Raw genomic sequence first — 57671 nt, forward strand, 5'->3', positions numbered from 1 at the left:
GAATACTAATCGATCGAAGACTTAATCAAATTTTAAATCGGTTTTAGCCGTAAAATCTACTTACTATCTAGTTTTGAATGTGTAATACATTCATCATAAGTTATTACTATTTGTCTGGTGACGATAGCAAAGAGGTCACACCTGTTCCCATGCCGAACACAGAAGTTAAGCTCTTTAGCGCCGATGGTAGTTGGGCTTACGTTCCGCGAGAGTAGGACGTTGCCGGGCAAGTAATAATATTACATAATTTTAAATGGAGAATTAGCTCAGCTGGGAGAGCATCTGCCTTACAAGCAGAGGGTCGGCGGTTCGAACCCGTCATTCTCCACCATTTAAAGCCGGCCTAGCTCAACTGGTAGAGCAACTGACTTGTAATCAGTAGGTTGGGGGTTCAAGTCCTCTGGCCGGCACCATGTTTTAGAGCCATTAGCTCAGTTGGTAGAGCATCTGACTTTTAATCAGAGGGTCAGAGGTTCGAATCCTCTATGGCTCACCATTTAAGCGGGTGTGGCGGAATTGGCAGACGCACTAGACTTAGGATCTAGCGCCGCAAGGCGTGGGGGTTCGACTCCCTTCACCCGCATTATTATTAATATGATTTAAGCATTTAATTTTGCAGAAGTAGTTCAGCGGTAGAATACAACCTTGCCAAGGTTGGGGTCGCGGGTTCGAATCCCGTCTTCTGCTCCATTATTTGCCGGGGTGGCGGAACTGGCAGACGCACAGGACTTAAAATCCTGCGGTAAGTGATTACCGTACCGGTTCGATTCCGGTCCTCGGCACCATATTAATATGCGCCCGTAGCTCAATTGGATAGAGCGTTTGACTACGGATCAAGAGGCTAGGGGTTCGACTCCTCTCGGGCGCGTAATGACCATTTTGGTTACGGGAAGTAGCTCAGCTTGGTAGAGCACTTGGTTTGGGACCAAGGGGTCGCAGGTTCGAATCCTGTCTTCCCGACTCTTTAAAAATTTACATATTAAATGGGGGCTTAGCTCAGATGGGAGAGCGCCTGCTTTGCACGCAGGAGGTCAGCGGTTCGATCCCGCTAGTCTCCACCATTTAAAAATAATACCATCATGGCGGCGTAGCTCAGCTGGCTAGAGCGTACGGTTCATACCCGTGAGGTCGGGGGTTCGATCCCCTCCGCCGCCATTAAAATTTTCAATATGATACATATTTTAAATTTTGGACCTTTAGCTCAGTTGGTCAGAGCAAACGGCTCATAACCGTTGGGTCGCAGGTTCGAGTCCTGCAAGGTCCATACTTATATATTGGAGGAATACCCAAGTCCGGCTGAAGGGATCGGTCTTGAAAACCGACAGGGGCTTAACGGCTCGCGGGGGTTCGAATCCCTCTTCCTCCGCCATTATATTTGTAACTTAATATTATTATCGCGGGATGGAGCAGTTCGGTAGCTCGTCGGGCTCATAACCCGAAGGTCGGTGGTTCAAATCCGCCTCCCGCAATAGCTTTAATGATGGTCCCGTGGTGTAGCGGTTAACATGCCTGCCTGTCACGCAGGAGATCGCGGGTTCGATTCCCGTCGGGACCGCCATTTTTTAAAAATTAATGTATGGCTCAGTAGCTCAGTCGGTAGAGCAAAGGACTGAAAATCCTTGTGTCGGCGGTTCGATTCCGTCCTGAGCCATCTTTTAACTTTTTGCCGGCCTAGCTCAACTGGTAGAGCAACTGACTTGTAATCAGTAGGTTGGGGGTTCAAGTCCTCTGGCCGGCACCATCTAACGGAGGGGTAGCGAAGTGGCTAAACGCGGCGGACTGTAAATCCGCTCCTTCGGGTTCGGCAGTTCGAATCTGCCCCCCTCCACCATTATTATTTTAATTTAATAGGGGCATAGTTCAACGGTAGAATAGAGGTCTCCAAAACCTTTGGTGTGGGTTCGATTCCTACTGCCCCTGCCATGGCGGCTGTGGCGAAGTGGTTAACGCATCGGATTGTGGTTCCGACACTCGTGGGTTCGATTCCCATCAGCCGCCCTTATTTTATATTAATGGGCTATAGCCAAGCGGTAAGGCAACGGACTTTGACTCCGTCACTCGCTGGTTCGAATCCAGCTAGCCCAGTAGTCTGGCGGCATAGCCAAGTGGTAAGGCCGAGGTCTGCAAAACCTCTATTCACCGGTTCAAATCCGGTTGCCGCCTCCATTAATAACTTTGCGGGAGTATTTCAACTTTTAGAATACATTCCTTCCCGGAATGAGATATAGGTGCAAGTCCTATCTTCCGCTCCATTATTATTAATACTTTTATTTATTAAAATGCGGGAGTATTTCAACTCTTAGAATACATTCCTTCCCGGAATGAGATATAGGTGTAAGTCCTATCTTCCGCTCCATTTATTTCTTCCATTGGGAAGATTTTTTTGTAGGATTTTTATTAAGCCGGTGTGGTGGAATTGGCAGACACGCGGGACTCAAAATCCCGTGTCCGTTGAGGACGTGTCGGTTCGAACCCGACCACCGGTATATATAATTAATGAAAAAGTCTTAAGCTAATCGCTTAAGACTTTTTTTGTTCTATTAAAGTTTAATAATGTAATCAATTCTCTTATCTTTATACATTTTACTTCTTGTCATTACTTGAGGGATATCATATTTGTTTTTCATACTAATTGCTTTTGATAGGCTCTCATCAGTACAAGCGACAATATCAATATTAGTAGTGTGTTGAAGTATTTCGACATAAATTTCTGAAGTAATATTGCAACCATCAATACCAACTTTTTGTTTGTTCATTTTAATTACCCCCTAATATATGTGATTGATTAAAGGATAATCTATGAAATGCATTTCATGTCAATGGTTTAATTTAAATACTGAGTTTCTTTTAATAAGTTTTGTTTCAAATAAATAGTTATTCAGTTTATCTTCATATAGTTGATTAAATAAACTTTTACCAATTTGGAAGAGGGGAATCTCTATTGTAGTAAGGTTTAGCAACTTGGAAATTTTGTGATTTTCAAAACCAATGATAGATATGTTTTTCTTTTGTTCGTCATTTAAACTAATAAACAATCCAGCAGCTGTGTTATCTCCAGAAACAACAATTGCTGTAGGTGGATTTTCTTTATTATCAATTTCTTGAGCAAGTCTTTGACCATCTTCTAATAATACAAAATTCTCAAATATATCTTGATCATTGAAGGGTAAAGCATTCTCACTGCAAAAGTCTTTATATGCTTTTATTCTTAAAATTGAACTAGTGCTATTTCTTCTATTTATGGCACATGCAATATGTCTATGTCCGTTATTGTATAGATGATTTAATGCTTGTTTGAAGGCGTTGTAGTGATCAATATATGTTGTTCTAAATTTGGAGTTTGAAATATTTTCGAATATAGAAATTGGTCCATACTCTATGTACTGTTCAACTATATTTAATGAAATATTCCTTGAACAAATAATAAGTGCGTCTATTTGTTTTAATTTTAACATTTCCAAAGCGTCAATTTCTTGATCAGTATCATAGGCAGTTTGGAATAAAACAATTTTTTTGTTTGCTTTAATCGCTTCTTCAGAAATACCTTGAATTAATTGTGAAAAATAGGGGTGATTAGAGAACGGTAATACAACACCTATTAAATTTGTTTTACCTTTTTTTAAATGAATTGCATTGATATTTGGTATATAATTTAATTCTTCTATAGTATCAAGTACTTTTTGTCTTTTTTCTTCATTAACATAAGGGTGGTTATTAATTACTCGTGATACGGTACTTGGTGAAACGCCAGCTCGTTTAGCTACTTCTTTTAAATTTGTCATTTACTTACCCCCTCGATTATACTTATTACTATGTTATTATTTTAGCATATAAGTTGAACTATATTTACAAAGATAAAGTAGGTGTAATTTATTAAACAGCAATTTTATGAATTAGAATGTGCACATTTGGATGCGAGTAATAGAAAGGATAAGTCGTTTATCTTAAATTTACTTGATGAAGATTTTAAAGAAATAGGTAAGTCTGGCAGAATGATATATAAACGAGATATTGAAGAGGGCACTTTACATACATTTGATTATGAGATTTCGGATTTTATAGTTGAAAAAATTCAAAAAGGTATTGTACTAACGACTTATGAATTAATCAATAAAACTGATCATATAACAACTAAGCGGAGTACATTATGGATTAGAAAACAATCTGAGTGGAAGATGAGATTCCATCAAGGAACAACAGTAAAAAAATGACTACAATTTTGTAGTCATTTTTTGTCTTTATTTCCGCTTTACTAATTCAGGCTCGAGATGATAGACATCAGGATGATTTTCTTTAGATTCAATAGCATTGATAAGGATATTAACTAATGTTTCAGCAATTTTCTTAGTAGGGACACCGACTGAATGAATCACTGTATCCATATGGTCAAATTGAGGTACGTTGTCGTATGAGTACACAATATGTTGATCTAGTGAATCTTTTAAAGTGTGCACGAGTCCTAAAGTAATATCGTAACTTCCGCAAATGATACCTTCTGGTAAAGTATGATTAGTCAAATATGACTTTAATGCAAAAAATGTATCTTCAGCTGATAGTCCTTTTGAATCAATCATATTATATTCAAGATTGTGTTCTTTACAATAACGTTCAAAAGTTTCTTTCTTTATAATTTGTCGAATATCATCAGTGTTGAGATCCCCAATATAGCAAATATTTGTTATATTATTTTGCATTAAATCATCTAAAGAAAGAATCATTGCTTGTTTATGATTAACATTTACAATAGGATATTCGAGCTCTCGGTCTGTACCATAAGCTACTACTGGGATATTTGAACTAATGATACTTGGTAGGGTAGAAGCTTCACCTTCATCAAATACGATGATGCCATCAAAACGTAATTCTAAAAATTTATGTGCAGCAGTTTCTACATCATCGATTGATACAGACATAAAATATCCAGTATTCTTTAAAAAGTTATTGATTTCTGAAACAAGAGTTGATACTGCAACTCTGTCTACTGATGGCCAAATGAGTCCAATTGTTTGGCTCTTGTTTGAGACTAAAGAGCGAGCGGAATTATTAGGAATATAATTCATTTCTTTTGCCTTTTGCTGTATGCGCTCTGTTGTTTCAGCAGTAACTAAAGGAGAATTTTTTAACGCTTTACTTACTGTTGAATAACTAACACCACAGGCATTTGCTATGTCTTTTAATGTTACAGCCATGTGAGTCTCCTTTAAATATTATTTCCTTTATTATACCATAAGCACACATTTTCTATAAATAACAACGTTGTTATTTTGTTTCATTTGATTTATACTTATCAATAAGTATTAAAGAAGTAGTCAATTTGATTACTTTTTTAAAATTAATGGGGGATGAGAGATGAAAAAAATTTTACTGTTAATTGTAAGCGTATTCACTGTTTTGTATGGATGCCAACAAAGTGACGCACAAGATAAAGATGTTAAGACTTTAACATTAGCACACAATCAATCAACAACACATCCAGTACATAAATCTTTAGAAGAATTTAAAAAAGAAGTAGAAAAGAAATCTCATGGCAAATTAAAAATTAAAATATATGCGAACGGACAACTTGGAAGTGAACGGGAAGCAATTGAGATGACACAAACAAATGCCATTCAATTTACAAAAGTGTCAGCAAGTGCACTTGAAAGTTTTTCTGAGTCGTATTCTTTATTTAGTATGCCATATCTATTTAAATCTCAAGATAGTTTCCGATCTATTATGAAAAAACCTGAAGTACAAAATTCGTTCTTTAATACGACTAAAGATAATGGGTTTGTAGGTATTACTTACTATGACGCAGGATTAAGAAATATTTATACAAAAGATAGAGAAATAAAGACGAATAAAGATTTACATGGTTTAAAAACTCGTGTTCAACCAAGTAAAACAAGTGTGCAACTTGTTAAGTCATTAGGAGGTACGCCAACACCAATGGCTTTTGGTGAAGTTTATACAGCACTTCAATCTGGTGTTATTGATGCAGCTGAGAATAATGAAACAGCATTGACTGACAATAAACATGGTGAAGTCGCAAAAAATTATTATAATACTGAACATGCTATAGTTCCTGATATTTTAATTATGAATAAGGATGCATACAATGATTTAACGAAAGAAGAAAAAGGATGGATAAAAAGCGCAGCAAGATCATCTACTGAAAAGCATGAAGTCATCTGGGATAAAGCCATTAAAGAGGCAATTAAATCAGCTAAAGAAGATATGAATGTGAAATTCCATGATGTAGATAAGTCTACTTTCAAAAAAGCTGTAAAACCTCTACAAGAAGAATTTAAAAATAATAAAGGAACAGAAAAACAATACAAATTGATTAAGGAGGCAGAACAAAATGAATAAACTAACACATTATATTGATAGAACTTTGCTTTCTGTGTCTGGTGTATTGATAACTGTGATGGTCATTTTATCAGTTTGGCAAGTGATAACAAGATATATATTGAACACGCCAAGTACGACAAGTGAAGAAATCATTCGCTTCTTGTTAATCTGGTTTGCATTGTTAAGTGCAGCATATGTATTTGGTAAGAAAAAACATATTGCCATTTTATTTATAAGAGAAAAGTTTCCACTTAAAGCACAGTTATTTATAGAAAGATTGACGAATATCATTATTTTATTAGTTGCTTTAATTTTAATGATATACGGTGGTATTAAAATTGTAGCACTTACTTGGACTCAATATGCACCAGCTACAGGTGTTTCAATGGCGCTAATGTATGGTGCGTTACCTATATCAGGACTTTTCATTGCTTTTTATTCAATTCGAGGCATTATAACAAATGAGTTACCTGAAAATGATGAAGGCGGTGAAGTGTAATGACAACAATTGCTGGAATCGTATTATTTGTATCTTTAGCAATATTTTTAGCATTTGGTATTCCAATCGCTATTTCAATTATTTTAAGTTCATTATTAACGTTAATACTTATTTTCCCGTTTGATGTCACAATACTTACTGCTGCCCAAAGAATGGTAACTGGTATTGATAACTTTACAATGCTTGCCATTCCGCTATTTGTACTAGCTGGAATATTGATGAATAACGGTGGTATTGCATTTAGATTAATTAACTTTGCGAAAGTGTTAGTAGGTAGATTACCTGGTTCTTTAGCACATACGAACATTGTAGGGAATATGTTGTTTGGTTCGATTTCAGGATCAAGTGTTGCAGCTGCTGCAGCAATGGGAAGAATCATGACGCCGATGGAAACAACACAAGGTTATAAAAAATCATATTCTGCAGCTGCCAATATTGCTTCAGCACCTTCAGGATTATTAATTCCACCAAGTTCATTATTGATTGTTTATTCACTTGTAAGTGGTGGGACATCAATTGCTGCATTATTTATTGCAGGTTACGTTCCTGGAATTCTATGGGGTCTAGGTTGTATGGTTGTTGCTTACTTTTTAGCTAAAAAACATGGCTATCCAGTTTCTGAAAAAGTGAGTTGGAAAGATAAATTATTTTTAACTTTAGATGCTATTCCAAGTTTACTATTAATTATTATTGTAATTGGTGGTATTGTAGCTGGAATATTCACAGCAACAGAGGGTGCAGCAGTCGCAGTTCTATATGCGTTTATACTGTCACTCATCTATAAAAATTTAAAAATTAAAGATATACCTGCGATTATTATAGAAACAGTAGAAATTACAGGTATGATTTTATTCTTAATTACAGCATCTGCATTATTCTCACTCGTTATGAGTTTTACAGGATTACCAGAAGCAATTTCTGGCGGTATATTATCATTAACTGAAAATCCAATTTTATTATTACTTTTAATGAATTTAATTTTATTAATCATCGGTACATTTATGGACATAACACCAGCAGTACTTATATTCACTCCAATTTTCTTACCGATTGCAGAAAGTATCGGATTAGATCCAATTCATTTCGGTATAGTAATCGCATTTAACTTATGTATAGGTAATATAACACCTCCAGTAGGTAGTGCGTTATTTGTTGGTAGTAGTGTTGCAAATGTACGAATTGAAAGTGTCATTAAGACATTAATACCATACTTTATTATTTTAATTATACTGTTGTTATTAATTACGTTCGTACCACAATTATCGTTATTTTTACCAAAATTACTTGGGCTATAGGAAAGGTGAGTATTTATGAGTTTAATTAAAGAAAATTTTATTGTTCAATCTGAAAAAGGACAGGATTTATACAATATAGCTAAGGATATTCCAATTTTTGATTTTCATTGTCATTTAGATCCAAAAGAAATCTATGAGAATAAACCTTTTAATACGATTACTGAAGTTTGGCTAAAACATGATCATTATAAATGGCGTTTAATGCGCGCATATGGAATAGATGAGTCGTATATTACTGGAGACAAAACTGATAAAGAAAAATTCGAAGCATTTATAAGTTTATTGCCTAAAAGTATCATGAATCCAATGTACCATTGGTGTCATTTAGAGTTAGCAAGGTATTTCAATATCAATGAAAATTTAAATAAAATTGATAAAGAACAATTATATAATCAGTTAAATGAAAGTTTACAACAACCAGAATTTCTTCCAAGAAAATTAATAGAAAGAAGCAACGTCCAAATCATTTGTACAACTGATGATCCATGTGATGATTTGAAATATCATCAATTACTTCGTGAGGATAAGTCATTTGATGTTAAAGTATTACCAACATTTAGACCTGATCGTTATATCGCTTTAACGAAAGACAATGTAGAAGCATCTATTAATCAATTAGAAATTGCTACAGAAAGAAAAATAAATCATTTGGAAGAATATATTAATGCGCTCAATGAACGAATTGAATACTTCCATAAAAATGGCGCAAGAAGTTCTGATCAAAGCTTTGCTAAAGTACTTAAAGTGGATGTTACTAAAGACCAAGCTGAACAGTATTTTGAACTAATTAAGCAAGGTAAACACATAGATGAGGAAGATTTAAGTAGATTATCTGGATATATTTTAACCGAAGTAAGTAAAACGTATAAAAAATATAATTGGGTTGTACAGTTTCATCTTGGACCAGTGAGAAACAATAATACATTATTGTTTGAAGAAGTTGGTCCAGATGCTGGATTTGATAGTGTAGGTGATATGCTCAGTTCTTCTGACTTAAATAGATTTTTAGATCATTTAAATCAAAATGATGCATTATCAGATACAATTATTTATCCTAATAATGCAAATGATCACTTAATGGTGCAAGCAACAGCTGGAAACTTTACTTCAGATAAAGTCAAAGTGCAACTAGGTGCTGCATGGTGGTTCAATGATACTAAAGAAGGAATGGAACAACATTTAGTAGAATACGCAAATGTTGGATTGTTATCTACTTTCGTTGGTATGTTAACTGATTCAAGAAGTTTATTATCATATACAAGACATGAATATTTTAGAAGGATTTTATGTGAAATGATTGGTAAACGTGTGGAAAGAGGAGAAATCATTGATGATGATGAAATTCTTTCTGAAATTATTAAGGATATTTGCTTTAATAACGCCGTGTCATTATATAATATAGAAGGCGTAGATGCTATATAAAATTAGAGAACCTAAGACGATGTTGTCTTAGGTTCTTATTTATTTAGAACTTTAGATTTTCAATTGTTTTTAAATCATCTTGATAAACTGGTATCTCTGCGCCTTTTACTACAAATGTTGGAATATGTTGTAAAGTCGTTTTTACAGTTATTGTTTGACCGCCTTCAAACTGTTCGCCGCTATGAAAATCAATCCAACCTTTGTTGTTTTTAGGTAAATAGACTGTTCTTTCTAGTTGAGCTTTTTCTACGATAGGGGCAATTAACATATGCTCACCTAACATAAATTCTTCATTTTCTTCAAAAGTATTAATATCACTTTCAAATTGGTAAAAAGTAGGTCTAATAATTGGTTGATACGCCTCATGTGCACGTATAACTAATGACTGAAGATATGGTTTAAGCTTTTCGTGGAAGTGCATGGCTTGTTTAACTTCAGATAAGACTTCATTATGCATCCAAGGTTCATTTACAGAACCATCATCATTCCATGAGTGGATTGAAAATCTTGGATAATAAGCACCACATTGTACCCATCTTAAAAATAATTCTGCTTCTGGTTTATCACCAGAAAAACCGCCAATATCATGGCCAAAGTTATAAACACCAGATAGACTTAACCCAATTGCCATAGCATTATTATATTTTAATGTATGCCAACTCGTATAGTTATCACCTGTCCAAGTTTGAACGTATTTACTCATACCAGCTGCACCAGATCTACTTATGATATATGGATATTGTTCTTTATGATATTTTTGCTGTATCTCTCTTGATGCTTTCATCATTAATATAGGCATGATTGCTTTATAATCTTGGAAATTTGATTCATTTCCGAAACCATTTACTAGAGCTTTATCATCCCAAATTTCGAATTCGTTATTATCATTCCATGTGCAATTGACATGATTAGATAATAATTGTTGTTCTATTTTGGATTGCCACCATTTAATAGTGTCTTTATTTGTAAAGTCTAAGTAGTATCCTTTTTCATCCCAAAATTGTACAAGAAGCGGTTGGCCATTCATATCTTTAATAAATCCATCAAAGGCTAATACTTCATCTAGTAAAGGATGATCTGTAAGTAGGGTAGGTTTAATATTCGCAACTAATTCTACATTTTGATCTGTATAAGCTTTTCCAAAAGATTTTGGGTCTTTAAATTTATCATAATTCCAATTAAAAACGTATCTCTTATCATGAATAGATGTATAACCTGATGAAAGGTGGAAAGATCTAATCGTAATATTATGTCTATTACATTGATCTAGAAAAGATAACAGTCTTTCATCTGAATTTGGCAAATCTGTGTATTGCATTGTTGAGCCAGAATAAGACAAACTCCATTCAGGCATGAGTGTTGGTCTACCTGTTAAATGACTAAAACGCGTCGTTACTTGTTGAATAGTCGGACCGGCAATAACGTAATAATCAAGAAAATCCGATTTAGTTTCATAATATCTATAATGACCGTGATAATTATCTAACTCTTGTCCAAGATCTACAATAGAGTCTTGATAATCATCATAGAAGATACCAAATGATACATTTTCATCAGTTTTGTATGTGAGATAATAAGGAATATGTTTATAAAGAGGATCAGTCGTTTCAGCATTATAACCCATAGCATCTATATTTTTCATTCTGAATCGTCTGCCATGTTTATTCACTTTTCCGCTCTTTTCACCGAGACCAAAATACATTTCATTTTTATTTCTATTTAAATAATGACAAGTCGGATGATTTCTTGATATTTGATGTTGATAACTGCCTGTCTTACGGTCTTGCATAATTTTAATTTCTTTGTAAGATGAACTTAAATCATACCAACTACAATAGAAATCTTCTTTATCAATGATAAGTTTTAATGACTTTGTCTTAATTATAATATGGTGTTGTTCTTCTGAAATTTCATATTGTGGACATGAAAAGTTAGATTGATCATATCTAGAGAGACCTTCAAAAGGTAATTCAGTATCTCCAGGTGTAATGGTCCAAGTCGGCAAAGTGATTTTTTTCTCTGTAGAAGATTTAATATTGATTAAGTAATCTTCTAATATGCGGATTGTAAAGAAATGCTCGTTTTGCTTGTCACTGACTACAATTATATTTTTATCTTGTAAAATCATATTAAACATGTAAAAACCCTCCTATAACAACGTTGTTATTTAAACTATTACATTAAACTATACCAAAGTAAAGTAAAATAGTAAAAATAGCATTGTCTATAAAAATAAAGTCATATATCATTAATACATATTATTTCAGGAGGCATTTTATGGATAAACATTTCACAGTAAAGGAATTTTTCTTTAATATTTTAAATGGTATAGGTGTAGGCATTGTTATAGCATTAATACCTAACGCCATACTTGGTGTGTTATTTAGTTATTTATCACAGTTTCATCCCCTATTAGAAATGTTTAATCAAGCATTATTACTTATGCAGTTTGCGATGAGTTTTATTATAGGCATCGTTGTTGCACATCAATTTAAATTCCAAGCTACTGATGCAGTTATGATTGGCGCTGCAGGATTAATAGGTTCAGGCGCTGTGAAAATACAAAATGGTCAATTTATATTTGTAAGTATAGGGGATGTCGTCAATTTAATCGTTGTTTTAATTATCAGTTGTTACTTGATGATTAAATTGAAAGGAAAATTTGGTTCTTTAGATATGTTGATTATGCCAATTATTATTTCAGTTGTCAGTGGATTTATAGGTATGTTGACACTTCCATATGTTAGTAATGTGACAAAAGGAATCGGCAAATTAATAGAACAATTTTCTACATTGAATCCTTTAATGATGTGTATATTGATTGCGATTACTTATGCATTATTAATGGTAACGCCAATTTCAGTTGTAGCAATTGCTACTGCGGTCGGTTTAAATGGTTTAAGTTCAGGAGCTGGCAATATGGGGATTGTTGCAGCATGTGTGACTTTCTTAATGGGGTCATGGAAAGTAAACGATAAAGGTATCAATATCGTACTTATCATCGGAGCTGCTAAAATGATGATTCCTGTATATTTCAAAAATCCTATCATCGCAGTACCATTAATCATAAATGGACTAATGAGTGGATTACTCACTTATTTCGTCGGCATAAAAGGTACACCAATGTCTACTGGATTTGGTTATACCGGATTTGTTGGACCAGCAAACGCATTAAAATTTATGGAAGGATCAGTATTTTTAAATATATTAATACTAGGCGTAGCATATTTCGTCATACCGTTTGTATTTGCATATATTGTACATAAAGTTTGTTTGAAAATACTTCCAAAATACAATCAAGAAATGTTTTTATTTAAAGAGAATAATTAGAATGTAGAGTAGGCTGAGACAAGAAAAATGTCTCAGCCTTTAAATATGTCTGAATACTGGTGCCGTTAAAAGCAGTTTGGATAGAAGTGCAAATACTGGGTGCGTTATTAGCAAGTTTGGATAGAAGTGCAAATACTGGTACCGTTATTAGCAAGTTTGGTGAGAAGTGCAAATAAGGAGACCAGTAATTACAATTCTCAGTAGTTTTGTAATTAAGGCTGTCCATAGTAACAATTCAGCCGAGTTTTGTAATTATGGCTATCCATAGTAACACTTCAGCTGACTTTTGTAATTAACACCCCCGTTATGAACAAGTTTGGTGAGAAGTGTTCACAAGCCCGTCGTTATGAACAAGTTTGATGAGAAGTGTTCACAAGGCCATCGTTATGAACAAGTTTGACCAGAAGTGTTCACAAGACCGTCGTTATATACAAGTTTGGCAAGAAGTGTTCACAAGGCCATCGTTATGAACAAGTTTGGCGAGAAGTGTTCACAACACCCCCGTTATGAACAAGTTTGGTGAGAAGTGTTCACAAGCCCGTCGTTATGAACAAGTTTGGCGAGAAGTGTTCACAAGGACGCTAATTAGTAACACTTCTTATTAGATGTATTATTAACCACATTGCATACATACACTTTTAATTGTAAGAATATTATGAAAAAGAGATTGTTTGTTTTCATAAAGTGTTGTAGAATTAATCATTATTTATTTTTTACTGAAAGGAAGTACGAATTATGCGATTTAAATTATTTAATATAAGAGAAGATGAAAAGCCTTATGCATATCAGTGGGGTCAAACTAATGGTCATGAAATTGAATGTACGGAAGAGGATTTAACTTTAGATAATGTCCATACTTTATCGTCTTTTGATGGTGTGAGTACTCAACAGCTATTTAAGTTTGATGACAGAATATACGAAGCACTTAAAGATGTTGGTATTAAACAAATTGCTGGTCGTGCGGCTGGGTTTGATATGTTTAATTTAGATGAAGCTGCTAAACATGATATAAAAATTACAAATATTCCTTCATACAGTCCAAATGCAATTGCGGAATTTGCAGTTTGTAGAGCTTTAGAATTAATAAGAAACATTAATAAAATAAATAAAAAAGTAGAACATCAAGATTTTACTTGGGATGAAACAGTAATCGCTAAAGAACTAAGAAGTATGACGGTACTGGTTATAGGTGTTGGTAGAATAGGTAAAGTGTCAGCACAATTATTTAAAGGATTTGGTGCGGAAGTGATCGGTTATGACCCATATGATCAATCGTTGAGCGATATTGAATATGTACAAAGTTTACAAGAAGGATTATCTAAAGCCGATTTAATCACATTACATGTTCCAGCAAATGAAGAAACGACACATATTATTAATGAAGAGACGATTAAATATATGAAAAATGGTGCATATTTAGTGAATACAGCTAGAGGTGCGACAGTGAAGACTAATGATGTCATTCAAGCATTAAATAGCGGTAAATTACATAGTGTCGCTTTAGATGTATATGAGAATGAGTTTGCATATTTCTCATATGATTATACAGACAAAGAAATTGAAGATCCTACTTTAAAAGAATTGATGTCACGTGACGATGTATTAATTTCACCACATATTGCATTTTATACACATACAGCCGTACAAAATATGGTTGAAATTTCATTAGATAGTGCACTTGAAGTTATCACAACTGGATATAGTGAAAATGAAGTTCAACTAAGTAAAGTATGAATGAACGTTCGTTCATACTTTTTTTATAAAAAGCTATTGCATAAAATTTCATAAATGCGTATAATAATGAATATTATTAATTCAGGAGGTAACGAATTTGAAAAGAAATGTATTTACTAAAGTAGTTATAGCAACAATTTGTTTACTACTTACAATTCCTTATTTAGCCCCCATAAAGTCACAAGCTGCAGAAACTGATCAATGGGATAAAGCTAAAGAACGAGGCGAGTTAAGAGTAGGCTTATCAGCAGATTATGCACCTTATGAGTTTGAGCATACTAAAGATGGTGAACGTGAATATGCTGGGATAGATATAGAACTTGCTAAAAAAATTGCAAAAGACAATGATATTAAACTTAAGATTGTGAATATGCAATTTGATAGTTTACTAGGTGCTTTAAAAACTGGAAAAATCGACATGATTATTTCTGGTATGGCTCCAACTCCTGAGAGAAAGAAACAAGTTGATTTTTCTGATGATTATATGGAAGTTAACCAAAGAATGATTATACAGAAAAAAGATAAAGACAAATTAAAAACGATTGATGATTTTAAAGGAAAAATGGTCGGTGTGCAAAAGCAAACGATTCAAGAAGAATTGGCAAAAACAGAAATGCCAGAATCTCAAGTTAGCTCATTAACGAGAGTACCGGAAGTTATTATGTCACTTAATTCTGGAAAGGTAGACGGCATGATTATTGAAGGACCTGTTGCTGATGCATATTTAGAGAAGAATCCTAATTTAACATATTCAGATGTTACATTTTCAGATGCAGACAAGACAACAGCTATTGCATTACCGAAAAACTCACCTGAATTAATGAAGAGAGTTAATAAGAGTGTTAAAGAAGTTCGTGACAATAATTTGATTAAAGACTATCAAGATAAAGCAACTGAAGCGATGTTCGATGATGGTTCTTTCTTCAGTAAATATGGTTCATATTTCTTACACGGTGTAGGGTATACGATTTTATTATCATTCTTAGGTGTAGTAGCAGGGGCATTAATTGGTTGTTTCTTAGCACTTATGAAATTAAGTAATAGTAAAATATTTAAATCGATTGCTTCAGTTTACATTGAATTTATAAGAGGCACACCATTACTCGTTCAAGTATTTTTAGTTTATTTCGGTACAACAGCAGTACTTGGATTAGATTTATCAGCATTAATTTGTGGTATTATCGCACTCATCATTAACTGTAGTGCTTATATTGCAGAAATTATTAGAGCTGGTATTAACGCAGTAGATAATGGCCAAATGGAAGCGGCTAGATCATTAGGATTAAATAAATCGCAAGCAATGACTAAAGTTATCTTGCCACAAGCCATTAAAAATATTTTACCTGCATTAGGTAATGAATTTGTAACAGTTATTAAAGAATCTTCTATAGTTTCTGTTATCGGCGTAAGTGAATTGATGTTTAATGCTCAAGTTGTTCAAGGGGCATCATTTGATCCATTTACACCATTATTAGTAGCAGCAGTATTGTACTTTATCTTAACGTTTACGTTATCTAGAGTGATGTACTTTGCTGAAAGGAGGTTTAGTGTAAGTGATTAAAGTTAACGATTTACACAAATCATTTGGTAAAAATGAAGTATTGAAAGGTATTAATTTAAATATTGAAAAAGGGGAAGTTGTTGCGATTATCGGCCCATCTGGTAGTGGTAAAAGTACGCTTCTTAGATGTTTGAATTTATTAGAAGAACCTTCCTCTGGACAGATCGTATTTGAAAATAATGATTTAACAAATACGAAAGGTGCAAAGTTGGATCAATTAAGACAAAAAATGGGCATGGTTTTCCAAGGTTTTAATCTTTTTCCACATAAAAAAGTAATCGAAAATATTACACTAACACCTTTAACTTTGAAAAAAGGACAAAAATCCGAATTAGAAGATCAAGCTAAACAATTACTTAAAAAAGTTGGTCTAGAAGATAAAGCAAATGTTTATCCTTCTAAATTATCAGGTGGACAAAAGCAACGTGTAGCGATTGCTCGTGCGTTAGCGATGAACCCGGCAGTTATTTTATTTGATGAACCAACTTCAGCTTTAGACCCCGAAGTTGTTGGTGAAGTATTAAGTGTTATGAAAGATTTAGCCAAAGAAGGTATGACAATGGTCGTCGTAACACATGAAATGGGATTTGCTAAAAATGTCAGCGACCATGTGATATTTATGGATGAAGGTATTGTTCAAGAAGAAGGTACACCTGAACAAATATTTGATAATCCTCAAAACGAAAGAACGAAACAATTTTTATCTAAAGTATTATAATACTAAAAATAGAAGAGGTGTTTTCGTGTTAGATATAGGTATAGTCGGTGGTAGTGGATACGGTGCAATAGAATTGATGAGATTATTAAATCAGCATAAAGAAGTGAACATCAAATATGTATTCTCACATTCGAAATCTGGTCAAGATATTAAGGAAACATATCCACATTTACAAAATAATATTATTGAACAATTCACAAGTTTAGATGTAGAAACAGTGCAATGTGATTTAATATTTTTTGCGACCCCCTCAAATGTGAGCAAGAATTTTATTCCTAAGTTAATAGAACGTGGTATTAAAGTAATCGATTTATCTGGTGACTTTAGGTTGAAAGACCCCACAATTTATGAAAAATATTACGGAGAAAAGCCAGCTCCTCAGAGTGTATTGGATGAAGCGGTGTATAGCTTGCCTGAGTGGTCAAATGTAGATGGATCATCGATACAAATTATTGCAAACCCGGGTTGTTTCCCAACTGCAATACTCTTATCTTTACACCCTCTTTTAGAAAGTGACTTAATTAATAAAGACACGATTATAATAGATGCTAAAACTGGTGTTTCAGGTGCTGGTAGAACATTAAGTCAAAATGTTCATTTTGGCGAAGCGAATGAAAACTTTTCAGCTTATAAATTAGGTTCCCATAAGCATACACCAGAAATTGAACAATATTTATCACAAGTCTCGAAATCAGACATAAAAGTGACATTCACACCTCATCTCGTTCCTATGACAAGAGGTATATTGGCTACTATTTATGTAGATTTAAAAGATCAAACAAGTGAAGAAGCATTACATCAATTATATAAACAGAAATATGATGACAAACCATTTGTTCGTGTAAGAGACCTTGGCGAATTCCCTACAACAAAAGAAGTTCTAGGCAGTAATTACTGCGATATAGGTATTTATGTTGATGAAGACAGACAAAAAGCTATTATCGTTGCAGTTATAGATAATCTCGTTAAAGGTGCAAGTGGTCAAGCAATTCAGAACATGAATAGATTATTTGGATTTAATGAAGATGAAGGATTAAATTTATTACCAATATACCCATAGAATAGGAGGAATTTGATGTTAGATAAGACTGAAGAATTAATTGACTCTGAAATGATCGTTATAGAAGAAGGTGATGTCGCATCACCTAAAGGATACATTGCTGGCGGCATGCATGTCGGCTTACGTAGAGAAAAGAAAGACTTTGGTTGGTTATATTCATCAGTTCCAGCTAATTGTGCAGCGGTATATACACAAAATGCTTTTAAAGCAGCCCCATTAAAAGTCACTGAAGAAAGTATTAATGTTGAACACAAACTTTCTGCAATTGTTATTAATTCTGCCATCGCAAATGCTTGTACAGGTCAAAGAGGTTTAGATGATGCAAAGCAAACTCAAAAATGGATTTCATCTAAACTACAATTACCTGAACATCAAATCGCAATTGCATCAACAGGCTTGATTGGCGAATTTTTACCTATGCAAAAAATTGAATATGGTGTGAATAATATTGATATTCTCAATAATGCACATTCTTCTGATTTTAATGAAGCTATTTTAACAACTGATAAAGAGACTAAACATATAGCAGTACAAATTAAAATTGATGATGAAGTGATTACGATTGGCGGTTCATGTAAAGGGTCGGGCATGATTCATCCAAATATGGCTACAATGCTTGGCTTTATGACAACAGATGCAAATGTTGAATCTGAAGATTTGAATGGCTTACTAAAAGAATCTGTTGATGAAACGTTTAATATGATTACAGTCGATGGTGATACAAGTACAAATGATATGGTTATACTTTTAGCTAACGGTGAAAGTGGTCAACATACATTAACTAAATCACATCCAGAATGGGAAAAGTTCGCCCAAGCTGTCCAATATGTGAGTCAATTTTTAGCTCAAAGTATTGCGAGAGATGGTGAAGGTGCGACGAAGTTAATCAAAGTTAATGTCAAAGGTGCTAAGACGAAAGCTCAAAATAGTGCAATTGCAAAAACGATTGTAGGTTCAAGCTTAGTGAAAACTGCAATACACGGTGCTGATCCAAACTTTGGAAGAATCGTAACATCAATTGGTTATGCAGATCATACTGTAGATACTAACGAAGTAGACGTTTGGCTTTGTGGACATTTATTAGTCAGTAAAGGTATGAATGTAACATTTGATGAGTTAGATTTAAAAGCTAAAATGGAGCAAGATACAATTGAAATAGAAGCGAAAGTTGGAAATTCTCATCATTCATCTACCGCTTTCGGATGCGATTTGAGTTATGATTACGTAAAAATTAATGCATTATATAGAACTTAATAGGAGGTCATTAAGTGAAGTATGCAGTCATTAAAATTGGTGGAAGTATATTAAGCAACTTAAGTCAAACGATAATAGAAGATATACTTACTTTAAAAAGTCAAAATTATATGCCAATCATCGTCCATGGTGGCGGCCCGTTTATTAATAGACAACTAACTAAAATTGGTATTGAAAGTAAATTTGTAGATGGCTTACGTGTTACTGATGAAGAAGTGTTACTTCAAACTTCAAGTACATTGATAGGTGAAGTCAATCCACAAGTTGTGTTTCAAATTAATCAACATGACTCATTAGCATTAGGCATAAATGGCATTGATATGAATTTATTTGACATTAAACCTTTAGATTCTAAATATGGATTTGTAGCAGAATGTACATCCGTTAATAAAGTAACATTGGCTAACATATGTTCGACCAGTATTCCAGTTATTGCACCAATCGGTATCGATAGAAATACAGGTCAAAGATATAATATAAATGCAGATAGTCTTGCATATAAAATAGCGAGTGAAATGGAAGGCGACTTATTCTTAATAAGTGATATTCCAGGAGTACTGATTAAAGATGAAGTACAAAGCCATTTAAGTATTAATGATATTCATAATTATATAGAAACAACTGAAATATATGGCGGTATGATTCCTAAAGTTACGGGCGCAATTTCTGCAATAAAAGAAGGCTGTAAAAGCGTCAAGATTATATCAGGATCATCAGACCATGCATTATTAAAAAGTTCTCATTCAAATAAAATAGGTACAACAATTACATTATAAAGTAAAAAATCCGACAGCGTTTTTGAGCACTGTCGGATTTTTTATTCGCTTATTAGCAGATTTGGCTAGAAGTGCAAATAGTGGTGTCGTTATTAGCAGTTTTGGCTAGAAGTGCAAATAGTGATGCCGTTATTAGCAGATTTAGCTAGAAGTGCAAATAGTGATGCCGTTATTAGCAGATTTAGCTAGAAGTGCAAATAAGGAGCTCCTTGTTTACATTTTAGCCGAGTTTTGTAACTAAGGAGGTCCATGGTAACAATTCGGCTGAGTTTTGTAACTAAGGCGGCCCATAGTAACACTTCAGCCGAATTTTGTAACTAACGCCCTCGTTATGAACAAGTTTGGGCAGAAGTGTTCACACGGCCCCCGTTATGAACAAGTTTGGGCAGAAGTGTTCACAAGGCCCTCGTTATGAACAAGTTTGGTCAGAAGTGTTCACAACAGCCCCCACCAGAAACAAGCTAAATACTGTCTTGCCATACCATTTGCCACACAGTATATGAAAGCAATTTTTTATATACTTATTTAATTGAATTAATACGAATACCGTAAATTTATTTATTAAATGTGTTAAAATGTATTAGCATGTTTGATAGTGAGGTGAATAAATTTGAATTTAGATCAATTGAAGCAAGAAGTGATAGATTATGCACATTCTATTGGTATTGATAGTATTGGATTTACAACTGCTGATCCTTTTGATGAATTAAAGAAAAAGTTAGAAGATTATCATTCTAAAGGATATGCTTCTGGGTTTGAAGAAAGTGATATTGAGTTAAGAACAGTCCCTAAATTATCATTACCATCTGCTCGCTCAATTATAGCAATTGCTGTAGGGTATCCGAATAAATTAAAGGGTGCTCCTAAAAGTGTTAGAGGAGATAGAAGAGGTATGTTTGCGCGTGCTTCATGGGGCCAAGATTATCATACTATTATGAGAAATCGCCTTGATAAACTCAGTTTATTCCTAAAAGAAAAAGTGCCTGATGTAGAAATTAAATCAATGGTCGATACTGGTGTCTTGTCTGACCGTTCAGTAGCTGAAAGAGCTGGGTTAGGATTTGCAGGTAAAAATGGCTTTATTATTAATGAAGAACTAGGTACTTGGAGTTATCTTGGTGAAATGTTAGTCAGCATTCCATTTAAACCTGATGATCCAGTTATTGATAGTTGTGGTGATTGTAACATTTGTGTTGATAGATGTCCGACTGGTGCCTTAGTAGGTAATGGTCAATTAAATAGTCAAAAATGTATCAGCTTTTTAACACAAACAAAAGGTTATTTAAAAGATGAATACCGCTATAAAATAGGAAATCGTTTATATGGATGTGATACATGCCAACAAGTATGCCCACGAAATAGAGGGATTAATACTGAACATGACGACATTATATTAGAACCTGAGGTACTGAAACCTAGACTTGTCCCACTACTTAAAATGTCTAATAAAGAATTTAAAAATACTTATGGACATTTAGCCGGTGCATGGAGAGGTAAAAAGCCGATCCAACGAAATGCGATTGTCGCACTTGCTCACTTTAATGAAGAAAGTGCAATACCAGAATTAAAAGATGTTGCGTTAACAGATCCGCGACCAATGATAAGAGGTACTGCATTTTGGGCTATCGGTCAAATACAAGGTGAAGAGGCAAGACCATTCATTATGTCACACTATGAACGTGAAATAGAAGAAGTCCAAGAAGAAATGATAAAAGGATTAGAGATTAGGAGAAAATAAATTATGACAAATCATGTAGTTTTATATCAACCAGAAATTCCAGCGAATACTGGGAATATTGCACGTAGTTGTGCAGCAACAGATACAACTTTACACTTAATTAGACCTTTAGGTTTTAGTACGGATGATAAAATGTTAAGAAGAGCGGGTTTAGATTACTGGAAATTTGTAAATATTGTTTATTATGATAGTATTGAAGAATTTTTCGAAAAGACTGAAGGTGGCAACTATTACTTACTAACGAAGTTTGGTACACAACCACATACTCAGTTCGATTACAGTAATGTTGAAGAAAATCATTACTTTATATTTGGTAGAGAAACAACAGGACTTCCTGATTGGGTTAAAGAAAAATATAAAGATACAGCATTAAGAATTCCAATGAATGATAATGTAAGATCTTTAAATTTATCTAATACTGCTGCAATATTAATTTATGAAGCGTTAAGACAACAAAATTATCCTAATTTATCATAGAAATAAAAAAACTGAGGCCAAATGGTCTCAGTTATTAATTATTATTTGATTTTAAAGATTCAAGTTCTTTGTTTAAATCTTCTTCCTTAAGACCATAGTCTTTAGAATCGCGACCAGCAGTTAACATCGCAGTAATAAATGCTACACCAACCATACAGATTAATAGCGTGTTCATTTAATTGCCCCCTCGTAATGTTATGTTATCTTTATTATATACGAATTAAGGCAATAATTAAATACATTTTTAAGGAGACATTGATATGGATAATTATATTTTGAAAAATGCACAAATTTATACTGAAACATATAAAATTGATCATGGCTATATCGAAGTGCGTAATGGATGTATTCACGATATTCAAGAAGGGGAATATACAGGTACATTACAAACGATTGATGCGAATGGTCAACACGTACTTCCGGGATTTATTGATATACATATTCATGGTGGTTATGGTCAAGATGCAATGGATGCAACACCTGAAACATTGAATCTATTATCTGAGAAATTATTATCTGAAGGTACGACTAGCTTTTTAGCCACAACAATGACGCAATCAACTGAAGCCATCAATGCTGCATTAGAAAATGTTGCAAACTATAAACCGATAGATGATAAACGTGCTGAAATACTTGGTGTACATTTAGAAGGCCCATTTATTTCAGAACATAAAGTTGGTGCTCAAAATCCTGCATTTGTTGCAAGACCTACAGTACAAAAATTCAAAGATTTTCAAGAAAAAGCAAATGGCGCGATTAAAATAGTGACAATAGCGCCAGAAGTTGAAGGTGCAGAGGAAGTTATTAAAGCACTTCATGAAGATGTTATTTTTTCAGCAGGACATACCGTATCTGATTACGATGGTATTGAAAAAGCAGTTCAAAATGGTCTTAAGCACATTACACATTTATATAATGCACAAACAACATTTACACATAGAGAACCAGGCGTATTTGGTGCCGCTCTGACTGATGAAAGATTAACAACAGAAGTCATTGTTGATGGCATTCATTCTCATCCGGCTGCAGTTAAATTAGCATACCTTGCTAAAGGCAATGAGAATTTCTGTATTATTACGGATGCAATGCGTGCAAAAGGCATGAAAGATGGTAAATATGATCTTGGTGGTCAAGATGTATTTGTTAAAAATAACGAAGCAAGATTAGAAACCGGTTCACTTGCAGGAAGTATATTACTTATGAATAAAGGCTTAAAAAATTTAATGGACTTTGCAAATATACCGCTTGAAGAAGCATGGCGTACTGCAAGTTTAAACCAAGCGATTAGATTGAAAGTTGATGATAGAATTGGCTCAATCAAAGTTGGAAAACAAGCAGATCTAGTTATAGCTGATTCAGAATTAAATGTTTTAACTACTATTAAAAAAGGGTATATTATAGATAATGACTAAAGGTTATGATTTTTGTAAATAGACAAGTTGAAATGAGGAGTGGACAAAATGGCTTTAAACTTTAAAGTATTTGAAACAAAAGATATTGCTGCACGATATGCTGCAGATGTAGTTCGCAAACAATTTAATTCAGACAGCACTTCAGTTGTCGGCGTACATTTAGAAGCAGAGCAAACATCATTTTTCGATGAACTATTAGATGATGTTAAGAAAAATCCTGTGAACTTCAGTCAAATTCATATTTTAGATTTTGATGGTAAAGAAGATTATTACACAGAATTAGGTGTTCCTGCTAAACAAGTATTAAAAACTGATGTCGGTAGTGATGTTGAAGCATTTATTAGAGAAAAAGTGAATACTGACAAAAAGAAAAACAAATTAATGTTAGATGTTGTCACTTTAACTGAAGATAGCAGAACTGGATTAGACTATGACCAAGCGATTCACCCAGCAAGAGAAGTTATCGTACTTGTCACTGGTAAAGAAAAAGCTAAAGCAGTAAGTCAGTTATATCAAGAACCTGCAAATGGTTCTGTTGAATCCGCTAAATTAAAACAACATAGAATGGTAACAGTTGTATTAGATAATGAAGCGGCACAAGGCTTACCTGAAGACGTTAGATCTTACTTCTCAATTCAATTTTCATAAGAAGGTGAGAAATTTGAATAAAAATCTAGAAGAAGAAAATGAAATGGTTCAAGACCTAGAAGATGTTAAAGAACTAGGTAAAGAAATGGAACAAATATCAGAACAAAATGATGAAGCTTTTGAAGAAAAGAAATCTGAACAAGAATCTTAAAATAGAGATTGAGACAATACGCTATGTCTCAATCTTTATTTTTTTCGTTAATTTAAATTATCTGACAACTGAGAGTTTAAATCGCTTTCTTTATACGATATAATAGAGATGAATAAAGAATGATGAATTCAAGAAATAAAGGGGAGTATTGAAATGAGTTACAGAATTGAACATGATACATTTGGTGAAATTAAAGTTCCAAGTGAGAAATATTGGAAAGCACAAACACAAAGAAGTAAACAGAATTTCCCAGTAGGTAAAGAACAAATGCCAATTGAAGTGATTTATGGATTTGCACATTTAAAAAGAGCAGCAGCGATTTCAAATCATGAACTTGGTAAATTATCTGATGATAAGAAAGATGCCATTGTATATGCTACTGATGAAATTTTAAATGGAAACTTAGATGAACATTTTCCTCTAGTCGTTTGGCAAACAGGTAGTGGTACACAAAGTAATATGAACGTGAACGAAGTTGTGAGCTACGTTGCAAATGAATACTTGAAAGAAAAAGGTTCAGAAGAGTCCGTTCATCCAAATGATCATGTTAATATGTCTCAAAGTTCAAATGATACATATCCAACTGCAATGCATGTTGCTTTATATCATGAAATTGAATCTAAATTATTACCAGCAATTGGTACGTTAAGAGATACATTTAAGAAAAAAGAAGAAGATTTCAAAGATATTATTAAAATCGGTAGAACACATTTACAAGATGCAACACCTTTAACTTTAGGTCAAGAAGTTAGTGGTTGGAGATATATGTTAGATAAATGTGAATCATTATTAAATGAATCTAAAGGTCAATTATTAAACTTAGCAATTGGTGGTACAGCAGTTGGTACTGGTATCAATGCTCATCCAGAATTCGGTGATAAAGTGGCTAAACAAATTAGCGAACAATTAGGCTATCCATTTGTATCATCTGAAAATAAATTCCATGCATTAACTGCTCATGATGAAGTTGTTTATGTTCATGGCGCACTTAAAGCATTAGCAAGTGACTTAATGAAAATTGCGAATGACGTAAGATGGTTAGCTTCAGGACCAAGAGCTGGATTAGCTGAAATTTCAATTCCAGAGAACGAACCAGGTTCATCAATCATGCCAGGTAAAGTAAACCCAACTCAATGTGAAATGTTAACAATGGTTGCTGTTCAAGTATTAGGAAATGATGCAGCAGTTGGTATAGCAGCATCACAAGGTAACTTTGAATTAAATGTATTTAAACCAGTTATTTTATACAATACATTACAATCTATTTATTTATTAACAGATGGTATTGAAACATTTAATAACAACTGTGCAGTTGGAATAGAACCTATTGAAGAAAATATCGATAAATATTTAAATCAATCATTGATGCTTGTTACTGCGTTAAATCCACATATTGGATATGAAAATGCAGCAGCAATTGCGAAGAATGCTCATAAAAACGGATTAACATTAAAAGAATCTGCAATTGAATCTGGACTTCTAACTGAAGAACAATTCGATGAGTGGATTAAACCAGAAGATATGATAAGCTCTAAAAAATAATAGCAGCTTTAAGACACAAATATAAAGAACAGAAAAAAGGTGCTATAGGCACCTTTTTCTGTATCAAAATATAACTTTGGAGGCAATTTATGAAGAGATTAGGATTAATAGATATAGGTTCCAATACTATAAGACTTGTTATTTTTGAATACTCTAAAGATACAGGTTTAAATGAACTACAAAACGTTAAAACACCAGCACGTTTGAGTCAATATTTAGAAGAAGATAAAACAATGAATAAAGATGGAATCAATATTTTAGTAGAAACTTTAAATAGTTTTAAAAAAGTTGCCGAAAAATTTCAAGTGGAAGAACTTGTCCCTGCAGCTACAGCAGCAGTAAGACAATCTAAAAATATAAATGAAATTATTAAAAGTGTAAAAGACAAAACGAATCTCGATATTGAAATTATCCCAGAACAAGATGAGGCGTTTTACGGATTTTATGCAGCAACACATACTTTAAATATAAATAATGGTATTACAGTTGATATAGGTGGTGGTTCAACAGAAATTACTTATTTTGAAGATAAAAAGTTAAAAGAGGCAATAAGTTTTCCTTTTGGTGTTGTAACTTTAGAGAAAATGTTTTTCGCTGATAAAGATCATAATGATAAAAATGCGATAAAAAAATGTGAGAAGTATGTTAAAGAACAGTTTGAATCTGAAAAATGGATAAAAGATAAAAACGTTCCTATTATTGGGATTGGTGGATCTGCCCGAAATAATGCGCGTATACATCAGTCATTAAATAATTATCCAATTGCAGGTGTACATGGGTATGACATGACTAAAAAAGGGCTTGAAGAAGTGTTTGATGTCTTGAAAAAATCTGATAAAAATGAATTAAAAGATTTAGATGGTTTAAGTAGAGACCGTACAGATATCATTTTACCTAGTTCTATTGTTTTTAATACATTATACGATATCTCAGATGCAAAACGTTTTACGTTCTCAAGAAAAGGTCTACGTGAAGGTTTAGTGATGACAAGAATTAAAGAAGAATTTCCAAAGGCATTTAATAAAAATAATGTCACAAGTGATGCATTAAAACATATAGCAAATGAATATAATATCAATGCTTCAAATGGTAAACAGCGCATGAAATTAGCTGAAGATTTATTAAACAAATTAGAAGAAATCACTAGTTTTAAAATTCCAAAAGAAGATAAAGAAATATTTAAAGAAGCGGCATATTTATATTATTTAGGTTCATTTATTGATGCAGATTCTAGTTCACAACATACGTATTATATTATAGCCAATTCAAGTATTAATGGCTTATCGCATAAAGAAAGGGTTAAATTAGCACTTTTGGCAAGTTTTAAAAACAAGACGTTATTAAAGTTTTATATAAAGGGGACGCCTTGGTTTGATGATGAAGAAATCGAACTTATTCAAAAGCTTGGTGGCATCATTAAGTTTGCCCATGCTTTAAATGTTTCCAATACCGATTGCATCGAATCAATGGCATTAATTGAAAAGAAAAATGAATTTGAATTAAGAGCCAAATATGTTACAGACCCAATCGCTGAAGAATATCAATCTGATAGACAGAAAAAACATTTAGAAAAGTTACTACCGAAAAAACTTAATATTATATTTACACAAGATTAATAAACTTACGTTTAAATGAAGTAGTGTGATTTTATAATCTTGATTGGAAATTTGTAAAGGGTGAGATAATTATGGAAGCACAAGCGGAACAATTTTATTTAGACAATCCAGAATATTACAACAACCGAGAATTAAGTTGGCTAGACTTTAATTATCGTGTTCTTGAGGAAGCAATTGATCCTAACAATCCTTTATTAGAACAGTTGAAATTTTTAGCAATTCATAGTTCTAATTTAGATGAATTTTTTATGGTTAGAGTAGCGGGGTTGAAAGACCAAGTTAAGATGAATTTTAATGAACCAGAGAATAAAGCGCAATTGACACCTAAAGAACAACTTATCGGCATTGAAAAGAAAAATAGAGTGAACGTCGAGCTTCAATATAAGCGATTTAATGAATTAAAAGATTTGTTAAAGAGCTATAAAATATTTATTACACAACCAGAAAGATTGCCAGAACCTTTAATTGAGCAACTTCAGCATCAATTTAATACTGATATATTACCAACACTTTCACCGTTAGGGATAGATGCATACAGGCCATTCCCAAAATTAAATAATAAAATGTTGAATTTGTTTGTAGATATTAGGTTAAATGATGGTGAAATTAGATCGGCAATCGTACCCGTTCCAACATTATTAGATAGAATTATTAAGTTAGAACATGAAGGCGTTAAATATATTGTATTTCTTGAAGATGTCATTTCATTATTTATAGAACAATTATTTAAGGGATATGAAGTGATTAATACGTACACATTCAGGGTGACAAGAAATGCAGATTTAACAATTCATGAAGAAGGTGCAGAAGATTTATTAATAGAAATAGAACGATTTTTAAAAGAAAGAAAAAGTGGTGCAGCAGTACGACTTGAAATTGATAGTAGACATATAGATTCAGAAGTGAAGAGTATTTTCTTAATGAATGAACTTGAGTTATCAAATGAAGATATATACAGAGTTAATGGTCCACTAGATTTAACAGTGTTATTCTCTCTTGTAGGACAATTAGAAGATTTATTCCCAGAACTATTATTTAAACCTTATACACCACAATTACCTTCCTCATTAAGTAAAAATAATGTTTTTGAATTAGCATTGGAAAGAGATGTATTTTTCCATCATCCATATGAATCTTTTGAGCCGATTGTTGAATTTATAAAAGAAGCTTCAGAAGATCCAGATACACTTGCTATTAAGCAAACACTTTACCGTGTGAGTAGTGATTCACCGATCATTCAGGCTTTAAAAAATGCAGCTGAAAATGGTAAACAAGTTACAGTACTTGTTGAATTAAAAGCGCGTTTTGATGAAGAAAACAATGTTCAGTGGGCGAGAATGTTGGAGGATGCAGGCTGTAATGTTATATATGGTATGACATTCCTTAAAACACATAGTAAAATTACGCTAGTTATTAAGAAAGTTAAAGGAAAAGTGACGCCTTTCGTTCATTTAGGAACAGGAAATTACAATGATAAGACGGCTAAAATATATACAGATATGGGTATTATTACTACTAACCCGAAAATAGGGCAAGATGCGATTAACTTCTTTAATTATTTAAGTGGTTATTCATTAAAGCCTGATTATAATGAGCTAATCGTCGCACCATTTGAAATACGAGATTTCTTTGTTGAACATATTGAACAAGAAATGAAATCTCATAAAGAACATGGCAATGGTCTCATTATCGCTAAAATGAATTCATTAACAGATAAAAAAGTAATTAAAAAATTATTTGAAGCATCACAATGTGGTGTTAAAATCAAACTGATTATTCGTGGTATTTGTTGTCTTAAACCAGGTATTAAAGGTGTAAGTGAGAATATCGAAGTCATCAGTATTGTAGGTCGATTTTTAGAACACTCAAGAATCTATTATTTCTACCATAATGGACAAGAAAAAATGTATCTTTCTTCAGCTGATATGATGACAAGAAATATGATTAAACGTGTTGAAATATTATTCCCAGTATTAGATCCTAATTTAGTTAAACGTTTAAAAGGCATTGTTGATTTACAACTCAATGATGGATTAAAAGGACGTATTCAAAATAATGAAGGTGTATATCAATACAATGATGCAGGGAATAAACATATGAACTCACAAGAAATGTTAATGGATGAGGCAATGTTAGCAGGGAAAGAAATGAGAAAGTCTCACTTAAATATAGGGAGACCTGTAACGAGTAAAAGAAGTAACTTAATTAATAAATTTAAAGAAAGATTAAAGCGATAAATAGTTAAAGCCAACAAAGTTAAAGCTTTGTTGGCTTTTTTAGTTATTTAATCGTCTAACGTAACTGAAATCATTTCATCTTTAAATGGATGTTCGAATTCTATTTTATAACTGTGTAATTTTAATTTTCTCAGTTTACTATTGTTATAGAGTGGGTCACCGACAACTGGATGTCCAATTTCTGCAAGGTGGACACGAATTTGGTGTGTTCTACCCGTATCTAATTTTAATTCTACTTCTGCCGTATGTTCATCAATCATATGACTTTCAAGTATATGTGTGATAGCACGTTGACCTGTTGGTGATACCCGTCTTTTGTTTGGATGGAACTTGTCTTTACCAATTGGCATATCAATTGTTTGTGGTTTAAGTGGTAATAAACTATCAACTTGAGCTTTATATGTTCTTGTAATTTCTCTATCTTCTAACATACGATCTAATATTTTTTTAGCGATAGGGTGTTTTGCGACTAACAATAATCCAACAGTTTCTTGGTCAAGTCTATGAACAGGTTCAGCATAATCAGAATCTAACGTATAGATTACGTGATTCATTAGTGTGTTTGCTTCTTTTAAATCGTTTGGATGTGTCTTTACACCTTTAGGTTTAACGACAATTGCTAAGTATTCATCTTCGTATTTAATTTCAGCTAATCGGTAACTAGAAACATATTGGCTTGTTTCGTCAAATAATGGGATATTAAGTTTATCTCCGGCATTTACTGTATCTCTTAATGTACATGATTCGTCATTTATCGTAAGTTCTTTTGACATTCTTAAAAGGTGAAGTTCTTTCTTTGGTAGATGTAAAGATTTAAACATCTCTTCGATTGTTTGACCTTCAAATTTTGATGGTATTGTAATTTGCATAGCGTCCTCCAGGAATATTTCTCTCAAAATCGGGAAAAATTATATTATAACAAAAAATAAGTTATAATTATTATAACAAGAAAAAGAGATAAGGAGTATGTTTCATGTCAAAATCAATCGATAATAATGAATTTAACGTTAGTATTAATACTAGACAGATGACTTTTGATGATATTGATGAAGTTATTGAATTACAGTCTAAATGTTTTCCGGGGATGGAACCATGGGAGAGAGGACACCTTGAAAGTCATCTAAGAATGTTTCCGAGAGGACAAATTGTTGTAGAATTTGAAGGTGAAATTATAGGTTCATGTTCTTCACTTATCATCAACTTTGATGAATATGATGATAGACATACGTGGGATAGTATTACGAATAATGGTTATATTACAAACCATAATGATCACGGACATAATTTATATGGTATTGAAGTTATGGTTCATCCTGATTATAGAGGTATGAAAGTTGGCGCAAGACTATATGAAGCTCGTAGAGAAATCGCTTATGAATTAAATTTAAAGAGTATCATTATAGGCGGTAGAATTCCAAACTATCATCAATATAGTGATGAATTAACACCACGTGAATACGTACAAGGTGTCATTAAACACCGTATTAAAGACCCAGTATTAACATTTCAATTGATGAATGATTTTACGTTAATGCGTATTAATCCAAATTATTTAAATGATGATGTTAAAAGTATGAAATTTGCAACTTTGATGGAATGGAATAATCCTGATTACATAGCAAGAAGTAATGTTCATTTTAAAACGAGTGAACCTGTCAGAATATGTACAGTAAACTATATGATGCGTAAAATTAATTCATTTGAAGAGTTTGCAAACCAAATTGAATACTTTATTGACGTTGCATACGATGCGGATAGTGATTTTATCGTCTTTCCAGAATTGTTGACGACGCAATTAATGAGCTTTGATGAACAAAGTAATCCAGCAGAATCTATTAGAAAATTAACTACTTACACATCACAATATATTGAGATGTTCAATCAGTTTGCAATGAAATATAATATCAACATTATTGGTGGTTCTCATTTCGTTGAAGAAGGTGAAGATATTTATAATATTTCATATTTATTTAGACGAGATGGCTCTATCGAAAAACAATATAAAATCCATGTAACACCAAATGAAAGAAAATGGTGGGGTGTATCACCTGGTAATGGCGTTGAAGTATTCGATACTGATTGTGGAAAAATTGCGATTCAAATTTGTTACGATAGTGAATTTCCTGAAATGGCGAGAATCGCAATGGAAAAAGGTGCAAAAATTATATTTACACCATTCTCAACAGAAGATAGACAAAGTTATTTACGTGTAAAATATTGTTGTATGGCACGCGCTATAGAAAACCAAGTTTACACAGTAACTTCAGGAACATGCGGTAACTTGCCACAAACTGAGAATATGGATATCCAATATAGTGCTTCAGCAATATATTCTCCATCAGACTATGGTTTTGCTCGTGATGGTATCGTGAGTGAAACAGGTGAGAATTTAGAAATGGTTGCTATCGGCGAAGTTGACTTAGAAGTATTAAGAAGAGGTAGAGAAAACGGAACTGTTAGACATCTTAGAGATAGAAGACATGACGTATATAATATTACGTATAATCAATAATAATAAAGGTGATTGATATGGAAAAACCGACGAGTACAAGCCTTTTAAAAGAAATTGCAGAATTTTTAAATGAAGAGACTGAAATGTATAGTATGATGCATGGCGCACTTAAAAAATTAGTAAGCGGCAGTAACTTTCATACAGGTTGGATATTTTTTATTGATGAAGAAGGTAAACATGAACTTGTTGCAGAAGAAGCGTTACCGCCCGCTTTAACACATAATAGTTGCCAATACATGACAGAAGGTACGTGTTGGTGTGTAACAGCATATCAAAATAAAAAACTGACGAAAGCTTCAAATATTATTACTTGTTCAAGAATTGTAAAAGCAACTAAAGAACATCATGACAAGACGGATGGCATTACACATCATGCAACTGTGCCACTTCGTTCTGGTAATGAACAGTTTGGATTGCTTAATATTGCGACACCAAATACGAAGCGATATTCAGAAGAAGATTTAGAATTGCTAGAGTCTGTAGCATTTCAAATCGGCTCTGCGATTAAACGTATATTATTAACGGATCAAGAAAAAGAGGCAGCTCGTATAAATGAAAGAAATAGGTTAGCGAGAGATTTACATGATTCTGTTAATCAAATGTTATTTTCTTTAAAAATCACTGCACATGCAGCGAAAAGTCTTGATGACCATGAAGCGGCTAAGAAAGCATTTCAAACAATTGAAGAGACGAGTCAAAGTGCTGTCAATGAAATGAGAGCACTAATATGGCAACTGAAACCGATAGGATTGGAACAAGGTTTAATTTCAGCTATTAAACAATATAGCCAGTTAATTCATATTGAACCTGAATTTGAAGTTGAAGGGCTTATTGATTTGCCGAATACAATTGAAGAGAATGTTTATCGCATTATTCAAGAATCATTAAATAATATTCATAAACACTCAGGTGTAAATAGTGCGAAAATATTTCTAGAACAAAATAAAAAGACGTTTAAATTTAAAATTGTAGATAACGGTAAAGGATTTGAAAGCCAAGATTTAGACAACAAGCTATCTCACGGTTTGAGAAATATTAAACAACGTGTTCAAGGTATGAAGGGACATGTAGATATCAAATCAAAATTGAATGAAGGAACAGAAATTGTGATTTCTATTCCACTTTAAATGTTAGGAGTATCACACATGAGTTATAATATAATCTTAGTAGATGACCATCATATTGTGCGACAAGGATTAAGTTTCTTACTAGATACTGTTCCAGATTTCAATATACAAGCTGATTTCTCAAGTGGTGTGTTATTGCTAGAATACTTAGAACAACATGAATCACCAGATATCGTTCTTTTAGATTTAGTTATGCCCGATATGAATGGCATTGAAATCACAAGTATCATGAAGAAGAAATACCCAAACATTAAGATATTAGTCTTAACAAGCTTTTATGATGAAGAACATGTCATATCAGCGATTGATAAAGGCGCAGATGGTTATGAAATTAAAGATGTAGAACCTGATTCGCTTATTCAAACAATTAGATCTGTATTAAATGGTGAGAAGAAAATTCATCCAAAAGTACAGTCTGTTATTTCTGAAAGTGAACGGAAACCACATAGAGAAAATAAATTATCCAAAAGAGAACTTGAAGTATTAGCAGAATTGGTGAAAGGTAAAACCAATAAAGAAATTGCAGAAACACTATTTGTATCTGAAAAAACGATCAAAACACATGTCAGTCATATACTAAATAAATTAAAAGTATCAGACAGAACACAAGCTGCCGTTTATGCAATGGAACACCAATTATTAATTTAATTACAGATATAATATTTTTACGAGTAAGTATTGTCATATTCAATACTTACTCGTTTTTATGTAAAATTACAAAAATAAATTTACAAAATGAAAGCCCTTAAAGTATAATATGTTACATGGGAGAAATGATTTTACTTACTTTATAGGGGGTAGTTTAATATGAAAGTCAGGAAAAACTTAACTTTAAAAATTGTTATCGCTTTAGTACTAGGTATAACAGTTGGTTCGATTTTTAATATGTTTGCCGGAACGGGTTTCGTTCAAGGTACAAATCAATACGTATTTAATGTAATTGGTCAAATATTCCTTAACCTCATATTCATGCTTGTAGTACCAGTCGTATTTGTTTCAATTGTATTAGGGGTTATTGGCGTAGGTGATCCAAAATTACTAGGTGGTATAGGATTAAAAACCGTTACATTCTTCTTATGTACTACGGCAATTGCGATTACTATCGCAATGTTACTTGCTTTAGTATTTAAACCAGGTGTTGGTCAATCAGATTTATTAAATAGTGATGATGTTAAAAAATATGGTGCTGAACAAAAAGCTAAATCATCAGATCAAGCTGCACCAGAAAATCAAACATTTGATCAAACATTGATTAATTTGTTCCCACAAAATCCAATGAAATCTATGGTGGAACAAGATATGTTACCAATTATTACATTTGCAATCTTTATTGGTGTAGGAATGATTGCACTTGGTAGTAAGGTTGAAGCGGTGAAAAAAGTCTTCGAGCAGACCAATGATATACTCATGTATATCGTTACGATGATTATGAATTACTTCGCACCAATTGGTACATTTGGACTAGTTGCAACAGCTTTTACAAACGCAGGATTTGGCGCAATTAAACAACTTGGTATGTACTTCTTTGTTGTATTATTAGCGTTAGCAGTGCACTTCTTTGTGATTTATGGTGGGGCTGTTAAATTATTAGCAGGTAAGAATCCTTTCTGGTTCTTCAAAAAGTTCTTCCCAGCTATGACAGTTGGCTTTAGTTCATCAAGTTCAAATGCAACATTACCTATCTCTTTGGAATGTACTAAAGAAATGGGTGTGAGAAAAGAAATTAGTTCATTTGTTCAACCATTAGGTGCTACGATAAATATGGATGGAACAGCTATTATGCAAGGTGTCGCAACAATATTTATAGCTCAAGTATCAGGTGTAGATTTAACAATTATGCAAATGGTAACTGTTGTCGTTGTTGCTGTTATTGCTTCAATTGGTACTGCAGGTGTTCCTGGTGTTGGCCTAGTAATGTTAGCAATGGTACTGACTTCAGTCGGATTAGACCCCGCAGCAATAGGTATTATTTTAGGTATAGATAGATTGTTAGATATGACAAGAACTTCTGTAAATATTACTGGAGATGCTGCATGTGCACTAATTTTATCTGAAAGAGAAAAGTCAAAATTTGTAAAAGAATAAACAATTTAGTGTATTAAAGGGGTAAATTGATATTAAATTCAATTTACCTCTTTTAATTTGGTTAAAAATGTATTATGATGTTACTTGTGCTTGAAAAAATCGTGTATTTTTGCAACATATTAAATCAATTAATATAAATATTAAAAAGAAAGGTAGATATAGATGGATAAACAAACATTTACAACAATAATCCAAACAAAATTCAAAATGGTTCGTATTGAGGCTGGATACACTCAAGATACTATGGCGAATACAGTTGGATTATCTAAGAAAACTTTAGTGCAAATTGAAAAAGAGAGAGTATTACCTAACTGGACGACATGTGTATCAATTTGTGCGTTATTCAGAGATTCAGATGTTTTAAATACTACTTTTGGTTGTGACCCATTAGAAGTTATTCAAATCATATCTCGTCATCATTGTGCATATCCAAATCATGACAATACTAGTGATATTTACTGGGTAACACTTGATGCTAAATCTGGCTATATTTTACAATCTAATAAAAAATCAGATCTTTACAGAGTATTAAACGAAGAACGTCAACCAATCTTCGGTACTGCGAAAAAACGTGAAGCAGAAACTTATTTCTTACGTAAAACGCAATCATTATTTGTTTAAAATTTGTATAATATTTGTTAAAAGCTACTTCTTGGATTATTCTAAAGAAGTAGCTTTTTTAGAAGGAGAATTTCCATGACAACAATTATAACCGTATTTAGTATGATGGTAATTGGTGCGTTAATAGGTGGATTTACAAACTTTATCGCAATTAAAATGTTATTTCATCCATATCATGAAATTAGATGGTTCGGATATAAATTACCGTTCACGCCAGGCTTAATACCAAAAAGAAGAAATGAATTATCAGAAAAAGTAGGTGAGATGGTTACTAAACATCTCTTAACACCTGAAGTATTTAAAGAAAAACTTGTGAACCCAAGTACGAAGAAAGTGCTTGAAGATACGATAAAAGTCCAATTTAATACTTTAAAAGAGAAAAAATATACGATTCAAAACTTTGTGGATCGAATTGATTATCCACTAGAAGAGAAATTAAATGAAACGATTAAATCTACTATTAAAGAAAAGATTGATCAATATTATGCTTCTCATAAGAATGATGACATTAAATCACTCATTCCAGAAGAAATACTTGAACAATTAAACATTCAATTGAATCGTGTAACACCAGAAATTTTAACAAAAATTGATGAATATTTAGTATCTGAAAAAGGTGAACAAGATATTCATTCAATGGTTGAAGAATTTTTTGAACAAAAAGGTAGAATGGTCGGCATGATTCAAATGTTTATGACAACGGAAGATATTGTATATAGAGTTAAAAAAGAACTCAGAAATGTCATTAAACAAGAAAAAATCAAAAATATGATTGATCTACAAGTGCATAATCAATACGACAAATGGATGGCTAAACCTTTACAAGAAGTTTTAACAGATGAAAGAAAAGAAAAAGCCAAAACGTTATTCGCAACTGAGATTACAGAATCTATTAATGTTAATAAATATTTAAATACACCTTTAGATGAACTCGTTCCAAACTTATTTGTATATATGGAAGGAAGAGGAACAGAAAGATTTATTGACTACATGATTGGTAAAGTTGGCGATAATATTAGCTTAATTTTAGAAAGAATGAAATTAGCAGAATTGATTAAAGATCAAATTGACCGATTTGAATTATCTTATTTAGAAAAATTAGTCATAGAAATCTCTAATAAAGAATTAAAATTAATTACATTATTAGGCTTTGTATTAGGTGGAATTATTGGATTATTACAAGGAATAATCGCTATTTTTGTATAAGGCCTAGAATTATGATACAGTATTATTGGAATTGATTTTCTAATACATTTATTTATTATAGGAGCGAATTAATTATGGCAGAAGTAAACATTTACGACAAAGCGAATGAACTAGAACAAACTTTACGTGCAAGTGAAGAATATAACAAAATTAAAGAACAATATGAAAAAGTTAATGCAAACCCAGAAACAAAAAAATTATTCGATGAATTCCGTGAAATTCAATTAGAATTACAAACTAAACAAATGCAAGGCGAAGAAATTTCAGAAGTAGATATCGCTAGAGCTCAAAAATCTGCTCAAGAAATTGAACAAAACGAAACAATCGCTGAATTAATGCAAGCTGAACAAGCAATGAGTCAATTAATTCAAGATTTAAACCGTGTTATCATGAAACCATTAGAAGATATCTACGGTAGCCTTGAAGAAAACCAAGGTTAATTAATTAACTTTATGAGTCGACAAAGTCATTCGATTTTGTCGGCTTTTTTTGTGGGAATTTTTATGACGGATTATATAGAGTGGGGAATGTTTATAAGTGGAGGTGTTATTTGCAGTTTTGATGAGAAGTGCAAATAGTGAGTGCGTTATTAGCAGTTTTGGTAAGAAGTGCAAATAGTGGGGGCGTTATTAGCAGTTTTGGAGAGAAGTGCAAATAGTGAGTGCGTAAGTAACACTTTAGCTGAGATTTGTAATTAAGGCAGTCTATAGTAACACTTCGGCTGAGTTTTGTAACTATGGCGGTCTATAGTAACATTTCGGCCGAGTTTTGTAATTAAGAACCCCGTTACAAACAAGTTTGGCAGAAAGTGTTCATAACGTATCCATTATAATCTCCTGTATTAACAATTCATATGTCGCTTTTTTGTTGTTTAATCTTATATGTGCGATGTATCGTATACGCGCGGAATATGGTAAAATTAAAGCATTAAAAATCTTTATAAATCTGATTATTCTATTGGTTGAGCTTGAATATAATAATTAAGAAATGAGCTAATATTGAAAGAGGTTAGGTATATGATTAAATTTATACATTGTGCGGATTTACACCTTGATAGTCCATTTAAGTCTAGACATTATTTAAGCCCTTCTATTTTAAGCGATGTAAAACAAAGTGCATATAATAGTTTTAGAAAAATTGTTGATGACGCAATTAAAGAGCAAGTTGACTTCATCGTCATTGCAGGGGATTTATTTGATCAAAATAATAGAACTTTGCGTGCGGAAGTGTTTTTAAGAGAGCAATTTCTTAGACTACAAGATGAACAAATTTTTGTTTATATTATACATGGTAACCACGATCCTTTATCAGTCGGTGTCCACACAGTTTGGCCAGAGAATGTAACAGTCTTCTCTGATAAAGTTTCTACATATCAACTCATTACGAAAAATGGCCAAGTTGTTTATTTACATGGTTTTAGTTATCAAAAAGATCAAAGTTATGAGAATAAAATTGATGAATATCCTGAATCTACAGGTAATAAAGGGATACATATTGGTGTATTACATGGTACATATTCACAAGCTTCAGGAGTGAAGCAAAGATATACTGAATTCAATATTGAAGATTTAAATAGCAAATTATATCATTACTGGGCATTGGGGCATATTCACGAAAGAGCAATGATTAGTGAATTATCTCAAGTCCATTATCCTGGCAATATACAAGCCCGTCATTTTAAAGAAAAAGGTGAAAAGGGTTATTTACTCGTTGAAGGTGATGAGTCAAAATTACAAGCATCATTCAAACCAACTCAATATATTAGGTTTGAAAAAGCGGTCATTGAAACACAAGCTAAAGGTAAACATGCATTATACGAAGCGATACAAAAATTCAAAGATAGTGTGAGAACTGAAGGTAAGGCTTTTTATCAATTAGATGTTTATGTTAAGCATGATGAAATTTTAAAGCAAGATGAAATTAACCAAGTTATTCAATTGATACAAGAGTATGAAGAGAATCAAACGAACTTTATCTTCGTTGAACAGTTGAATGTATTCTTTGATCAAGATTCTGAAGTAGCTTTAGCGAATGAGTTCAATGATGATATTTTACAAGATGAGAACATTCTTGAAGAAGCACTCAGTGATTTGTATATGAATCCAAAAGCAAATCGATTTTTAGAACCATTTAGTGATGTTGATAAACAAGCACTTATTGAACGTGGGGAAGCAATTTTAAAAAGAAGAATGAGAGGTTAAAGCGATGAAAATTAAATATTTAGAAATTTATGGCTATGGCCAACTCATGTCTAGAAAAATAAAATTTGATCAAAGTTTTATGCAAATATATGGTGAGAATGAAGCAGGGAAATCAACGATACAAGCGTTTATTCATTCTATATTATTTGGCTTTCCAACTAAAAAAGAAAATGAACCAAGATTGGAACCAAGACTAGGGAACCAATACGGCGGTAAGTTAGTGTTAGACTTCGATGGTCAAATTGTTGAAGTAGAAAGAGTTAAAGGTCGCGTAACAGGTGACGTTAAAGTATATCTGTCTAATGGTAAAGTTAAAGATGAAGAATGGCTGAAACAAAAGTTAAATTTCATTAATAAACGAACTTATCAAGGTATTTTCTCTTTTAATGTATTAGGATTACAAGATATCCATAAGAACTTAACTGAAGACCAACTTCAAATGTATTTACTTCAAGCAGGTGCACTCGGTTCAACTGAGTTCACAGGTATGAGCGATTTAATGCAAGTTGAGAAAGATGCATTATATAAGAAGAATGGTAAAAATCCAGTTCTAAATGTTCAATTAGAACAGTTGAATGATTTAGAAATTAAGATTAAAAACGAAGAAAAGAAACTTTCAGAATATGAAAGACTTCAAGATGAACGCGATAAAACATCTCGTAGATTAAATCAATTAAAAGAGAATCTCGGCAAACTTACTGATAGGTTAACAAGTAAAGAAAAAGAAATTTCACTACATAACGAAGTGGTTGAATGGAAGAAGTTAGAAAGTAATTTAAATATAGAACCATATGAATTCCCTGAACAAGGGATAGAGCGCTATGAATCAGCTGTACGTTCAAATGAAAGTATAAAACGTGATTTAACGTTAAGAAATGAAAAGCTTGGACAAGTCGTACATACTTTAGAAAATGTTAAAGTTATGTCTGAACGAGATGAAAAAGCGCTCAATAGTATTAGACAAAGAGAATCAGATATTAAAGAGAAACATCAAGAATTAAAACAATTAAACCAGCAAATCGATAATGCTGAACGTGATAATGAATTACTTAGACAAGATATCGGCTGGAATGAAGAATTTTTAGATGTTGATACGTCTGACGCGATGAAGACACATATAGCTGAAGTTAATCGCATAAGAGAAGAAAACGTTGCAGAACGAGAACAAATTAAACGTTCGCTCAACCAATTATCAATTGAACAAGAGCGTTATACTAATAATGTTGATAAATTGCATAATGATCTCGTATCCGATGAAAACTATGAACAAAAGAAAGTATATAATCAAAAAGCGCTAGAGCTCGGCGAAAAGAAATCACTATACAAAAAAATGGAAGAAAGCTTTAATAAGCAAAAAGAAGAAAGCGAAAAGAGAAGTAAGCAATATAGACTTGCTTCTGGCATTGGTGGCATATTATTAATTGCAATTGCCATTTATGCGTTTATTGCATCGCAAATTGTATTTAGTGCTATATTTGCTGTTGTAGGTGTCGTATTAGTTGGATTAGCCTTTATGATTAAATCTAAAGAGTTAAATCATGATCAAGCATTTTCTAAAGAAATAGATGAATTAGAAGAAAAAGTTCAACACTTAAAGCAATTTTATGATTTAGACTTTAATCTTGATGAACAAACGAAAATTAGACAAGAATTAGAAAGTTATTATCAGTCTCAAGAGATCTTATCTACTAAGCAAAGTGAATTGAATAAAGAACTTGAGCAAGTAGAAGAAATTATTGAGACTAAAGAAAGAGCACTTAAAGAAACTAAAGTAAGTTTACATGTATCTAATCAAATATCATCACAATTATTAAATGATGCATTGTCGACAATTAGAAAAATTAAACAAAATAGATTAGAAATTACACGCATTACTAAAATAAGAGATGAGAAACAAGCAGCTTTAGAAGCATTTTATAGAGAAGCGGATAGCATTGTGAGTCATGCTGGACTACATTATCAAGAGATTTCACTATTTCATGATGTCAAACAAGCTTTAGATGAACATCAAAAAGAATTTAATATTCAATCACGCAATAACGACCAACAAGCATTATTAACCAATGAAATAAATGCTTTAAACGCGCGTTTAGAAGAAAATAACAATGTGATTCAATCATTATTCGACTTTATTAGTGTAGATAATGAAGAAGCGTATTATCGTCATCATAAAGCTTATGTGTCTTATCATGAGGATTTAAAACGATTTAATTATTTAACAGATTTATTGAACAATCAAAATTACGATTACGATAAAAATACACAACTAAGTTATATGACAAAAACAGACCTAGAAAATGAACGTACTCAGTTAGAAGGTCAAGTTGATGAATATAATGATCGATATTTAAATGTTCAAGCTGAATTAAGTGATTTAAATGCTCAAATCAATCATATGGAAACGGATGAAACACTTTCAGCTTTAAGACATGAATACCATTTGCTTAAAGATAAAGTGAATGAAACTGCAAATGATTGGGCTGCATTGAGTTATTTACAAAACTTAGTCGAGGCACATATTAAACAAATTAAAGATAAGCGACTACCTTATGTTGTAAAAGATGCTACAGATATCTTAAAAACATTAACAGAAGGTAGATATAATCAAGTTATTTATGAAGAACAAAATGTTCAAGTGAGACATGAAAATGGACAAATATTCCATCCTACTGAATTAAGTCAATCAACGAAAGAATTATTATATATCGCGTTAAGATTTAGTTTAATTAAATCATTACAAAAATATTATCCATTCCCAATTATCGTTGATGATGCATTTGTGCATTTTGATAAACATCGTAAAGAAATTATGATTAAATATTTAATGAGTATGAAAGATGATATTCAAATACTTTATTTCACTTGTAATAAAGATCAAAATGTACCTCAGAAACAAACTATTACGCTGACAAAAATAGAAGGAGCTAAGAGCAAATGAGAACTATAGAGACATTGAAACCAGGAGACTCAGTAGATCATTACTTTTTGATTCATCGAGCAACTCAAGGTGTTACAGCTCAAGGTAAACCATATATGACACTTTATCTTAAAGATAAAAGTGGTGATATAGAAGCAAAAGTATGGACGGTAACAAATGAAGATATTCAACTACTCGTACCTGAAACGATTATTCGTGTGAAAGGTGACGTTATTGATTATCGGGGAAGAAAACAAATGAAAGTAAATCAATTTAGAGTGGCTGTAGATGAAGATAATGTGAAATTGGAAAACTTCCTAGAAGCGGCGCCATTATCAATAGATGATATGTCAGAAGAAATTATGACGTATATACTAGATATTGAAAATGCTAAATTACAAAGAATTACACGTATATTACTTAAAAAATATCAAAAAGAGTATTTTACATTCCCAGCAGCTAGTTCACATCATCATAATTTTGTTTCTGGCTTAAGCTATCATGTTGTAACAATGTTAAGACAAGCGAAGGCATTGTGTGATATTTATCCAATATTAAATAGAAGCTTATTATATAGTGGTATTATCTTACATGACTTAGGTAAAGTAAAAGAGTTATCAGGACCTGTCGCAACATCATACACAGTTGAAGGGAACTTATTAGGTCATATTTCAATCGTTAGTGATGAAATTGCACAAGTTGCAAAAGAGCACAATATAGAAGGGGAAGAAGTCCTCTTATTGAGACATTTAGTTTTAAGTCACCACGGTAAATTAGAATATGGTTCACCAAAATTACCTATGGTTAAAGAAGCAGAAATTCTTCATTTTATTGATAATATTGATGCAAGAATGATGATGTTTGAAAAACATCTTAAAAAAGTAGATAAAGGTCAATTTACAGAGCGCATCTTTGCTTTAGAAAATAGACAATTTTATAAACCTGAAACTTTAGATTAATCAAAAAAGCTATGAAGTAACGTTTAACGTTTCTTCATAGCTTTTTAATTTTAGCTTGCTGATGATTGTTGTGCTGCTTGCATTTGTTGTTGTTGTAATGCTTTTTCGTTTAAGATATTATCTTCGATTGCTTTTTTAATATCTTTATCTTTGTAGTCAACTTTGTATTCGTCTAATAATTTTTTGTAAGCATTGATGATGATCTTAGGTTCTTTTTGGATTTTTAGTTGACGATATTGTTCTTTAAGGCTAGCTTTTTCTTTCTTAGATGGTTCGCCTTTATCTGCTTTTATAATATGGTAACCATATTGAGATTTAACAACATCTGAAATTTCGTCATCTTTTTTAAGTTTGAATAATGCTTTTTCAAATGATTCATCCATTTGACCTTTCAATACAAATCCTAGAGCGCCGCCTTTAGATTTAGTACCTTCATCTTGAGATTCTTTCTTAGCGATTTTTTCAAAGTCGTCTGGGTTTTTCTTAATTTGAGCTAGTAATTTTTCAGCTTTTTTCTTAGCTGCTTTATCACTTAAACCTTCATCAGAATCATCTGATTTAACTTTGATTAAGATATGTGAAGCCTTTTTAGTATTTTCATCGATTTCTTTGTCAGAAACTTTTACGGCATCGTTGATAAATTCTTCTTGATATTTAGAAGTTTTTTGAGATTCTTTAAAGTCTTTTATAGTTGCACCTGGTTTTTCTTGTTGAAGTGCTTCTTCAAATTTCTTCTTACCACCGTATTGCTCGATTTGTTTATCAACTTGTTCGTCTAATTTCTTCGTATCAACTTTGTCTTCGTATTTATCTTTTAAGACTTTGTTAAGTACAATTTGAAATGCATTTTGTGCGACTTCGTTACTACCCATTTTGTCTAGTACGTCTTGTGAAGTTACGTTTCCGGCTTTAGTTTCTACTAAAGTTTCTCCAGAATTATCTGAACCATTACCACAAGCGCCTAAAGTTAATACTGATGCTGAAAGTGTTACAGGTAACACTATTTTTTTAATTGATTTCATAAATAGAACTCCTTTTGTAAGAATACAATGATAAATATAGCATATTTGCTATTTTAATTACAAAAAATAACCTATAAATGTTCGGCATCCAGTGAACGTTTTGTTAACAATTCGATACCATTTTTTCTTTCTTCAATATAAGTACCTTTTTTTGTAAATAAAATAATCTTCAAATAAAGTAAATCGATAATCGATATGCCAATATTGATAGACATTATAAATAGAATGTAATGCCCATATTGTGGAATTATATTTACGAGTGCAATGGATAGGGTAGTTATCGTAACGAGCGGGCAAATAAGTGCAAAACAAAATACAATCTTATTAACTGGTTGATCTACTCTAATATTATATAAAGGTAAAGCACGTTTAGCTTTAGTCGTTTTGTTCATTTTAAATGACTTACGATAATACATTAATACAATCAAATGCAACAATTTATGAATTGGATAAATTAAGCAAAGGACGAATAAGAATAGTATAAACTTATCGTCCTTTAAAGGTTCTGTTTGTATATAATTGAATATTTCGTAAGTGACGATAAATGTTAAGAATGAAACTAAAGCACTAATTAATACAATTCTCTGCAATCCATAACGAGACTGTATATTAATTGATTTAGAACACAAAAACATGATTAATGTCACCTTCTAAGATATGATTTATCTTGATATTATGCATCATCCTCAGACTGTTCGTCAAGTAGATATTTTCTTAATTGCTCATGGTTTTGTTCAATGTGATGAATAAAGTCGCTACCATAGATTTGACCAACGATATATTTCACATCTGTAAATTCTGGCATATTGTACATGACTTTCTCATAATCTGCAGCAATTTCATATAATCTGTTCGTATCATTTGAATAGTTTAAATATGTCTTTCTTAACACTGCAAGACCTTTATCCGTTAATTCTAAATAAGTCGTACGCTTATCGTGTTGACTTTTAGGCATTGTTAAATAGCCACGTTTTTCTAGATTTTTAGCGAAATTGAAAACAGTAGATACATGCATAACTCCATATTTACTCACTTCAGATATTGTAGCTTCATTTAAGCTTCTAATAATAATTAAAATATGATGTTCATTAATATTTAAGTCGAAAGGCTTAATCCATTGCTGCCAATCTTTCTCGATTGTCTTCCATAAAGCTTTAGATAACTGTGAAACCTTATGAGTAAATAGCATTTTTTCAATCATGTCCAATTCATTCGACATAGTTAAATCCCCCTTTGATTGTATAATAAAAGCATGATACTAATGTATCATGCTTAGTTATAACACTTTAATAATATAATAATTTTAACACGTTTTCTATTTTTTTAGAAATGGAAGCTTAGTATTTTGAATTTCTTTTTGAATTTCATTGCCGCGATTGCTAATATTTTCAATATTTTTCTGTATTTGTTCAATATTAGGGTTAATATCAGCTTTAAATTCATTAATCATCGTTTTAATTTCTTCACTTAATGATTGAATGGCGATTTGGCTTTCGTCTTTCGTCTTTAATACATAATCTTTTATTTCAATAGCATTGTCTTTAATTTCACTTAATTGAATTTTAGATCCGTCAGCAGTTGATTTTAAATCAGTCTTTAAAGCATCGCCAGAACGGTCTGTATTTAAAATGGCTGTTGTAAAACCTGTAACAAATCCTACACCAACGCCAATTGCGAGTCTTGAAAATTTCATAATTATCCTCCTTGATTTCTCTTACTTAAATATATACCCTGAATTTTTATAAACATGCAGTGTATTAAAAATGCTGTTGAATTGTTTGTGCGATTTCTGCTTTTTTCTCATCATCTAATTGTTCTTCATTTGTATTCCAAATATAACCGAAGCCATCAATATCTTCTTTATATCTAGGGATTAAGTGGAAGTGGATATGGAATACAGATTGTGAAGCATACTCACCATTATTTTGAATAATATTTAAACCATCAGGATTGAATGCTTTCTTGATGGCATTCGCAACGATTGGTAAAGCTTCAGCTATATGTTTCATTGTTTCTGGGTCTGTTTCATAAATATTTGGTGAAGCTTTCTTTGGAATAAGTAATGTGTGTCCTTTACTTACTTGAGAAATATCTAAGAATGCATATACATAATCATTTTCGTAAACTTTGAATGATGGGATTTCACCGTCGATAATTTTGCTGAATATTGTTTCTGACATACTATCATCTCCTATGTAAATATTAGTCTTATTATATCATGCTCGTAATATCATCTCACTGATAAAGATAATATTTAATGAATGTAACATTGAGAACATGCTACAATATATTTTGGAGGTGTGTTCACGTGACAATTAAAGTGAATAATTTAACAGGTGGATACGGTAAAAAAGCTGTTATCCATGATATCTCATTTGAATGTAAACCAAGTGAAGTCGTAGGACTTATTGGATTAAATGGTGCAGGGAAAAGTACAACAATTAAACATATACTTGGCTTATTAACACCACAACAAGGTGAGATGTCCATTAATAATATAGATATTAAAGCAGATATAGAATCTTATAGAAGAAATCTTACATATATACCAGAAAGTCCAGTTTTATATGATGAATTAACTTTAGAAGAACATATTTACATGACTGCAATGGCATATGGTATTGATAAAGATACAGCACTTGAAAAAGCAATGCCGTTATTGAAAAGACTAAGACTTGAAAATGAATTAAAAGTCTTTCCGATACATTTTTCAAAAGGTATGAAACAAAAAGTTATGATTGTTTGTGCATTCTTAGTTGAACCGACGCAATATATCATAGACGAACCATTCTTAGGGTTAGATCCATTAGGTATACAAACAATGTTAGATTTAATAGTAGAAAGACGTAATCAAGGTTCTTCAGTATTAATGTCTACACATATACTTGCAACTGCTGAAAGGTATTGCGACCGATTTATTATATTACATCAAGGTCGTTTAGTAGCGATGGGCAATTTAGAAGAACTGAGAGAAAAAACTGGACTTACTAATGCAACACTAGATGATATTTATATACATTTAACACAAGGTGAAGCGTATGAATGATGTAAATACTTTATATAAGGTTAGACAAAGAGAAGAAGTATTAGAGAAAATGAATTACAATAAATTCATCTTTAATGGTCATTTCTTAATATTTATAACCATTATGATTGGCGCATTTGCGTTAGGATATAGTAATTGGTTAAAGGACATTCCACAAAATATTAACTATCGTTTAATCTTTTCGGTTATATTATCTATTTGTTCGATATTTCCGATGAGGACTTTCTTTAGAGAAGCGGATAAATTATATTTATTACCATTTGAGAAACACTTAACACTCTATATTAGTAAAGCTCTAACATATAGTTATTTTAATCGACTATATTTACCAGTCGTAATATTAGTGATCGGCTTACCATTATTCTATCAATTAATGGGTGGTAAATTTTATTTATATATCACGGTAATGATTTTGAGTTTCATCTTTCCAATTCTAGGACTGATGATGAAATGGTTCTGGTTAAAATATGGTTTAGAAATATGGGGAATCAATGTATTACTCTTTATCGTATATGCGAGTGGATATTACACAACTTTAAAAGTAGGGGCTTTATCAGGTCTATTATCTATTGTCGTATTGATTGCTTTAATTATTTTATTAGAAAATATCAATAGAGGTACTTTTTATCAGTGGGAAACATTAATCGCCATCGAACATAATCATAAGATGAATTATTATAAATTCGTTAATATGTTTACAGATGTAAAAGTATTAAATGAACGAACAGTTCGCAGAAGATATTTAGATGTCTTCTTAAAAGTTCCGAGTCCTAAGAAATTTAATCAAAATTATATGTATAAATTCTTATTTGTAAGAAGTTTTGCAAGAGGGAAAGATGCATTCTTTATCGTATTAAGATTATTGATTATCGGACTTGTATTAATTTGGTGGATTGATCAGCCAGTTATATCAGCCATATTAGGTGCTTTAATCATGTACTTGTTGATATTACAATTATCTCAATTTTATAAACAACAGGCATACGGATTGTGGCCACAAGTATGGCCGGTTAGTGAAGGACAAGTTGTTAAAGGCTATCATCAATTTTTAATTAATATCATGATTGTCTTAGGTATTATTTTGTCAATCATATATATCTTGAAATTTGTTACAGCGATTTATTTCGTTATATTATTCTTCATTGTTGGTTGGTTAACAATAGATTCTTCCATTAAGAAAATTAAAAAACATCAAGAGCTACTTAGAGATTAATAACAATAAAAAAGAAGAAATGACTCAGTGAGAATCATTTCTTCTTTTTTATTTTATAATTATGCTTCTTCGTTTTCTGTTTCTTCATCTTCTTCAGGTCTATACCAATACTTTGTATAATTTGCTGTTGAATATTGTTCAGCACCAGAGAATTTACGAGTAGCCTCTCTTGAGAAATATTCCGCATAGAAAGATGATTTTGTGAAATCTTCATATAATTCATTTGAATCGAAACCTACTAATATCATATAAGTATCGCCTTTTCGAGGTTTAAGTAATCTAAATGATTCGAACCCTTCGAAATTATCAAATTGACTGTCGATATCTACATAATGATTTTCGAATCGATGTTGCATTTCATCAGATACAGGAATGTAGCTTGCTGCTATAAATTCATGATTGATAAAAACACCTTTTGATTCTAATATTCGATATTCTCTTGGTTGTGCAAATACTGTATCACCATTTGTTTCATGAATAAGTACTGTCGTATCTTGTCTCGTATAATGATGAATATCTTCATCTGGATGTTTCTTCATTATACTATGCAGAAAATGATACGTACCTGTTGTTATATAACATTTCATAATGATATACCTCCTATATCTCTTTAATTAGATTATAAACATGTAAGCGCTAAAATCAACCAATTCATGAAATCTTTTGTATAATTTATGAATTTTTGTACACATAGATGTCTTTATAATAGAATATGTTAAAATAGATTGTAATGATTATAATGAGGTGAAATAAATGAGTGTACCGTTTAACGATACAATTTTAAAAGCAGCAAAGGGAGAAAAAACAACTCATACACCAGTTTGGTTTATGAGGCAAGCAGGTAGATCACAGCCTGAATATAGAAAAATTAAAGAAAAGTATTCATTATTTGAAATTACACATCAACCAGAACTTTGTGCATATGTTACAAAATTACCAGTAGACCAATATAATACTGATGCTGCAATTTTATATAAAGATATTATGACACCTTTAACTGGAATTGGTGTAGATGTAGAAATTAAATCTGGAATAGGTCCTGTTATACATAACCCTATTAAAGACATTTCTGATATTAATCGATTAGGTCAAATAAATCCTGAGGAAGACGTGAAATATGTCTTAGATACGATTAAACTTTTAACTGAAGAACAGCTAAACGTACCATTAATAGGATTTACTGGCGCACCGTTCACGCTAGCGAGCTATATGATTGAAGGTGGACCATCTAAAAATTATAATAAGACTAAAGCGTTTATGTATAAACAGCCAGAAGCTTGGTTTAAATTAATGGATACATTAGCTGATATGGCAATTCGCTATACACATGCTCAAATTGATGCTGGATGTAAGATGATTCAAGTATTCGATTCATGGGTAGGTGCGTTAAATGCTGAAGATTATCATTATTTCATTAGACCATCTATGAATAAAATTTTTGCAGCAATTAAAGAAAAAAACGTACCTGTTACAACATTTGGTGTTGGAGCTAGCCATTTAATAGAAGAATGGAATCAATTACCGGTTGATGTAATCGGGCTAGATTGGCGCTTACAAATCAAAGAAGCAAGGGAAAAAGGTATTACTAAGACGTTACAAGGAAACTTAGATCCAGCTATTTTACCAGCACCATGGGAAGTTATTGAACAAAGACTCGTTCAAATATTGGATCAAGGATTAGTAGACCATAATTATATCTTTAATCTTGGACATGGTGTCTTTCCAGAAGTGCAACCTGATACATTAAGAAGAGTTGCTCAGTTTGTGCATGATTATTCAGCAAAATATAAATCACAACAAAGATAGGTTATTAAACAGCTTAATTTTATTAAAGGGAGTATAGAAGATGAATAAAAAAGTGGGACTTTTAGTTATGGCATATGGTACACCTTACAAAGAAAGTGACATTGTACCTTATTATACACACATTAGACATGGTCGTAAGCCATCTGATGAACAAATTGAAGACTTAAAAGGACGTTATAAAGCGATTGGTGGTATTTCACCATTAGCAGGTACAACAGAGAAACAAGCAGAAAGTTTACTTGGCGCATTAAATGAAGCTTATGAAGATGTTGAATTTAAATTGTACATTGGTTTAAAACATATTCATCCATTTATTGAAGATGCAGTAGAACAAATGCATAATGATGGTATTGAAGAAGCGGTTACGATTGTATTAGCACCTCATTATTCTAATTTCTCAGTGGGAAGTTATAATAAACGTGCTCAAGAAGAAGCAGATAAATACGGCATTTCAATGCATCACGTTGAGCAATTTTACAATGAACCAGCATTTATTTCATACTGGACAAACATGATTGACGAAACATTACAAACGATTCCAGAAGAAAGTCATGATGAAACAGTATTAATCGTTTCTGCGCATAGTTTGCCTGAAAAAATTAAAAAAGCAAACGACCCATATCCTGATCAATTAGAAGAAACTGCTAAAATTTTAAGTGAAGAATCTAACATTAAACATGTATCAGTAGGTTGGCAATCAGAAGGTCAAACTGGAGAACCTTGGTTAGGACCAGATGTTCAAGATTTAACGAGAGACTTATATAATGAACATGGCTATAAACACTTTATATATACACCAGTAGGATTTGTATGTGAACATTTAGAAGTATTATATGATAACGACTATGAATGTAAAGTTGTTTGTGATGAATTAGGCGTGAAATATCACAGACCACCAATGCCAAATATTGATCCTAAATTTATAGAAGCAATGGTATCAGCAATTAAGAAAAAATTCTAATTCGATATTCGAATAAGAAAGAAGTGTTAAGTATGTCAAAACGAATTGCAATAATAGGGGCAGGGATAACTGGGTTATCTGCTGCCCATTATTTAAGAAGAGATTATCCAGATGCAGAAATTGATGTATATGAACAATCAGACAGAGTAGGCGGCAAAATCAAAACTTATTGTAAAGATGGTTATACAATTGAACTAGGGCCAGAATCTTACTTAGGTAGAAAGACAATTATGACAGAATTAGCTGAAGAAATTGGGATTGCTGATGATTTAGTAACAAATAAAACAGGGCAATCATATATTTACAGCCATAATAAGTTATATCCAATACCAGGCGGTTCGATAATGGGTATACCGACAGAAATTAAACCATTTCTTAAGACACAATTGATTTCGCCAGCAGCTAAATTAAGAGCAGGATTAGATTATTTCTTACCTGTTAAACCGATGCATACAGATATATCAATCGGTCATTTCTTTAGACAAAGACTAGGTGATGAAGTATTAGAAAACTTAATCGAACCTTTAATGGCAGGTATTTATGGTGCAAATATCGATAAATTAAGCTTAAAAACAACATTTCCTCATTTTAAAGAACAAGAAGAAAAAGAGGGCGGCTTAATAAAAGGTATGATAGCTCAAAAAGCTAAAAATAATGCGGATAAAAAAGTAACAGTCAAACCAAAAGGTCAATTTAAACAATTTAGACATGGTCTTGAATCATTCATTCAAACTTTACGTGATAGTCTTGAAGATAAAGGCGTTCAAATACATTTAAACGCTCCAGTTCAAAATTTAGTAGAAAAAGATAACAAAACAATTTTGACGATAAATAATGAAGAGCATGAATATGATGGTGTAATCGTTACAATACCACATCAACATTTCGTTAAATGGTTTGAAGATGACCTTAAATTGGATTACTTTAACTATATGCCTTCAACAAGTGTTGCAACAGTCGTTATGGCATTTGATAAAGACCAAGTCGTTAACGATAAAGATGGAACTGGATTTGTAATTGCAAGAACAAGTGATACAGCCATCACAGCATGTACTTGGACAAACAAAAAATGGCCACATACAACACCAGAAGGAAAAGTCTTATTAAGAGCGTATGTAGGTAAACCAGGCTCAAATATTATTCATCATAAAGATGAAGAACAATTGAAACAAGTCGCACTAAACGATTTGAATAAAATCATGACGATCAAAGGAGAACCAGAATTCTTTATCGTAACGAAATTACCACACAGCATGCCTCAATATGAAGTCGGTCATATCGATCGTATTCGAGATATACAAGAACATATCGATCAAAATTATCATAACCTTATCATAACAGGCGCTTCATTTGATGCAGTCGGATTACCAGACTGCGTACAAATGGCTAAGAACGCAAGTGACAAGATGATAGAGTATTTGAAGTAGATTGTAGATAGTAGTAAGTAGATAGTGCGCGGAAGTGTGTGGAAGCGTATGGAAAAGTGTGGAAGCGGGACAGAAATTCTAATTTAACATTAGAATTTCTGTTTTTTTGTTGGAGGGGTAAGGTGAATATTGCAAGTGGAGGATGACAAGCAATGTTGGAGGACTGAATATTGCAAGTGGAGCGTGACAAGCAATATTGGGAGGCTGAATGTTGCTAGAGGGGTGTGACAAGCAATGTTGAGAGGCTGAATATTGCAAGTGGAGGGTGACAAGCAATGTTGAGAAGCTGAATGTTGCAAGTGGAGGATGACAAGCAATGTTGGGAGGCTGAATATTGCAAGTGGAGGGTGACAAGCAATGTTGAGAGGCTGAATGTTGCTAGTGGAGGATGACAAGCAATGTTGGAGGACTGAATATTGCAAGTGGAGGATGACAAGCAATGTTGAGAGGCTGAATATTGCAAGACAGGCCAAACAAGGTAAATAAGAGGACTGTATTTATCAAGACTGGCGAAACAAGATAAATAAGAGGAGTGTATTTATCAAGACTGGCGAAACAAGATAAATAAGAGGAGTGTATTTATCAAGACTGGACAAACAAGATAAATAGGCGCTTTGTATTTATCAAGACTGGTGAAACAAGATAAATAGGCGCTTTGTATTTATCAAGACTGGTGAAACAAGATAAATAGGAGCTCCGTATGTTGCAAGACTGAGTAAACAAGCAACATAGAGCCGCTGTAAATTGCAAGACTGAGTAAACAAGCAACATAGAGCTGTTGTAAGTTGCAAGACAGGCCAAATAAGCAACATAGCTATTTCAAAATTAATCATTTTGCATTAAAAATGATATTTCATTTGCCATGTCTTTTAAATAGCTTATAATTTCTTTCTTTTTCTTATCGTCTATTCTAAATTCAGGGGCGGCAACGGAGAGTCCTCCAATTAAATTCTTTTTGATCATTATAGGTACACCAATACCGATTGCCCCAACATCAACTTCAGAATATGAAATAGCATATCCATCTTTTTTTATATTTTCTAAATCTTGTTTAAGTTTCTCATGATTATTTTCTTCGCTTAAATTTATTAAATCATTTCTATAGTTCTCTTCAGCAAAAGCAATAAGTACTTTAGAAGATGCGCCATAATATGGTAAGAACACTTCGTTCTTATTAAATGAGAATCTCAAATTTCTATTGCTTTCTACAGTGTCTAATACTAATACATGATTCCCTCTTAATGTTGTTAAAATGATTGTTTCTCCAAGTTGATTTACTGCTTCTTCTAATAGAGGTCTTGTTAGTTTAGTTAATTTTGAATAACGCGGATAAACAGGTTCATATAAAGCTTGAATTACCCAACCAGGCTTGTATAAACCGTCGCCAAGTGATTCTATAATACCTTGACTAATGTGAGTCTTTATAATTCGATAAACTGTACTTTGAGGAATATTGAGTTCTTGCATTATATCCTTTATGTGTAAAGGATGATTTTTATTGATAAAAAGTCTTAAAATTTCATTCGATTTAATGATTGTTTTGATGTCATTCATAATATCACCTTTCTCACATTGTAAGAATTTCGATTTGTCTGTTTAATCATAATACCATAAAATACATATAAAAATATAACAAAGGGGGCATGTTAAATGTTAATAGCTTTAGTTATTACATTAGCAGTTGTGTTATCGGGATTGTTTGTATTTTCTCTTATTATGGGAAAAAGGCATCAAAGTATTGATGATTGGAATGTTGGAGGTAGATCACTTCCTATATATGTTCAAATAGGTACACAATTTGCCACTGTCATGGGAGGGGCAGTAATAGTAGGGCTAGTTGGTACGGCTTACACATATGGATGGGCTTCATTAACATATGGATTACTTACTGCTATAGGATTTTTACCATATATATTTATGGCTAAGTGGCTAAGAAATAGCGATTTTGAATCTTTACCTGATGCTCTTAGTGCTATTTTTGGCAAAAATAAAGTGTTTATGATATTAGTGATTATTGCTACTTTAATTGTTCCTTTTGGTTGGATGATAACTCAACTTGTAGGGTTCGGAAAAATATTTTCAGAAATAACAGGATTTGAACCTAGTACAGTTGTTATTATATTTGCTTTAATCAGTTTAGCTTTTGTTTTACCGGCTGGTATGACTACAGTTGCTTGGACTGATTTTATTTTTGGTTGCTTTATGATAGTAGGTGCTATTATAGCAGTCATTGTTGCACTACAAATGGGTGGAAGTTGGACAGAGATTACTTCTAATCATGAACCTAAGTACACTGAGTTACCTAAAGGATTATTTGGTATTGGTGGAACGATGATTATATTCTGGATATTTGGTGTAATGCCAGGTAACCTAACCAATCAACAAATTTTCCAAAGAATTTACGCAGCAGATAATGCTAAAAATGCAAAAATTTCTATTATTGCAACCGCAGTACTATTTGCTTTAGCAACAGTATGGTCTTCAGTTATGGGAATTACAATTAGCCACTTGAATCCAGGAATGTCTAATCCTGAAGATGCAACTGGTTGGTTCCTAACTCAAACTCCTGCTTGGTTCACTGTAGTATTTTCAACTTTTATAGTTGCTACAATTATGTCAACACTGTCTAGTGCGATTCAGTCTGTCGTTGTTACATTGACAAAAGATATTTATGTGAATTATGTAAATCCAAATACAACAAGAAGCCAACAAGTTAAGGTTTCTAGAATAATTGCAGTAAGTGTATTAATTATTGCTGTTAGTTTATCTATTTTAGTTCCACAAGCATTGGGGTGGATAGTTGCATCATTTGCTTATTCAGTTTCAGCGTTAATAGTTCCTGTTATTTTTGGATTTATTTTTAAAGATACAAAGTGGATAAATACTTATGGAGGTATCAGTTCAATTATCGGTGGGATAGTTGGTTCTGCGGTAGCTCACTCAATCGGAACAACATTACCTTATGTATTTTATGGAATTTGTTTATCGATAATTTGTTTATTTGCAGTTAGTTATCTAACTAAAGAGAAAACGGGGGTAATAGAAAATGACATTTGATTTAGTTATTAGAGGAAGCTATGTACAAGACGGTGTTCAACAAGGTGATATTGCTATTAAAAATGGTAAAATCGTAAAAATAGCTGAATATGGATCATTACATGCAGATGAAATTATTGAATATAAAGATGAAATTATATTCCCTGGATTTATAGATTCTCATGTTCATTGTTATTCTAATCCAGATGAAGGTATGAATAGAGCTACAAGAGCTGCAGCTCAAGGTGGCATAACAACTATAATTGATATGCCTTATGATAGACCAGAACCAATTGATACAGTTGAAAAATTTAAAAATAAAATTGAAGATGTTAATCAAAACGCTATTGTTGATGTCGCATTGTGGGCTACAGTAGCTAAAGATAAAGGCGTAGATGATGTTCAGAATATGATAGATGCAGGTGCAATTGCATTTAAATTATCTACTTTTGAAACTGATCCAAAGAGATTCCCTAGAATACCAGACCACCAGATAATAGATATTATGAAAGTAACTTCAGAAAATGATATCTTAGTAGCTTTTCATGCTGAGAATGAAGATATTATTAATTATCTGGTAAATAAGTTTAATTCTGAAGATAAAACAGATGCCATCTATCATAACCTTAGCAGACCACCAGAATCAGAATCATCAGCAGTAGCTACATTATTAGAATTAGCAAAATGGAGTAATGCCAAATTACATCTTGTTCATATTAGTCACCCGCATACGGTAGAATTAATAGAACAAATGAAAAGTGAATTCGATATAAATGTAACATATGAAACATGTTACCAATATCTTACATTAGATACTGATACATTAGAAAAATATGGTGTATTAGCAAAATGTAATCCGGCATTGCGTACACCATATGAAGTGAGTCAATTAAATAAACAATTACAAAGTGGTCAAATAGATTTCATAACATCTGATCATGCACCATGGGTTAAAGACGAATCTGAAAGTAATATATTTAATGCACCATCTGGTCTTACTGGATTAGACATTATGATTCCTATAATGTTTGATTTTCTTGTATTACAAAATGGAATGACTGAACAACAGTTCTCTAATTTATTTTCAACTAATATTGCTGACAGATATAATTTAATTAATAAAGGAAGTATTCAAGAAGGATTAGATGCAGATTTTACTATTATTAATCCAAATAAATCTTGGGAATTAGATAAAGATTACTATGAATCTATTTCTAATCAATCAGTATTTAACGGTAGTACGATAAATGCACAAATAGTAGATACAATCGTAAGAGGTCAAACGGTATATCATAATCATGAAGTTTTAAATAAAAATATTGGCAAATTCATTTCTGGGCTTAAAGGAGTGAAATGATTTGGAAATAAATGATAAAAGGTTAGAAAGTTTATTTGATGAAATAAAACAATTTAACGATACACCTGAAATAGGATATACACGTCGTGTTTTTAGCTCTACAGAAGAACAATCTTTATCTTGGTTTGAAAAAATATTAAAAGAAAACAATTTATATTCATATACTGATGAAGTAGGTAATGTGTTTGGTCAGTATGGAGAAGGCGATAATCCGATTTTAATAGGATCTCATCTAGACACAGTACAAAATGGTGGGCTATATGATGGAGCATTAGGTGTCTTAAGTGGATTAGAAGTTTTATTAACATTAAAAGAAAATAATATTAAACTTAACCATCCAATAATGCTTGTAGCTTTTAGAGGAGAAGAGGC

General features: G+C 32.3%; 51 protein-coding genes, 23 tRNA genes and 1 rRNA gene (1 of these 75 running past the window's edge). 62 read left to right on the forward strand and 13 right to left on the reverse strand.

The features are described from left to right. Positions 1–113: 113 nt before the first annotated feature. The 24 genes from rrf (at position 114) to LQ677_RS12935 (ending at position 2486) form a co-directional block, all read left to right on the forward strand. Positions 114–228 (forward strand): 5S ribosomal RNA (gene rrf / locus LQ677_RS12820). A 27-nt stretch (positions 229–255) separates the two neighbouring features. Beyond that, positions 256–331: transfer RNA gene (locus LQ677_RS12825), tRNA-Val, on the forward strand. A gap of 6 nt (positions 332–337) precedes the next feature. Further along, positions 338–413: transfer RNA gene (locus LQ677_RS12830), tRNA-Thr, on the forward strand. A 7-nt stretch (positions 414–420) separates the two neighbouring features. Next, positions 421–496, forward strand: a tRNA-Lys gene (locus LQ677_RS12835). 5 nt (positions 497–501) lie between these two features. Further along, positions 502–583, forward strand: a tRNA-Leu gene (locus tag LQ677_RS12840). Between the two features lie 32 nt (positions 584–615). Further along, positions 616–690 (forward strand) — tRNA-Gly (locus LQ677_RS12845). 6 nt (positions 691–696) lie between these two features. After that, positions 697–785: transfer RNA gene (locus LQ677_RS12850), tRNA-Leu, on the forward strand. A 9-nt stretch (positions 786–794) separates the two neighbouring features. Next, a tRNA-Arg gene (locus LQ677_RS12855) sits at positions 795–868 on the forward strand. 18 nt (positions 869–886) lie between these two features. Beyond that, a tRNA-Pro gene (locus LQ677_RS12860) sits at positions 887–960 on the forward strand. A gap of 25 nt (positions 961–985) precedes the next feature. Further along, positions 986–1061 (forward strand) — tRNA-Ala (locus LQ677_RS12865). Positions 1062–1081: 20 nt separating this feature from the next. Then, a tRNA-Met gene (locus LQ677_RS12870) sits at positions 1082–1155 on the forward strand. A 35-nt stretch (positions 1156–1190) separates the two neighbouring features. Next, a tRNA-Ile gene (locus tag LQ677_RS12875) sits at positions 1191–1264 on the forward strand. A 12-nt stretch (positions 1265–1276) separates the two neighbouring features. Then, positions 1277–1369: transfer RNA gene (locus LQ677_RS12880), tRNA-Ser, on the forward strand. Positions 1370–1395: 26 nt separating this feature from the next. Then, positions 1396–1469 (forward strand) — tRNA-Met (locus LQ677_RS12885). A 13-nt stretch (positions 1470–1482) separates the two neighbouring features. Continuing rightward, positions 1483–1558 (forward strand) — tRNA-Asp (locus tag LQ677_RS12890). Between the two features lie 20 nt (positions 1559–1578). After that, positions 1579–1651: transfer RNA gene (locus LQ677_RS12895), tRNA-Phe, on the forward strand. Positions 1652–1665: 14 nt separating this feature from the next. Next, positions 1666–1741 (forward strand) — tRNA-Thr (locus LQ677_RS12900). A 6-nt stretch (positions 1742–1747) separates the two neighbouring features. Beyond that, positions 1748–1831, forward strand: a tRNA-Tyr gene (locus LQ677_RS12905). An 18-nt stretch (positions 1832–1849) separates the two neighbouring features. Next, positions 1850–1923: transfer RNA gene (locus LQ677_RS12910), tRNA-Trp, on the forward strand. A 2-nt stretch (positions 1924–1925) separates the two neighbouring features. Continuing rightward, positions 1926–1998: transfer RNA gene (locus LQ677_RS12915), tRNA-His, on the forward strand. Between the two features lie 15 nt (positions 1999–2013). Continuing rightward, positions 2014–2085 (forward strand) — tRNA-Gln (locus LQ677_RS12920). Between the two features lie 6 nt (positions 2086–2091). Further along, positions 2092–2166: transfer RNA gene (locus tag LQ677_RS12925), tRNA-Cys, on the forward strand. Between the two features lie 11 nt (positions 2167–2177). Beyond that, positions 2178–2252: transfer RNA gene (locus LQ677_RS12930), tRNA-Gly, on the forward strand. 149 nt (positions 2253–2401) lie between these two features. Next, positions 2402–2486 (forward strand) — tRNA-Leu (locus LQ677_RS12935). Between the two features lie 54 nt (positions 2487–2540). On the opposite strand, the gene LQ677_RS12940 is transcribed toward LQ677_RS12935, so the two are convergent. Continuing rightward, complete coding sequence (locus LQ677_RS12940) at positions 2541–2756, reverse strand: hypothetical protein (RefSeq protein ID WP_049320845.1); 216 nt, start codon at positions 2754–2756, stop codon at positions 2541–2543. A 60-nt stretch (positions 2757–2816) separates the two neighbouring features. Next, positions 2817–3782 (reverse strand): LacI family DNA-binding transcriptional regulator, encoded by a 966-nt coding sequence (locus tag LQ677_RS12945; protein WP_191836414.1) that lies wholly within the window; start codon positions 3780–3782, stop codon positions 2817–2819. Between the two features lie 90 nt (positions 3783–3872). On the opposite strand from LQ677_RS12945, the gene LQ677_RS12950 reads away from it, so the two are divergent. Next, positions 3873–4211, forward strand: a complete 339-nt coding sequence (locus tag LQ677_RS12950; RefSeq protein ID WP_126477928.1) for a nuclear transport factor 2 family protein — start codon at positions 3873–3875, stop codon at positions 4209–4211. Positions 4212–4238: 27 nt separating this feature from the next. Here the strand turns inward: LQ677_RS12950 and LQ677_RS12955 are convergent, their stop codons facing one another. Continuing rightward, the gene (locus LQ677_RS12955) at positions 4239–5189 is read right to left on the reverse strand and encodes a LacI family DNA-binding transcriptional regulator (RefSeq protein ID WP_126477929.1); all 951 of its coding nucleotides are present in this window, start codon (positions 5187–5189) and stop codon (positions 4239–4241) included. Between the two features lie 160 nt (positions 5190–5349). Here LQ677_RS12955 and LQ677_RS12960 point away from each other — a divergent pair, with 160 nt between their 5' ends. The 4 genes from LQ677_RS12960 to uxaC are packed head-to-tail and all read left to right on the forward strand — an operon-like array spanning position 5350 to position 9549. Continuing rightward, positions 5350–6351 carry a TRAP transporter substrate-binding protein gene (locus LQ677_RS12960; RefSeq protein ID WP_037589743.1) on the forward strand — a complete coding sequence of 334 codons (1002 nt, stop codon included), beginning with the start codon at positions 5350–5352 and terminating at the stop codon, positions 6349–6351. Beyond that, positions 6344–6832 (forward strand): TRAP transporter small permease, encoded by a 489-nt coding sequence (locus LQ677_RS12965; RefSeq protein ID WP_025904787.1) that lies wholly within the window; start codon positions 6344–6346, stop codon positions 6830–6832. The genes LQ677_RS12960 and LQ677_RS12965 overlap by 8 nt, the downstream gene beginning before the upstream one ends. Next, positions 6832–8127, forward strand: a complete 1296-nt coding sequence (locus LQ677_RS12970; protein ID WP_239749005.1) for a TRAP transporter large permease — start codon at positions 6832–6834, stop codon at positions 8125–8127. Before LQ677_RS12965 ends, LQ677_RS12970 begins: the two co-directional genes overlap by 1 nt. A gap of 15 nt (positions 8128–8142) precedes the next feature. Next, positions 8143–9549: a glucuronate isomerase gene (uxaC, locus tag LQ677_RS12975; protein WP_126477931.1), complete on the forward strand. Its 1407-nt coding sequence runs from the start codon at positions 8143–8145 to the stop codon at positions 9547–9549. Positions 9550–9592: 43 nt separating this feature from the next. Here the strand turns inward: uxaC and LQ677_RS12980 are convergent, their stop codons facing one another. After that, positions 9593–11686 (reverse strand): glycoside hydrolase family 31 protein, encoded by a 2094-nt coding sequence (locus LQ677_RS12980; protein WP_191836413.1) that lies wholly within the window; start codon positions 11684–11686, stop codon positions 9593–9595. A gap of 140 nt (positions 11687–11826) precedes the next feature. Here LQ677_RS12980 and LQ677_RS12985 point away from each other — a divergent pair, with 140 nt between their 5' ends. The 9 genes from LQ677_RS12985 to trmL all read left to right on the forward strand — a co-directional run bounded on the left by LQ677_RS12985 (position 11827) and on the right by trmL (position 22197). After that, the gene (locus LQ677_RS12985; RefSeq protein ID WP_037589740.1) at positions 11827–12879 is read left to right on the forward strand and encodes a PTS sugar transporter subunit IIC; all 1053 of its coding nucleotides are present in this window, start codon (positions 11827–11829) and stop codon (positions 12877–12879) included. Positions 12880–13614: 735 nt separating this feature from the next. Continuing rightward, the gene (locus LQ677_RS12990) at positions 13615–14613 is read left to right on the forward strand and encodes a D-2-hydroxyacid dehydrogenase (RefSeq protein WP_191836412.1); all 999 of its coding nucleotides are present in this window, start codon (positions 13615–13617) and stop codon (positions 14611–14613) included. A gap of 97 nt (positions 14614–14710) precedes the next feature. Then, positions 14711–16174, forward strand: coding sequence for an ABC transporter substrate-binding protein/permease (locus LQ677_RS12995; RefSeq protein ID WP_275583295.1), 1464 nt, complete (start codon positions 14711–14713; stop codon positions 16172–16174). Further along, positions 16167–16892, forward strand: a complete 726-nt coding sequence (locus tag LQ677_RS13000; protein WP_191836411.1) for an amino acid ABC transporter ATP-binding protein — start codon at positions 16167–16169, stop codon at positions 16890–16892. The genes LQ677_RS12995 and LQ677_RS13000 overlap by 8 nt, the downstream gene beginning before the upstream one ends. Positions 16893–16917: 25 nt before the next feature. Further along, the gene (argC, locus tag LQ677_RS13005) at positions 16918–17952 is read left to right on the forward strand and encodes an N-acetyl-gamma-glutamyl-phosphate reductase (protein ID WP_191836410.1); all 1035 of its coding nucleotides are present in this window, start codon (positions 16918–16920) and stop codon (positions 17950–17952) included. Positions 17953–17967: 15 nt separating this feature from the next. After that, a complete protein-coding gene (gene argJ, locus LQ677_RS13010) occupies positions 17968–19206 on the forward strand; it encodes a bifunctional glutamate N-acetyltransferase/amino-acid acetyltransferase ArgJ (RefSeq protein WP_191836409.1) in 1239 nt (412 codons plus the stop codon). 14 nt (positions 19207–19220) lie between these two features. Beyond that, entirely contained in the window at positions 19221–19982 is a 762-nt protein-coding gene (argB, locus tag LQ677_RS13015; RefSeq protein WP_239749006.1) for an acetylglutamate kinase, read from the forward strand. A gap of 610 nt (positions 19983–20592) precedes the next feature. After that, entirely contained in the window at positions 20593–21720 is a 1128-nt protein-coding gene (queG, locus tag LQ677_RS13020; RefSeq protein ID WP_037589731.1) for a tRNA epoxyqueuosine(34) reductase QueG, read from the forward strand. A 3-nt stretch (positions 21721–21723) separates the two neighbouring features. Then, the gene (gene trmL, locus LQ677_RS13025) at positions 21724–22197 is read left to right on the forward strand and encodes a tRNA (uridine(34)/cytosine(34)/5-carboxymethylaminomethyluridine(34)-2'-O)-methyltransferase TrmL (RefSeq protein WP_025904798.1); all 474 of its coding nucleotides are present in this window, start codon (positions 21724–21726) and stop codon (positions 22195–22197) included. Between the two features lie 34 nt (positions 22198–22231). On the opposite strand, the gene LQ677_RS13030 is transcribed toward trmL, so the two are convergent. Next, positions 22232–22372 (reverse strand): hypothetical protein, encoded by a 141-nt coding sequence (locus tag LQ677_RS13030; protein WP_162841915.1) that lies wholly within the window; start codon positions 22370–22372, stop codon positions 22232–22234. A gap of 85 nt (positions 22373–22457) precedes the next feature. On the opposite strand from LQ677_RS13030, the gene nagA reads away from it, so the two are divergent. The 6 genes from nagA to LQ677_RS13060 all read left to right on the forward strand — a co-directional run bounded on the left by nagA (position 22458) and on the right by LQ677_RS13060 (position 29803). Continuing rightward, the gene (gene nagA, locus LQ677_RS13035) at positions 22458–23609 is read left to right on the forward strand and encodes an N-acetylglucosamine-6-phosphate deacetylase (protein WP_025904799.1); all 1152 of its coding nucleotides are present in this window, start codon (positions 22458–22460) and stop codon (positions 23607–23609) included. A gap of 48 nt (positions 23610–23657) precedes the next feature. Continuing rightward, positions 23658–24257 carry a 6-phosphogluconolactonase gene (locus LQ677_RS13040; RefSeq protein ID WP_191836407.1) on the forward strand — a complete coding sequence of 200 codons (600 nt, stop codon included), beginning with the start codon at positions 23658–23660 and terminating at the stop codon, positions 24255–24257. Beyond that, positions 24196–24408, forward strand: a complete 213-nt coding sequence (locus tag LQ677_RS13045; RefSeq protein WP_370622769.1) for an SAS053 family DNA gyrase inhibitor — start codon at positions 24196–24198, stop codon at positions 24406–24408. Before LQ677_RS13040 ends, LQ677_RS13045 begins: the two co-directional genes overlap by 62 nt. A gap of 153 nt (positions 24409–24561) precedes the next feature. After that, positions 24562–25950 (forward strand): class II fumarate hydratase, encoded by a 1389-nt coding sequence (gene fumC / locus LQ677_RS13050; RefSeq protein WP_107577221.1) that lies wholly within the window; start codon positions 24562–24564, stop codon positions 25948–25950. 89 nt (positions 25951–26039) lie between these two features. Further along, a complete protein-coding gene (gene ppx / locus LQ677_RS13055; RefSeq protein WP_191836406.1) occupies positions 26040–27566 on the forward strand; it encodes an exopolyphosphatase in 1527 nt (508 codons plus the stop codon). A 71-nt stretch (positions 27567–27637) separates the two neighbouring features. Beyond that, positions 27638–29803, forward strand: a complete 2166-nt coding sequence (locus tag LQ677_RS13060; protein WP_191836405.1) for an RNA degradosome polyphosphate kinase — start codon at positions 27638–27640, stop codon at positions 29801–29803. Between the two features lie 47 nt (positions 29804–29850). Here the strand turns inward: LQ677_RS13060 and LQ677_RS13065 are convergent, their stop codons facing one another. Then, complete coding sequence (locus LQ677_RS13065) at positions 29851–30672, reverse strand: RluA family pseudouridine synthase (RefSeq protein ID WP_196307924.1); 822 nt, start codon at positions 30670–30672, stop codon at positions 29851–29853. Between the two features lie 104 nt (positions 30673–30776). Here LQ677_RS13065 and LQ677_RS13070 point away from each other — a divergent pair, with 104 nt between their 5' ends. The 10 genes from LQ677_RS13070 to yhaM all read left to right on the forward strand — a co-directional run bounded on the left by LQ677_RS13070 (position 30777) and on the right by yhaM (position 43431). Beyond that, complete coding sequence (locus LQ677_RS13070; RefSeq protein WP_025904805.1) at positions 30777–32315, forward strand: bifunctional GNAT family N-acetyltransferase/carbon-nitrogen hydrolase family protein; 1539 nt, start codon at positions 30777–30779, stop codon at positions 32313–32315. Between the two features lie 17 nt (positions 32316–32332). After that, positions 32333–33442, forward strand: coding sequence for a GAF domain-containing sensor histidine kinase (locus LQ677_RS13075; RefSeq protein WP_239749007.1), 1110 nt, complete (start codon positions 32333–32335; stop codon positions 33440–33442). An 18-nt stretch (positions 33443–33460) separates the two neighbouring features. Continuing rightward, positions 33461–34090 (forward strand): response regulator, encoded by a 630-nt coding sequence (locus LQ677_RS13080; RefSeq protein WP_037589723.1) that lies wholly within the window; start codon positions 33461–33463, stop codon positions 34088–34090. Between the two features lie 159 nt (positions 34091–34249). Beyond that, complete coding sequence (locus LQ677_RS13085; protein WP_196307926.1) at positions 34250–35527, forward strand: dicarboxylate/amino acid:cation symporter; 1278 nt, start codon at positions 34250–34252, stop codon at positions 35525–35527. Positions 35528–35689: 162 nt separating this feature from the next. Beyond that, the gene (gene xdrA / locus LQ677_RS13090) at positions 35690–36148 is read left to right on the forward strand and encodes an XRE family transcriptional regulator XdrA (RefSeq protein WP_025904809.1); all 459 of its coding nucleotides are present in this window, start codon (positions 35690–35692) and stop codon (positions 36146–36148) included. A 75-nt stretch (positions 36149–36223) separates the two neighbouring features. Continuing rightward, entirely contained in the window at positions 36224–37354 is a 1131-nt protein-coding gene (locus LQ677_RS13095; RefSeq protein WP_025904810.1) for a DUF445 domain-containing protein, read from the forward strand. 74 nt (positions 37355–37428) lie between these two features. After that, complete coding sequence (locus LQ677_RS13100) at positions 37429–37794, forward strand: YlbF/YmcA family competence regulator (protein ID WP_025904811.1); 366 nt, start codon at positions 37429–37431, stop codon at positions 37792–37794. A gap of 576 nt (positions 37795–38370) precedes the next feature. Continuing rightward, positions 38371–39555: a metallophosphoesterase family protein gene (locus tag LQ677_RS13105; RefSeq protein ID WP_025904812.1), complete on the forward strand. Its 1185-nt coding sequence runs from the start codon at positions 38371–38373 to the stop codon at positions 39553–39555. 4 nt (positions 39556–39559) lie between these two features. Continuing rightward, positions 39560–42493 carry an ATP-binding protein gene (locus LQ677_RS13110; protein WP_196308146.1) on the forward strand — a complete coding sequence of 978 codons (2934 nt, stop codon included), beginning with the start codon at positions 39560–39562 and terminating at the stop codon, positions 42491–42493. Continuing rightward, entirely contained in the window at positions 42490–43431 is a 942-nt protein-coding gene (gene yhaM / locus LQ677_RS13115; RefSeq protein ID WP_025904814.1) for a 3'-5' exoribonuclease YhaM, read from the forward strand. Before LQ677_RS13110 ends, yhaM begins: the two co-directional genes overlap by 4 nt. 50 nt (positions 43432–43481) lie before the next feature. Here the strand turns inward: yhaM and LQ677_RS13120 are convergent, their stop codons facing one another. The 5 genes from LQ677_RS13120 to LQ677_RS13140 all read right to left on the reverse strand — a co-directional run bounded on the left by LQ677_RS13120 (position 43482) and on the right by LQ677_RS13140 (position 46633). Then, the gene (locus LQ677_RS13120) at positions 43482–44453 is read right to left on the reverse strand and encodes a peptidylprolyl isomerase (protein WP_037589717.1); all 972 of its coding nucleotides are present in this window, start codon (positions 44451–44453) and stop codon (positions 43482–43484) included. Positions 44454–44524: 71 nt separating this feature from the next. Continuing rightward, the gene (locus tag LQ677_RS13125) at positions 44525–45043 is read right to left on the reverse strand and encodes a DUF3267 domain-containing protein (RefSeq protein WP_224658869.1); all 519 of its coding nucleotides are present in this window, start codon (positions 45041–45043) and stop codon (positions 44525–44527) included. A gap of 83 nt (positions 45044–45126) precedes the next feature. Further along, a complete protein-coding gene (locus tag LQ677_RS13130) occupies positions 45127–45672 on the reverse strand; it encodes an HTH-type transcriptional regulator Hpr (RefSeq protein WP_025904817.1) in 546 nt (181 codons plus the stop codon). 96 nt (positions 45673–45768) lie between these two features. Then, a complete protein-coding gene (locus LQ677_RS13135; RefSeq protein WP_126477945.1) occupies positions 45769–46146 on the reverse strand; it encodes a YtxH domain-containing protein in 378 nt (125 codons plus the stop codon). A 64-nt stretch (positions 46147–46210) separates the two neighbouring features. Further along, positions 46211–46633, reverse strand: a complete 423-nt coding sequence (locus LQ677_RS13140) for an HIT family protein (RefSeq protein WP_037589716.1) — start codon at positions 46631–46633, stop codon at positions 46211–46213. A 128-nt stretch (positions 46634–46761) separates the two neighbouring features. Here LQ677_RS13140 and LQ677_RS13145 point away from each other — a divergent pair, with 128 nt between their 5' ends. Together LQ677_RS13145 and ecsB are read left to right on the forward strand one after the other, a co-directional pair. Further along, positions 46762–47499, forward strand: coding sequence for an ABC transporter ATP-binding protein (locus LQ677_RS13145; RefSeq protein WP_037589715.1), 738 nt, complete (start codon positions 46762–46764; stop codon positions 47497–47499). Continuing rightward, complete coding sequence (gene ecsB, locus LQ677_RS13150; protein WP_196308144.1) at positions 47492–48712, forward strand: ABC transporter permease EcsB; 1221 nt, start codon at positions 47492–47494, stop codon at positions 48710–48712. The genes LQ677_RS13145 and ecsB overlap by 8 nt, the downstream gene beginning before the upstream one ends. Positions 48713–48771: 59 nt before the next feature. Here the strand turns inward: ecsB and LQ677_RS13155 are convergent, their stop codons facing one another. Then, on the reverse strand, positions 48772–49299 hold the full coding sequence (locus LQ677_RS13155) for an antibiotic biosynthesis monooxygenase family protein (RefSeq protein ID WP_025904822.1): 528 nt from the start codon (positions 49297–49299) through the stop codon (positions 48772–48774). 166 nt (positions 49300–49465) lie between these two features. On the opposite strand from LQ677_RS13155, the gene hemE reads away from it, so the two are divergent. The 3 genes from hemE to hemY are packed head-to-tail and all read left to right on the forward strand — an operon-like array spanning position 49466 to position 52906. Continuing rightward, the gene (hemE, locus tag LQ677_RS13160; protein WP_239749009.1) at positions 49466–50518 is read left to right on the forward strand and encodes a uroporphyrinogen decarboxylase; all 1053 of its coding nucleotides are present in this window, start codon (positions 49466–49468) and stop codon (positions 50516–50518) included. 40 nt (positions 50519–50558) lie between these two features. Then, a complete protein-coding gene (gene hemH / locus LQ677_RS13165; RefSeq protein ID WP_025904824.1) occupies positions 50559–51479 on the forward strand; it encodes a ferrochelatase in 921 nt (306 codons plus the stop codon). Positions 51480–51511: 32 nt separating this feature from the next. Then, the gene (gene hemY, locus LQ677_RS13170; protein WP_196308143.1) at positions 51512–52906 is read left to right on the forward strand and encodes a protoporphyrinogen oxidase; all 1395 of its coding nucleotides are present in this window, start codon (positions 51512–51514) and stop codon (positions 52904–52906) included. Positions 52907–53731: 825 nt separating this feature from the next. Here hemY and LQ677_RS13175 read toward each other — a convergent pair. Next, positions 53732–54460, reverse strand: a complete 729-nt coding sequence (locus tag LQ677_RS13175) for an IclR family transcriptional regulator (RefSeq protein ID WP_239749010.1) — start codon at positions 54458–54460, stop codon at positions 53732–53734. Between the two features lie 162 nt (positions 54461–54622). Here LQ677_RS13175 and LQ677_RS13180 point away from each other — a divergent pair, with 162 nt between their 5' ends. The 3 genes in view from LQ677_RS13180 to LQ677_RS13190 are tightly spaced (at most 1 nt apart) and all read left to right on the forward strand, a layout consistent with a single transcriptional unit that may run on beyond the window. Beyond that, positions 54623–55963 carry a sodium:solute symporter family protein gene (locus LQ677_RS13180; protein WP_239749011.1) on the forward strand — a complete coding sequence of 447 codons (1341 nt, stop codon included), beginning with the start codon at positions 54623–54625 and terminating at the stop codon, positions 55961–55963. Then, complete coding sequence (locus LQ677_RS13185) at positions 55953–57299, forward strand: dihydroorotase (RefSeq protein WP_239749012.1); 1347 nt, start codon at positions 55953–55955, stop codon at positions 57297–57299. Before LQ677_RS13180 ends, LQ677_RS13185 begins: the two co-directional genes overlap by 11 nt. A 1-nt stretch (position 57300) precedes the next feature. Beyond that, positions 57301–57671: the beginning of a M20 family metallo-hydrolase gene (locus tag LQ677_RS13190; protein WP_239749013.1), read on the forward strand. 775 nt of this gene lie beyond the right edge of the window; 371 of the gene's 1146 nt are visible here — the first part of the coding sequence; the start codon lies at positions 57301–57303; its stop codon lies off the right edge, out of view.

The organism is Mammaliicoccus sp. Q-M61, from assembly GCF_022386055.1.
GTDB lineage: Bacteria > Bacillota > Bacilli > Staphylococcales > Staphylococcaceae > Mammaliicoccus > Mammaliicoccus sciuri_A.

Excerpts from the sequence above, each read along its gene's own strand:
- LQ677_RS12940 (WP_049320845.1), bottom strand. The coding sequence starts at position 2,756 with ATGAACAAACAAAAAGTTGGTATTGATGGTTGCAATATTACTTCAGAA.
- LQ677_RS12945 (WP_191836414.1), bottom strand. The coding sequence starts at position 3,782 with ATGACAAATTTAAAAGAAGTAGCTAAACGAGCTGGCGTTTCACCAAGT.
- LQ677_RS12955 (WP_126477929.1), bottom strand. The coding sequence starts at position 5,189 with ATGGCTGTAACATTAAAAGACATAGCAAATGCCTGTGGTGTTAGTTAT.
- LQ677_RS12960 (WP_037589743.1), top strand. The coding sequence starts at position 5,350 with ATGAAAAAAATTTTACTGTTAATTGTAAGCGTATTCACTGTTTTGTAT.
- LQ677_RS12965 (WP_025904787.1), top strand. The coding sequence starts at position 6,344 with ATGAATAAACTAACACATTATATTGATAGAACTTTGCTTTCTGTGTCT.
- LQ677_RS12970 (WP_239749005.1), top strand. The coding sequence starts at position 6,832 with ATGACAACAATTGCTGGAATCGTATTATTTGTATCTTTAGCAATATTT.
- uxaC (WP_126477931.1), top strand. The coding sequence starts at position 8,143 with ATGAGTTTAATTAAAGAAAATTTTATTGTTCAATCTGAAAAAGGACAG.
- LQ677_RS12980 (WP_191836413.1), bottom strand. The coding sequence starts at position 11,686 with ATGTTTAATATGATTTTACAAGATAAAAATATAATTGTAGTCAGTGAC.
- LQ677_RS12985 (WP_037589740.1), top strand. The coding sequence starts at position 11,827 with ATGGATAAACATTTCACAGTAAAGGAATTTTTCTTTAATATTTTAAAT.
- LQ677_RS12990 (WP_191836412.1), top strand. The coding sequence starts at position 13,615 with ATGCGATTTAAATTATTTAATATAAGAGAAGATGAAAAGCCTTATGCA.
- argJ (WP_191836409.1), top strand. The coding sequence starts at position 17,968 with ATGTTAGATAAGACTGAAGAATTAATTGACTCTGAAATGATCGTTATA.
- trmL (WP_025904798.1), top strand. The coding sequence starts at position 21,724 with ATGACAAATCATGTAGTTTTATATCAACCAGAAATTCCAGCGAATACT.
- LQ677_RS13030 (WP_162841915.1), bottom strand. The coding sequence starts at position 22,372 with ATGAACACGCTATTAATCTGTATGGTTGGTGTAGCATTTATTACTGCG.
- nagA (WP_025904799.1), top strand. The coding sequence starts at position 22,458 with ATGGATAATTATATTTTGAAAAATGCACAAATTTATACTGAAACATAT.
- LQ677_RS13040 (WP_191836407.1), top strand. The coding sequence starts at position 23,658 with ATGGCTTTAAACTTTAAAGTATTTGAAACAAAAGATATTGCTGCACGA.
- LQ677_RS13045 (WP_370622769.1), top strand. The coding sequence starts at position 24,196 with ATGAAGCGGCACAAGGCTTACCTGAAGACGTTAGATCTTACTTCTCAA.
- fumC (WP_107577221.1), top strand. The coding sequence starts at position 24,562 with ATGAGTTACAGAATTGAACATGATACATTTGGTGAAATTAAAGTTCCA.
- ppx (WP_191836406.1), top strand. The coding sequence starts at position 26,040 with ATGAAGAGATTAGGATTAATAGATATAGGTTCCAATACTATAAGACTT.
- LQ677_RS13060 (WP_191836405.1), top strand. The coding sequence starts at position 27,638 with ATGGAAGCACAAGCGGAACAATTTTATTTAGACAATCCAGAATATTAC.
- LQ677_RS13065 (WP_196307924.1), bottom strand. The coding sequence starts at position 30,672 with ATGCAAATTACAATACCATCAAAATTTGAAGGTCAAACAATCGAAGAG.
- LQ677_RS13070 (WP_025904805.1), top strand. The coding sequence starts at position 30,777 with ATGTCAAAATCAATCGATAATAATGAATTTAACGTTAGTATTAATACT.
- LQ677_RS13075 (WP_239749007.1), top strand. The coding sequence starts at position 32,333 with ATGGAAAAACCGACGAGTACAAGCCTTTTAAAAGAAATTGCAGAATTT.
- LQ677_RS13080 (WP_037589723.1), top strand. The coding sequence starts at position 33,461 with ATGAGTTATAATATAATCTTAGTAGATGACCATCATATTGTGCGACAA.
- LQ677_RS13085 (WP_196307926.1), top strand. The coding sequence starts at position 34,250 with ATGAAAGTCAGGAAAAACTTAACTTTAAAAATTGTTATCGCTTTAGTA.
- xdrA (WP_025904809.1), top strand. The coding sequence starts at position 35,690 with ATGGATAAACAAACATTTACAACAATAATCCAAACAAAATTCAAAATG.
- LQ677_RS13095 (WP_025904810.1), top strand. The coding sequence starts at position 36,224 with ATGACAACAATTATAACCGTATTTAGTATGATGGTAATTGGTGCGTTA.
- LQ677_RS13100 (WP_025904811.1), top strand. The coding sequence starts at position 37,429 with ATGGCAGAAGTAAACATTTACGACAAAGCGAATGAACTAGAACAAACT.
- LQ677_RS13105 (WP_025904812.1), top strand. The coding sequence starts at position 38,371 with ATGATTAAATTTATACATTGTGCGGATTTACACCTTGATAGTCCATTT.
- LQ677_RS13110 (WP_196308146.1), top strand. The coding sequence starts at position 39,560 with ATGAAAATTAAATATTTAGAAATTTATGGCTATGGCCAACTCATGTCT.
- yhaM (WP_025904814.1), top strand. The coding sequence starts at position 42,490 with ATGAGAACTATAGAGACATTGAAACCAGGAGACTCAGTAGATCATTAC.
- LQ677_RS13120 (WP_037589717.1), bottom strand. The coding sequence starts at position 44,453 with ATGAAATCAATTAAAAAAATAGTGTTACCTGTAACACTTTCAGCATCA.
- LQ677_RS13130 (WP_025904817.1), bottom strand. The coding sequence starts at position 45,672 with ATGTCGAATGAATTGGACATGATTGAAAAAATGCTATTTACTCATAAG.
- LQ677_RS13135 (WP_126477945.1), bottom strand. The coding sequence starts at position 46,146 with ATGAAATTTTCAAGACTCGCAATTGGCGTTGGTGTAGGATTTGTTACA.
- LQ677_RS13140 (WP_037589716.1), bottom strand. The coding sequence starts at position 46,633 with ATGTCAGAAACAATATTCAGCAAAATTATCGACGGTGAAATCCCATCA.
- ecsB (WP_196308144.1), top strand. The coding sequence starts at position 47,492 with ATGAATGATGTAAATACTTTATATAAGGTTAGACAAAGAGAAGAAGTA.
- LQ677_RS13155 (WP_025904822.1), bottom strand. The coding sequence starts at position 49,299 with ATGAAATGTTATATAACAACAGGTACGTATCATTTTCTGCATAGTATA.
- hemE (WP_239749009.1), top strand. The coding sequence starts at position 49,466 with ATGAGTGTACCGTTTAACGATACAATTTTAAAAGCAGCAAAGGGAGAA.
- hemH (WP_025904824.1), top strand. The coding sequence starts at position 50,559 with ATGAATAAAAAAGTGGGACTTTTAGTTATGGCATATGGTACACCTTAC.
- hemY (WP_196308143.1), top strand. The coding sequence starts at position 51,512 with ATGTCAAAACGAATTGCAATAATAGGGGCAGGGATAACTGGGTTATCT.
- LQ677_RS13175 (WP_239749010.1), bottom strand. The coding sequence starts at position 54,460 with ATGAATGACATCAAAACAATCATTAAATCGAATGAAATTTTAAGACTT.
- LQ677_RS13180 (WP_239749011.1), top strand. The coding sequence starts at position 54,623 with ATGGGAAAAAGGCATCAAAGTATTGATGATTGGAATGTTGGAGGTAGA.
- LQ677_RS13185 (WP_239749012.1), top strand. The coding sequence starts at position 55,953 with ATGACATTTGATTTAGTTATTAGAGGAAGCTATGTACAAGACGGTGTT.